The following is a 57,671-nucleotide window of genomic DNA, read 5'->3' on the forward strand; positions in this document are numbered from 1 at the left end:
TGTCCTGATGCGAGAACTTCCCTGAACTCCTCGGGAAGCTTATCTAGCCCCTCCTCAACCACTCCTGCTTCAACCTCATGCGGGTATTTCGGCTCTCTACTGGGAGACCATTCACGTCTTCCCACACTAATATTGTACCCTAGCCTCCCAGCCACCTCGTCCACTGCCGCCCACTCGCCTTCGGAAAGGATCACCCATAGGGCCGGATAGAGGATTTTATTCTCTCTGAAGACTAGGTCGACGACTTCCTTGACCATGTTTGAAATGGTGTTTACGATGCTGTCGAGCGATTTTTTGTCGAACCCTGAGATAGTTTTCTCGATCTCGGCCTGAACCTCCCTTATCTTAACTAGTACCTGGTCTTCCCTCCCCCACATCACCCTAGGTATGGATACGATACCCCTTCTCTCGAGATATGGGAATAAGACCATTTGATTCTTCCTGTAGTGGTTTCTGAGATTCTTCTTTAAGATGGATAGTAATTCTCTAATATTGCTTAACAACAATCCTATATTGGTGTCCTCGCTGTTATCGATCGCCCTCTTTAAACCCCCTGTGTAAACTCCTAGTGCTTCAGCGGTTTTCAAGATGTCCTCGTTCTCCCTCATAAGCAAGTCCAGCGGATGCCCATGAGGCACGTCCCTTAACTCTCTCTCGCTTAATGATTTTCTGAAAAGCTCCAGGTGAATATCACACATCTTTAGTATTTCGTTAAGAGATACACCTTCCCTAACAAGCTCGTGCTCAATCAAAACTATCTCGAAAGGCGAGATCTGCGCTAATACGTTCTCAAACTCCGCTTTGAGCTTCGAGAAATCTTCGCCCTGGTGTATCTTCTTGAGTATTTGCTTAACTATCTCTATCTTCTCTCGGCCTATTGTTGACATGTTTCTCACGATTTGAGTTATTCTTGAAACCCCTTTTAAATTTGACACGTGTCAAATCTAATCTATATCTGCTTTGCCCTCTGATAGGGTTAAAGGAAAAATGAAGTATAGTGTAGAAAAAAAATTAGGGGCTTGTCTTGTAAATGGTTGAATACGGCATGAGCATTGGCGGCCCTATCATTATTCCATGAACATTCTTGTAGTAGACTATCATCAAGTTTCCTTGTAGCAATGGGATGAAGGGTACTTCCTCGGCCAATATGTTTTGTACTTGAGCGTACAGCTGTGTTCTCTCTGAAACGCTTACGAGGACTTGGGCCTGGTTGAGCAGTTCATCAACCGTCGGGTTGGAGTATTGTGAACCCGTCCACTTGTTCGCACCCGTCTTCATGAACGGGGTCAAGAAGTTGTCCGGGTCTATGTAGTCTGGATACCAGCCGAACAAGCTGAGCATCATCCTGTTGTTTCTCGCGTTATCTACGTATGTACTCCACTCAGCGCTCTTGATTTGAACGGTTATCATGCCCGTTGCCTCTAGCTGGTTCTTTAACAGAGTTGCAACATCGGCTTCAGTGTCACCATAGTGTGTCGGCGTGTACCAGAGCTCGATGACTAGCTTGTTCTCCTCGCTGTAGCCTGCTTGAGTTAGGAGTTGTCTCGCGAGAGTTATGTTGGGGCCGGGCCCATAAGCATTCTTGAAAGCATCTACGTGACCCCACATGCCAACTGGGACTAGGCTGTAGAGCGGGCTCATGGTATCGTAGAAGACTGTTGAAGCTATCTCGGTTCTGTTTATCGCCGCGGCAATCGCCTTTCTCACTAACACGTTGTCAACGGGAGACATTTTGACGTTCACGATGATGTATCTTATGAATGTTCCCGGTATGCTCTTGACAACCAAGTTCGGGTTTTTCTGCAAGTCTATGTAGTCTTGGGGCCTGAGAGTCCTCCAGGCAATATCTACCTCTCCGTTCTCTAGCGCAAGCCTCAGTGATGTTGCATCCCTGTAGAATTTCACAACTATCTCTTTCGTCTTTGGTTTATCGCCGTGATAATACTGGTTCTCCTTCAACACTATGTATTCGTCTCGTTTAAACTCGGCAATGCAGTATGGCCCCGCTCCTCCCCACGTCGCATCGCTCACTATTTCGTTGGGATAGCTTGGATGCACCGGGAAGTATGGGGGCGTTGCAGCTACCGCGAGGAAGTAGCTTGCCGGAGTAGCTAGTTCAAACCTCACCGTGTAGTCGTCCAGCGCGGTTACGTTGGCTACGAAGTCAGTGACAAGCCAGGCGGGGTCTCCGTTTATGCTCATGACTCTTTCAATACTCCTCACAACATCTTCCGCTTTTAGACTTCTCCCATCGCAAAATGAGACGTTTTTCTTCAACTTGAAAGTCCATACAGTTCCATCATCCGAGACGGTCCAGCTTTCAGCAATCCCTGGTATTAACTCATCTGTTCCCGGCTTGTATTTCACGAGACCCTCCATCACGTTAGATAGTATCTCCCACGTGAAGAAATCATACGCATTTGACGGATCTAAATCCGTTACTTTATCCGTTACCCCTATAACTATTCTCTCTGCTGCAGTCGGTTGCGCTGGTTGAGTGTATATATATATGCCGACTCCAGCGGCGATTACTATAAGTAGGATTATTACTATCAATATCTTCTTATTCATATCCCACGCCATGTAGATTTTTAATACTCCTGAGGTTATAAAGATAGCCTTGAATAACCTGTAAATGTTTGACGGGGATTGTTGAATGGGTCTTGCGCGCTACGTGTTGGTGAGGGGTTTACTCATTATTCCGACGATTCTTGTGCTCTACACGTTGGTTTTCATAGTTTTAAGGATTCTTCCAGGAAACCCAGTTCTAGCGGCACTAGGGACTAAGAACATCCCTGAGGAACAATTGACGGCAATAATGAAGGAGCTGGGTCTCGACAAACCATTATACCAGCAGTACTTTGAGTACTTGTTCAACTTTTTCAGGGGAGATATGGGTAAGTCAATGATCATTAGGGGGAGGGCAATAGCCAGCGATATAGTTGACAAGCTTCCCGCAACGATAGAGTTATCCATATGGGCAATGGGGTTCAGCCTCTTAATAGGGGTTGGTATGGGATACCTGGCTGGGAGAAGCCGGAGGGTATGGGTTAGGGATTTCACAAGGCTCTTCGGCTCTATCACCTATGTTATATTCATACCGGCCCTCGGACTATTTCTCCAGTTGCTGTTTTCACAGTGGATTAGGGTTTTGCCTTCTAGCGGGAGGATTTCAACTGGGTTTTACTTGAAACCTATAACGGGATTGTACACTATAGACTCGCTCCTCCAGTTTAATGTTCCCGCATTCGTGGATGCCGTTAGACACCTCATTCTACCGGCATTCACGCTGGGGCTTGTCCTCTCGGGACCCTTTACGAGGCTTACACTGAATAACATGCTGAGGATTAAAGATTCAAAGATGGTTACGGCTTACTATGCTAGAGGGGTTAGAGAAGAAGTTGTTTCGAGACACATCTTCAGACACGTGTTGATTCCCGTGGTGACGTATGCTGGACTTCAATTCGCACTACTTCTTGGAGGAGCCGTCTTGACGGAGACGACTTTCAACTGGCCTGGCATAGGGACTTACTTGGTCGATAAGGTGTTTTACAGGGATTACACTGCCATTCAAGCCGTAGTTATAATATTTGCGTTAATAGTGGGTTTGACGAGCCTGATAGTTGATGTAATCTATGCTCTAATAGACCCGAGGGTGAGGTATTAGTGAAGATTTTGAGAACGTTGAACGCTTACATGGTAGTCGGCCTGGCAATAACCGCATTCTTCATAGCTACTGCACTCCTGGCCGACTTCATAGCCCCGTATTCACCAGTCGAAGCGGTTGGACCAGCGTTAAGCCCTCCCTCAGCCGAGTTTATTATGGGTACAGATAATCTGGGAAGGGATGTTTTCTCGAGGGTATTGTATGGTAGTCGGATCATATTGGTCGTCGTGTTCATCTCTGTGGCGATGAGCGGGGTAACGGGGACACTCCTAGGCTTGATTAGTGGATACGTGGGCGGGGTCTCGGATAGGATAGTATCATTTATAATGGACTCCTTATACGCGTTTCCCTCGCTCATACTGGCGATAGCATTATCGGTAGCCTTGGGGACAAGTCCTTTGAACGCTGCAATAGCCATAGCCGTCGTTTACATTCCAACCTATTTTAGAATGATACGGGGGCAGGTTTTGAGCTTAAAGAACGAGTTGTTCATCGAAGCAGCTAGGGCGCTGGGAATTCCTTCAACGAGAATCGTGACTAGACATATACTCCCTCATCTCACGCAGACGTTGATGGTGGTTTTCAGCATGAACAGCGCAGACGCCGTGTTGACCGAGGCTGCGCTGAGCTTCCTGGGGTTAACCGTCCAACCCCCTACGCCTGACTGGGGTTTCGACCTCTATAAGGGCAGAGGATTCATTCTCTCGGGTTCATGGTGGTTGCTAGCGTTCCCGGGCCTTATGATAACTCTGCTAGCAGTTGGCTTCGCGCTTCTCAGCGAAGGCATCTCATTGAAGTACGGAGGGAGGGTTAATGGAGACTATTAAGGTAGAAGATTTATGGGTCAAATACTTCGCTGCAAGCGGCATAGTCTCAGCGGTTTCAGGGGTTTCACTCACGATCAAGCGTGGTGAAATCCTCGGCGTAGTTGGCGAGAGCGGTAGTGGAAAATCCACCCTGGGCTTCGCCCTCATGAACATGGTTCCTCCCCCTGGGAGGATCGTTAAGGGAGCCGTTATTCTAGAAGGCGTTAACCTCCTCGATCTCAGCGAGAAACAGTTGAGAGAGGTTAGGGGAAGCAAAATATCAATGGTTTTTCAAGATCCGTTCACCACGCTGGACCCCTTGAGGAGGATAAGCGATCAATTCGTGGAGTTTCTAATGGAGCATGGGTTATCCAAGGAGGAAGCAGTCTCGAGGTCATTCGAAATGCTCGCGGCTGTCGGAATACCGGAGAGGCTTAGAGACGCGTACCCTCATCAACTAAGCGGTGGACAAAAACAAAGGGTATCTATAGCCATGGCCATAGCTCTAAACCCGTCGCTAGTGATAGCTGATGAGCCCACGACAGCTCTTGATGTCATCGTTCAAAAACAGATTATGGACCTAATCGACGAGATCAAGGTCAAGCACAATGTTTCAGTAATGCTGATAACACACGATATTGCTTTAGCCTTGGAGAGGTCTGACGGAATACTCGTCATGTATGGAGGAGAGGTTATGGAGTATGCTACTAAGGTCGAGTTAATGAGGAGCATGCATCACCCGTATACGCGAGCATTGTTTGCATCCCTACCCAAGCTATCGTCAAGCGATCTTCCGAGATTCCTGAAGGGTTATCCACCAGACCTTAGGAACCCGCCGAAGGGATGTATTTTCCACCCTAGATGTGACTACGCTAGGGAGAAGTGTAGAGTCGAGAAGCCTTTCGTCAGGGAGGTTTCCCCTGGACACTTTGTTTCGTGCCATTACGCGGGTGAGCTGGATGCCGTTGGTTGAACTAATGAATATTGTAATGGAGTTTGAAACAGGGGCTTTCGGCAGAAAGAAGAAGGTTAGAGCGGTCGATAGAGTATCCTTAAAGATCGATAGGGGATTGATATATGGCCTGGTCGGCGAGAGCGGTAGTGGGAAGTCAACGCTGGGAAGGGTTTCCCTGCGGTTATACAAGCCTGTTAGCGGTAGAATCCTGTTCGACGGGCGAGATATAACTAGGATGCCTGAGGCAAAGCTCAGGTCGTTGAGGAGAAGGATGCAACTTATTCCACAAGACCCTTACGGAGCCGTTAACCCCGTTCAAACGATAGGGGAGGCGTTATCTGAGCCCTTGATCATCCACTATGGGTTAAGCGGGAGCGCGGCCCTGGAGAAGGTGATAGATGTTTTAGAGAATGTCGGCTTGACACCACCCGAGGATTTTTTGAACAGGAGACCTTATCACTTAAGCGGTGGACAGCTTCAGAGGGCCGTTATTGCCAGAGCGATGCTCTTGAAGCCGGATTACTTGGTTGCTGATGAGCCTACCAGCAACCTCGACGCTTCAATAAGATCATCGATTATAAAATTGTTAATCGATTTTAAAAACAAGTTTAATCAATCCCTCCTTTTCATAACTCATGATATAGTACTGCTCAGCCTGATAGCCGGTAGAATAGGCGTTATGTATCTTGCCCAGCTAGTTGAGGAAGGACCAGCTCGCGACATTATAAAGAACCCCCTCCACCCGTACACGAAGGCTTTGCTCTCCGCAATTCCGCTCATCGGTGAGGAGTTAGGGTTTGAAAAAGTGGTTTTGAAAGGCGAAATAGGGGATCCAGCGTATCCTCCAACTGGATGCCGACTCCACCCGAGGTGTCCTTTCGCCTTTGAAAAGTGTTCCATGGAGGAGCCTCCTCTCGTAGAAGCCGGTCCTGGGAGAGCGGTTAAATGCTGGCTATATGCTTAATCCCGCCCTCCCAACCTCTACTCCTCTGTACGACCTGGTTTGCCATTTTTCTACAAATTTATTAAGACTGTAATTCCTACATTTAAAATGGTTGTAGTCATGAGTTCTAGTGCAGGTTCATATTCAAAGAACTATGTAGCATTTCTATTAAAAAAAGTCGCCGAGGCTTACCAGAAGCTTGGAGACGACGAATTAGTCGGCTTCGCGATGTATTATTCCGAGAAGCAGAGGAAGAAGCCCGGGCTCCTTAGAAGAAAGGGTGAAAGAATAAAGACCATTGGTTTAGTGTTCTACCCGTTTCTCCTCAGGCAGTACGCTCGGGGTGTTGCAGTATTGATAGATTCTCTAAAGGTGAACAAATTCACGGCCTCCTATGGGGTTCTCGATAAAGATGCGATTGACTCTGAGATAAGGGAACTTTCGAAGCTTTCGGGGAAGAGCTTTCTCGACGGACTGGTCAGAATGAGTAAGCTGACTCAATCGATTGCTAAGGGGGAGGCAGGCGTTCGTGAGGAGAAAATCGAGCTTGATGGAGTAGTATCCGATGTATCGTTCATCTCCAAGTTGAAGACTTTCATAGAATATACCGCTAGCTATGAACTCCCCTTTCTCGAACTCCCCTTCCCCACGGTGAAACACGAGGTCGTGGTTGGCGAGATAAGCAAGGCTCTTGATGAAATAGATGAACTCATGAAGTATGTTAACAGTGTGGTGGAGAGGATTGAAGACATGCTGGGTCAGTGGAGGCGTGGAGTGAGGGGAGAGTATGAGGAGAAGTTGAGGAGAATAGACGAGAAGATTGAGGAGACTAGACAGGTGGTTGCGAGAAATGTTGATGAGTTGAGAAAGAAGAAGGAGGAGGAGCTGGCGAATATTCGGGAGAGGTATCAACCCCATATCGAGGCTGTTGAGAAGAGAATTGTTGAGACACGTGAAGACTTGAGGAAGCTAGAGGAAGAGATCGAGAAAGCGAAAAGCTACGGGAGAGACGCGTCGGATTTGAAGAAGAGGCTTAACGAGTTGAAAAAGACTTTGAAGGCTCTTGAGGAGGAGCTGGGGAGCGAGAAGGCATCCTACGATCGCGAGGTTGGAAGAATTGAGAAGAAGTATAATGAGCTCGTGGAAGCAGAGAACAACAAGGTTAGGTCGTTAATCAACGAGAGGGAGGGGGTTCAGAGAGAGCTCGAATCGATTCTACAGGACGCTGATAGAAGATTCGACGAGATCAGAGGATATCTCCAGGAGTACAGGGAGAGATTAGCGGAGGCCGAGAAAACTATTGAGAAGATATCACTACCAGTGCCCTCAGGGGGCGAGGGATTGTACCTTATTCCTTTGATATACACACAGTATGTTTCGGGCGGCTCTACTCGCTCCACTATCACTACGCCGGTCGTACTCGAGCCCGGCGGTAAGCTGGGACCCAGAGTTAAGGTAATCATTCATGAGGAGATTGCCAACTACATGTCATGGGTAAAAACGTTGTTGGATAAAGAGGAGATGAAGCCTGACGTCGAAAGCAATAACCTGTTGTGGCGCGTCCCTATTGAAAGAATAGAAGTATCTTTAAACCGGCTTGCCGAGATCGGGTTGTTTGGAAGAGAGGAGGCATCAGAGATTGTTAGGAGGCTAGGGGAGCAACGAGAGATGAGGTAGTCAAACCCTTGCTTTACTATGCGTAAGTCATATTTTTATTTTCAATCTGCTTCAATATCTTCTCGGCTATCAAGGGATGCTTATGAACAGCGAGTCTAAACTACTGATAACCTTGGCGATGATCGTTTTAGTGGGTTTGATAGCTTACTCTCCCATAGGGGGTCTTACCTTCCAACAGAAAGCGATGCTGGGTATCACGGCACTTGCAATAATCTATTGGGTTACCGAGTGCGTTCCAATACCGGTAACGGGCATAATTATCATCCTTTTGGAAGTAGTTACCGGAATATTCCCTCTCTCAAGGGGATTATCGTACATAGCCTCCGATGTTAACATGTTGATCCTTGCAGGGCTCGTAATATCTATTGCCCTGTCGAAATACCAGCTTGACAGACTCTTGAGCCTGAAGATATTATCCTACATGGGGGAGAATACGGATAAGATAGTGCTCGGCATGATGCTGTCCACCGCCCTCCTTTCAATGTGGATTCCTAACACAGCGGCAGCCGCTATAATGGCGCCCGTAGCAGTAGGAATGTTGGAGTTGATCAACGCTGAGAAGGGCAAGAGCAATATCGGTAAAATGATGATGATAGGCGTTGCATACGCTGCCACGATAGGCGGCGTTGGAACTCCTGTTGGAACACCACCGGTGCCGATCACCATGCGAAACGTTAAAGAAGCAACAGGCTACGACATCACTTTTGCACAGTGGATGGCGTGGGGTGTACCCATAGCTCTGGTACTAACCCTACTAGCATGGGGTTTATTGAAGACGTTTTTCCCGCCGGAGGTTAAAGTAATCCCTGGGGGTAGAAGCATTGTTGAAAGAGAACTGTCGAAGATAGGCAGCCTCGATAGGCGGCAGAAGATGACTCTCGCCATCTTCGGGGTTGCAGTGATCCTCTGGCTCATGGATTCGTTCTACCCTCTTCTACCAAACTGGACCTATATTGCGTCGCTGATAATAATCATTCTCTATCTGATCCCCGGTGTTGGAACCCTTTCATGGGACGAGGTGTCTAGGGAGGCGGACTGGGGGGTTCTCTTCCTAATAGCGGGAGGTTTAGCGTTAGGCGGCGGCCTGAGGGAGACGGGATTGGTAAGGATGCTCGCAGACTTCATTGCAACCGGTTTAACGGGAACATCCCCATATATCGTGAACATTATCATAGCACTGGTAACCGGCTTCAGCGTGACCGTTTTCTGTAGCATAACGGCGACGTCGTCGGCCTTTGTCCCAGTAGCTTTGGCAATAGCCTCCTCCCTCGGTATTGATGCCAGGTTCACTGGCATCGTTGCTGGCATAGCCTCGTGTTTTGCATTCCTTCTCCCAGCTAACACGCCGCCGAACGCCATTGCTTACTCGTACGGGTACTTCAAGAACTATGAGATGGCTAAGGTAGGAGTGGTTATGACTATATTGTCTTCGATAGTTATAATAGTTTTCATGCCGTATATTTCTATTCTGACACGCTAACCACTTTTACCCTAAAGATAATGTTTTTTATGAAAAAGGCTCTAATGTATCAGTGGTCGTAGCTTATGGTGTTGTTGAGAGGATTCAACATTTTGAAAACTGTAGCTGCCTTGTTTTCACTGCTAGGCGGGCTCATGATGTTTGTACCGTTGGTTGATTTCCTGTCGGGTGTGAGTGTATCGCGGGTCTTCCTAGCTTTTTCAATAGTCCTGCTGGCGGGCGGAACCCTACTCGTCTACAAGGTTAAATCCGAGGAGGGCTTGTCATTTATCGAGGCTACTATATCCTCTACTCTAGCGTGGACTCTACTACCTGCAGTCTCAGCGATTCCTTTGTCGATAGAGCTGGGAATCCCCTATTTCGATGCGTTCTTCGAGAGCGTCTCGGGATTCACTGGAACAGGGTTAACGGTTCTCACCGGTTTAGACAGCATGAAGCCCAGCATCTTGTTCTGGAGAGCCCTTATGCAATGGGTAGGGGAGCTTGGTTTCGTCGTTTTCGCTATGGTTTTATTCCCATTTTTCTACAAGTATGGCCTTTTAATGTATGGCGTCGAGAGACCTATAAGAATAGAAGCGTCAATGTATAGAACTGCTAGGAGGTTATTCAACATCTATATAATACTGACGCTCGCGGGAACCCTCATGCTTTACTATACTGGTATGAACGTCTTCGACGCTCTCGTTCACTCTATGACGGGCATAGCTACCGGTGGGATGAGCAATTATGACAGTAACTACGACCAGATATACCGCACCGCACCGTTAACCTCCATCCCGCTGATAATCATAATGGTGCTTGGGGCGACGAACTTCCTGCTTTTAGATAAACTCTTGAGGGGGGAGGGCGGACAAGTAGTGGGGAACGAGGAGTTCAAATTATACGTGTCTCTCCTAGCATTCTTTTCCATCATAACATCTTTAACGGTTGTTGTTTCAAACCCAAGCTCCATTCAGGAGGGAATTGTTTCAGGGGTCTTCAACGCGATATCCGCTATGACCACCACCGGGTTTAACATCGGCTCGATTAACCAGCTCCCCTACGTTTCCAAGCTAATCCTAGCGTTTTCAATGTTCATTGGGGGAATGACTTTCGCCACAGTGGGCGGTATTAAAGTGATGAGATTCCTGATACTGTTGAAGAAGCTTAAGGCGTCATCGGTGAACATCGTCACAGGGGGAAGGGCGGAGGTCAGGGTTAGGCTGGGCGGCAATATTCTCGAAGACTCCGAGGTAGCGTCTGCATTGTTGATAACGGTAATCCACTTTACCACGATATTCGTTGGCGCTACTTTGATAAAGTCAATGGTCCCCGCGTTCGACTATGCCGACGCATTCTTCGAGTCGGCTTCGGCTTCTAGCTGTGTGGGTTTATCGGTTGGAATCACCTCTCCCCTTGCTCCTGCAGGGGTTAAGGCGGTTCTAATAGTCTTAATGATACTGGGCAGGCTCGAGTATCTTCCACTATTAATGTTGATAGGCTACGTTGCCGGGAGAAAGACTATTAAACTATTAAAGTAGGGAGAGCATAAAATTATTGATGGTTAGGAACGGTAGCACGAGGTTTACGTTATGAAGATATTGATTGCCGGGGGCGGCGAGTTCGCCGAGAATTTGATAAGAATGCTGAATCCAAGGGAGAACGAGATCATAGTGATAGAGAAGGATGAAGCTAGGAAAAGGGAGCTGGAGTCTAGGTACGATATACTAGTGATCAATAAAAATGCCACCGACGTGGAGGTCTACACCAACGAGGTCAAGATGGACGAGATCGACGCTGTCCTTGCATTAACGAACAGCGATGAGATAAATCTGCTGGTCCTAGCGATAGCGAAGCTCCACAATATTCCGATAAGGATTGGTCGGTTCGCGGAGGAGAAGATTGGAGAACTCGTGAGGGAGCTTCAACTAGGGATACCTATCACGCAGCCCAAGGTTCTGGCGAATCTCGTTGCGAACTACATATCCTCGGTTCTAACACCTCTCTACCTCGGAAAAGTTGGCCTTTTCGACCTATACTTGTTGGGAGTATCTGAGGGGGACAGGGCTGCGGGGTCTAAGATAGTGGACCTGGAGATGGATGAAAGAGTTGGCAAGATAATACTAATGTTTGATGGAGTAGGTTTCAAGGTGCCAACTGGCGAGGAGGTTTTAAAGCCCGGCGACATTCTTTTCATACTCTCCTCCGGAAACGAGTTTGTTAGGTATATTAAGGGATGAACATGGCTGAAGCAAATATTGTTCAAGAAGTGCTTGCAAAGCTAGAAGTCCCGATCATTATTATTGCAACACTGCTGATCTTCAGGGTATTACTCAAGAAATTTCTCGACTCATTGTCCTCACGGGGATCTATATCGAGTATTGCCAAAGAATCCGTGCTACGGATTCTAGACATTTCTATCATAGTGATCTCGTTTCTAACGCTCATAGGACAATTCATCGAGGTACACTTGGCTATCATAGCCCTCGGCGCTCTCAGCGTACTGCTCGTGCTCATGTTAGTTGACAGGATCAGGGGTTTCATTGCATACCTTGCCCTCCAAATGGATAGGAAAATGCTCGGCAGGCATTACATGATATTGGTTAACGGCCTTGGGAAGCCGATCTACGGTAAGGTTACGAACATTTCGACATCGCACTGCGTGGTTGAGGACATATTTGGGGAGCGGTATATCATTCCCAACACATTAATGTACAACGCTATTCTCAAACCTCACGCGATGTCCCTCGTGTTCGACGTCAGAGTAAGGCTTACAGGCAAGGAGGATTTATCCAGGCTCATATCCTTATTCAGGGATTTAAAATCCGAAGTTTTCAGAATTGACGATAAGAGGTCCATTATTAGATACGTGGGTCCTAGGGGATTCATCGTTAGGATAATCGTTCACCCAATATCATCGACGATTAGGCAGTCAGACATCAACGACTTCATCGCTGAAATCCTCGAGAAGTTCAGGGAGTATGAGATTGAGGTAAAATTCGTGGAGATGCACTAGGCTCATGCAGTTTTACCTTTTAAACGGTGACTACTAATCCCCTTAAATCATAGAAAGTAGCCCTCTCGATGAGAGCTTCAACCAATTCTCCGTAGCCAAGGGATTTATCACTATTTAGCACGACGGGGATGTAATTCCCTAGTCTTCCCACCCATGTATTAGAGTATTCAGTTATGAATACTGGGATTTTACGGCCAACGTATTTTTCACGCACCTTCAACCCTACTTCTTCAACGGTTTTCAGGAGCCTCATCATTCTCTCCTTTCTGGTTTTTGTTGGAACGGGTGGAAGCCCGGCTGAGAGCGTGTTGGGTCTTAGACTGTACCCTGCGAAGTGCACTCTTTCAAACTCTAACTCTTTGATGATCTTAAGGGTTTGCTCGAAATCCTCATCACTCTCCAGGGGGTGCCCCACTATAATGTCTGTGGCTATGCTTACATCAGGTATCTTTCTCTTCACCTCCAACACTGTTCTCCTGTATTCTTCGATTGAATACTTCCTGTTCATGGCTTTCAACACTTTATCGCTTCCCGATTGAAGGGGTATGTGGAGGAACCTGTATATACGAGGGTCTGAATTGATTGTCTCGATTAGATCGTCTAGGATGAACTCTAAATGCTCCGGGTTAATCATACCTATTCTAATCCTGAAATTTCCGCTGACTCTTGAGACCCGCGCGACCAGCTCGGGAAGGAGCCTCTTCCCGTAGAGGTCTAAGCCGTAGACTCCTAGATCCATCCCGGTCAGCTGGACTTCGACGGCTCCTTTGGCCACAGCGGCCTCCACAGCTCTCACAACTGCTTCGATGCTGTGGCTTACCACTGCTCTTCTTGCATGCTTAGTGATGCAGAAGGAGCAATTGCTCAAACATCCCTCTTGAATTGGTATTGGGGCTATTCTGCCCTCGAAACATAGGCCTATGAGGTCTCTTACCCTGGGTCCGTTGAGGAGAAATACCCTATCTGCGGCTTCCACGGCTTCATATATCCTCACAGCGTTTTGCGGAGATACCAGGCTTGCCTCGGGGGCGGTCTTGTAGACCTTGTACGGCTGAGCCGCGGGCATGCATCCAGCTACTACTAGTTTCGCCCCCTTCCCGAGGGCTATTCTCCGGAGCTCTGCTATCCTCTTAATCATGTGTTGCTCAGTGTCAAGTCTCACAGTGCAAGTATTGAGTACGATGGCGTCGGCACTCCAGGGGTCCCCGGCGAGAGAGTGTCCTCTCTCGACTAAAACCTGTTTCATCAACGCTTCATCGCTCTTGTTTAGGGCACACCCGTAAGTCTCCACGTAAACCTTCATTAAAACCCCTGGTTCTAGGATATTGTTAAATAGCCCTCTTAACAATAAAGTCTTTTAATAGAGGTGTTGCCCTTGAACAGCGCTGTGGGATACGAATACGAAGAGCTTTTGAATAGGGCTTTAGAGAGGCTTCCCTCGAAGAAGGGGAGCAGCGAGGTTTTCGAGATACCGAGGGCTGAAGTTTTAATAGTTGGTGGCAGGACAATCGTGCACAATTTCTCAGAGATCGCTGAAGTTCTTGGAAGGGAGAGGGATGTTGTACAGAGATACTTTGTGAAAGAGCTCGGTGTCCCTGCATTCACTAATGAGGCAGGTCAGCTCCTTCTCCAGGGAAAGTTTAATGCCTCAGTGATTAACAAGCTGATAGAGGTTTTCGTAGAGAAGTACGTGAAGTGCCCTACTTGTGGCGCCGTTCACACTAGGCTCGCTAAGAAGGGGAAGGTTTTCATCATGAGATGTGAGGCCTGCGGGGCCGAGACGACTCTACCGGCTTTTTAAAGCGTGTGATGGTTTAATGAAGGATTCAGATGATCAACAGCTACCCGGGCTTGTCTACGTTCACGTCCGCGTTGTCGAGGGTGAGGTAGTAGTTTCGGCGTGCGACGCAGAGCTTCTCGGCAGGGTTTTAATAAACAAGGAGGGGGGCATGAAATACAGCGTGGACCCCTTCTTTTATAAAGGAGAGCTTAAAACGGTCGAGGAAGCATTAATGCTTCTCTCAAACGCTACAACGGGAAACCTCGTGGGGAGTAGGATAGTTAAGGCTGCCGTCGAGAGAGGCTTAATCCATCCCGAGGCGGTCTTAGTAATTGATGGGGTTCCAATAGCGTTTTTCACAGTGATATAGGTGTTTTAAATGAGGTTTTGCGTTAGATGCGGGAGAGAGGTTTCAGAGGATGAGATCATCGGTAATTACTGCATCGATTGCTATGTTAAGCATCAAACTCCTTTTAAGAATAGGCCGAGGCTTGAGGTCACTTTATGCCCTAAGTGCGGCTCCTGGCTCTACAAGGGAGAGTGGAGCCTGCCCGTCAGCACCGAGGAAGTGTTCAGGAGGGTCGCGCTGAACGAGTCTAGAAGATTCCTCAGGGACGAGGTTGAAGCATTAGACGCTAGTGTTCTAAGAGGGGTTCACAAGATCAGCGCCAGCGAGCATGGAATAACCCTAAGACTTCACCTCCTTGTTAAAGGGAAGCATCCAATTGATTATGAGCTCGAGGTCCCGGTTAAAATCAGCTACAAGCCATGCCCATCCTGCTTGATGAGGTCCGGGGGTTCCCACAAAGCCTTGGTCCAGGTCAGATATGAGGGTAGAGTAGACCTGGATAGGCTTGCTGAAGAAGTGGAGGAGTTAATAGTAGAGACGGGCCTCGCTTCAAGCGTAACGGATGTTGAGGTCGTCAAGGATGGCGTGGACGTGAAGTTTGAAGACCCGGTACCTGCAAGAAAGCTCTCGAGCATTCTGGGTAGAAGGTATGGAGCTATGACCACCGAGTCCTTTCGCTCAACGAGATTCGACGCTCATGAGGGAAAGTGGAGGGGGGTCGTAACCATCTCGGTGAGGATACCGCCCGTGCGCAAAGGCGTCGTAGTGGAATACCTCGGGGAGGTAGGAGTTGTAGAAGAAGTATACAAGGGATTGGTTAAGATAAGGGTGCTCGAGACCGGCGAACTAGTTCAGACAAAGGTTTCCAGCTACTGGGAGGGCAGGATCAGAGTCGTCGAGAAAGCCCACGTCAGCGGCCCCTTCCTCGTAACGGGGGTTGACAAGAACTACGTATATCTTCTTAGGGAGGACAGTGGAGAGATGAAGGAGGTTTCCGTTAAGCCGGGCTATTCTCATTTAAAAGCAGGTGTCAAAGTATTATTATTGACAATAGAGGATAGAGAATACTTGATAGAGGAGAGTGGTTAAGTTTTGCCTAAGAAGGATCAAGGTCTAGGCCCCGGTGCTGAAACACCATTACCCGGAGATGACACGGTAGTTTGCGGAGTCATAAGGCATCTAGGCGGAGACTACCTACTGGCTAAATGCATGGACGGCGTCGATAGGAAGGTCAGGATCCCGGGGAAGCTTAGGAAGAGAGTTTGGATTAGTGAAGGAGACATCATCTTGGTAGGCCTCTGGGATTTCACCCCTGATAAAGGAGAAGTCGTATACAAGTATGGTAGGAGCGAGGTAAACAAGCTCCTGGAGAAGGGTTTTTTGACGAAGGAGTTCATCGACGCGCTCAGTGAATACGTATGAGCGACGATATGGATAGGCTCCTGCGGCGTGGAAGCGAGGAGCCCAGGATAAAAGATGCAGACTTGTATGAAACGGTTGAGGAAGTCTTCGACTCCTCAACAGTGTTGACCATAGTCTCCCTGATTAGGAAGAGGGTTTTGAAGCGATTGGCGGGCGTGGTCAGCGCTGGTAAGGAGGCCAGGGTTTACCTCGGATACGCTCCCGACGGGAGGCCGCTGGCCGTTAAGATATACTTGACGAGCTCAGCGGAGTTTAGACGGGGCATCTTGAAATACATAATGGGGGATCCCAGGTTTCAAAGAGCTAAGCTCAGCGACACTAGATCCATCATTTACGCCTGGACTAGGAAGGAGTACAGGAACCTTGTGAGAATGAAGGAGGCGGGAGTAAAGGTCCCGCAGCCAGTCGCGTTTCTGAACAATGTCCTGGTTATGGAATTCCTCGGCGAGGACGGCCGGAGGTATCCGCTTCTCGAAGAAGCCTACAGGGACCTGGAGGCTGTGGAGCTTGAAAGTATCTATACTTTAGCCTTAGAGGAATTGGAGAAGATTGTCTGTAAAGCTAAGCTCGTGCATGGGGATTTCTCAGAGTTCAACATCATGGTTAAGCCTGACTTGGACGTGGCGGTGATCGATGTTAGCCAGGCTGTTGATCACTCGCATCCCAATGCGAGGGATTTCCTGGAGAGGGATGTTAGAAATATTAACAGGTTTTTCAAAAATGAAGCCAAGATTAATGTATTGAGTGAGGAAGAGGTCTTAGAGGGGTTACTTAGATGTCTGGAGAGGAGAAGGGTAGATTCATCCTAGGCGTTACAAGGCTCTACGAGAAACTCCCTTTGGATAGGATCGGGGTTTTAATCGGGGATGATGGGAGAGTTAAGAAGGAGATAGAGGTGAAAACTAGGACCAGCATCACCATAGACTCAAACACTGGTGGAGTCGTCATCGAACCGACTCTTCCAACTACTTCAGCCCTCGAACTCATGAAGGCTAGAGATATTGTTAAGGCTATAGCGTATGGATTCAGTCCCGACAGGGCCATGAGGCTCCTCGATGAGGATCAAGTATTGGTCGTTATCGATGTTAGACAGTACGTGGGTGACAAGCCAAATCACGTTACAAGAGTTTTGGGAAGAATTATTGGAGAGGATGGAAAAGCGAGGAGGACTCTAGAAGAAATGACTGGTGCATACATCTCCGTGTATGAACCATACGTCGCGATTATCGGGGATTACGAGACAGCGAATATTGCGAAAACGGCCGTGGAGATGCTGATACAGGGTAGGAGGCACTCTTCAGTCTACAAGTACGTTGAGAACGAGACATTCACGTTGAAGAGGAGGAGGATGAGAGAGTTATGGATGAAGCCGCCGGGGATAGGCGAGAAAAAAGAATCCGAGAGCGGAGAATAGATTTTTCAGAACACTAACAAGTATATAGCAGCTATCATCAAAGCGCTCGCAGCTATCTTCTTAATCGTTATTTCCTCATGCAGTATGAGGATAGACAATATGATCACGAATAGGAGGCTTGACTTATCTATTATCGAGACGGGAGTCGTTTCCCCCTTTTGAAGGGCGAGGAAATACAGAACCCATGAAGCGCCTCCAGCCACGCCGCTAAGTATTATAAACAACGCCTCCCTAGAGGTGATCGTGGAGACGAAGCCCGTTCCCCTGAAAGCAAACATAACTCCAACCGCGAAAATCATCATGACTACGGATCTCAAAGCGGTAGCTGTCACGGAGTCTACGTGTTGAAGACCTATTTTAGCGAAGATGGTAGCTAGAGCGGCCATGAACGCGTCGAGTAATGCGTACAAGACCCAATCCTCCATGTACCCCACCAGCGGTGAACGGCATCTCGTGCGGGCCTCGTCAACACGGGTTTCAGAGGGGCTTCTAACCCCGGGTTCCCTCTTCATCTGCCGTTGACGAATAGTATGGGGTGATCCCTATTTAATGCTTAACGAGGGCTGGGGAAAAAGCTTATATGACTCCTAAGACTATAATACCTGGCGATGACTGGTAGTGGGCCCGTAGCTCAGCCAGGCAGAGCGGCGGATGCTGGGGTATAGCCCCGGCGGCCGATGCTCCAGATCCATGCTATGGGTCATACGACCTTCACGGGATGAGATAGATCTGGAGGGAGTGACCCGTAGGTCAGGGGTTCGAATCCCCTCGGGCCCACTACGATGTTTAAAAACTATTGATTAACGATTTTCCTGATCTTGTAAGCTCCCAGGAGGGCTCCGGATAACACTATGATTAAAGCTATTCTTACATCCATTCCAGAGAAGCATATCCATGTAGCTACGAGGAAGAAGATCACTCCGATGAACGCTCTGGATGCAGCCGGGTTGAAGGCGGGTTTCCTCGAAGGCTCTCTCAGGCTCTCGAACCCGTAGTACCAGATAGCGTTGACGTATAGGAATATTGTCGAAGCTAGGGGTAATGCGTTTTCTCCGGGGACGGCGAACGTTGAAGCTATTGCGAGGATAACTGATGCAATGAAGACCGCGAAGTCCCTGAAGGTTTCAGCTAGCTTAATCCTTGTGAATGAGAGGGCGATGAATACTATTGTTGACGCGACTCCTATTGCAAGCGTGACCTCGCTCATGTTTTCAACCACGTTAGATAGATAGTTTTACAAGGTTATTTAACTCGGTCGCGAGTCTTAGGCCTAGACCCTTCTCGTAAACCATTGTTCTCTGGTCGACCGTGTTGAATGGAATGTAAACTATTCCGGTTGCTTGAGAAGACGCGAATGTGATCTTTCCCCTGTACTTGTTGTTAGCAGCTTCTATGTAGCCGTCGGCGAGCTTCTCGGCTAAAACGCTGGATATTAGCGGTGGGAAGGCTTTAGCGTCGCCGGGTATGCTCGAGGGTTTCGCCGATCCAGCTATTTCCCTTGCTAGTAAGTATCCGTGAGCCTCAGCTATCTTATCGGGCTGGACGGTTTTACCAGAGTATATTCCGAGGACGTCTAAGACGGGGTTTTCAATATAGGGGGGTAATCCCGCGACGAGAAGCGTGAGACGGGACTCGCTCCCTTTTTTCAACAAGAGTCCTTTCACGAAGGAGAACCTGCACTCCACTGTGAAGAATGGAATATAGAATCCTCCCTTTCCCGGTGCAACGTTGACTTCAGGGCTACCTGCTCTCGCGCTGGCTAGTTTCTTCAGGTTTAGGCTTGTCTCCACGATGTCTTGGACGGGCCTCTTGTAATTGTCCCTGAGCCATTTGAAAACACTAGTGTATGCTTCAACCCATTTAATGATCTCTAATGGATCCTTTCCCGCGGCGAAGAACATGTGGGCTGCTTCTGAAATATGGTATACGGCTTCCGCAACTTGTTTCTCTACTTCGAGGATTCCCCTGTTCACCTCTGGTATTGCCGTGGAACCCGTCTTCTCGAGGAGTAGGTTATACTGGTCTATGCTTGCCTTAGCGATGTCTACCGCGGCCGAAGTATTCCTATTGTATAGCTGGTCTAAAGCCGTTAGAATTGACTTGACAGCGTTTAGTCTCTGCTTCACTAGTGTGAAGCCGGGCTCGTCGGGTATTTGAGCAGTAGCCTCCTCGATGTTTTTCAAAGCAGATTTCACATCGTGCTTTGACAGTGCTTTCAAAGCATTGATAAGGTAGCCGGCCGTGCTCCCGTATACTATGGTCTCGTAAACGAACTTCGAGTCCTCCTCGGATACTGCGAAATCCTTTACTGCCTGCACCCTCAGGGTTTCCTCGAAGAATTGTTTCGAATCCTCGCTCGGAGGTGTGGGCGGGGGTATGGGTGAAACCGGGTTTGACAAGTACTGTAGGTATTTCGCCCTAATATTCGCCCTAGTCAGTAATAGCTTCGGTTTTATAATGCTCTGAAAGATCTGGTGTCTAGCGGCTGTGTCGACAACTGTTGATGAAACAGCGGTTGGGGGAAGCAGCTCTCTTATCCATTTCTCAAGCTCCATCCTGAGCTTCTCTATGTATCTTGTAGCGTCGACGATTTTATTGAGGAAGCCGCAGTACTCGCATCTAACCCAGTCTTCTCCCGGCTGTGGTTTTGGAAGGGGTGCTCCGCAGTTCGTGCAGCGTAAGGCGGTTGTTTCCAAAGATTGACCCCTTCTCTACTTGTTACTTACGCCCGACTTGAATCCTTACCGCTGAGACTCTTACCTCTAGTGCGCTTATCCTAGCGTTGAGCCTCGCTTCTACTTCCTGCAGAGCTTTCATGGCGAGCTCGTAGTACCTCTTGGCTAGTGCATCGCTCAAGTTGTAAACCATCGTGTAGCATACTCTGCAGACAGCTATCTTACTGTCGGCTATTAGGAAGGATGCTTCTCCACCATACTTCTCCCTTATGTAAGCGTTTACGGAGGCGGGCATGTATATGTAGTTTACCTCCTCCCCTTGTATCTCCCTGTGGCAGACCCAGCACTTCGTTGTCTTGGAGAGCTTGCCGAGTTTGTCGTTGACGAAGCTCCTCACCTCGGGTGGCGCTTGCTGAAGGTATGCTGATGCCTCACTGTAGAGTTCAACCGCTTTCGACGGGTTGTCGGCTTCTATTTTCAAAGCCCTGATGATTCTCGCGTAGCCTAGTAGTCTGAGCCCGACGGAGTTTAACGGGTCGTGAATGTTCAGCAAGTCTTCGAGTATGAGTCTCCTGGCTCCTTCGCCGAGCAAGGCGTTACCTACTTGCTCATACTTGGATGCGGTGGCTTCATCCATCTTCCCGGCTTCAGCGACGCTGAATCTTGGGAGGCTTAATATCATGGAGGCTATTTCGAGATCTCTCGCCAGCTCAGCAGCGGTTGGCTTGGCGGCTGTTCCTATGTCTAGAGGAGTGACCGGGTCAAGCTTCCTGCACTGCTCGGCTGCTTTCGAGAATGCTTCAGGAGTCTTCTTGACCAATGCGTCGTAGAAAAACGCGTAGAAGAGTACTTCCCCAGCTCTTCTCGAGACTTCTGAATCGCTGGTTTTCGAAGCTATTTCGTACGCGTTTTGGAAGTGTTTAACAGCTCCTTCAAGGTTTCCCTTGTTTCTATCGCTGAATGCCTTGTTTAACTCGTCCTCGAACTTCTCCTTATCGCTTTTGAAGAATATCACGGCTACATCTCCTTCTTATACTTCTCGAGCAGTTCCTTCTTCATTTGATCGTATTCCTCCTGGGTTATCAAGCCCTCGTCAAGCATCTTCTTAAGCTCTCTCAGCTTAGCTATCACGGGGCTCTCCTGAGGCTGGGCCGGAGCCGTAGCTGGTTGCGGCTGCGGAGGTTGCTGTGGCTGCTGGGCTGGCTGCATCGCCTGCTGCATGAGCGTTGGCATTGCTACGAGGGCCCCCATCCATCCAGCGGCTGGTGATCTGCCAATGGCTCTCATTACCTCAACGGTTTTCACTATCTCGAGTACTTTGTCCTCGTCGCCCTTCTGTATGGCGAGCAGTAGCGGTAGACCATACGTTGGGTCTTCCTTCTCCATTCTCTCGAGCTGTGGTAGCGTTATTCCAGCTATTTTAACGTCTATTAGCTCCAGACCTCTCTGAGCGAAGGCTTCTTGTATCACTCCCGCCTTGAGCCTCGAGGTCACCTGGGTTAGGTTGGTGTAAATATCTATTGCAGTGTACTTGCTGATCTCCTGTATCAGGGTTTCGACGAAGTAGTTTCTTATGAAGTCTGCAACGGCTGTCGAGGAGATCTCTCTAACGGCGCCAGCTATTTGTGTTAGAAATAAGACTGGGTCGGAAACCCTGTACCAGAACTCGCCGAAGCTCTGTAGCTCTGTCATGTAGAGTGTTCTAGGCCCCAGCTTGACCCTTGTCGAGAGTCCGAACTTCCCTCTGAACTGCTTGAGGCTTACGAACACTACTCTGGCTTTGAACGGGGTTTCCCCGTAGCCCATTACTAGCCTGAAGGCTCTTGTGAGTAGCGGGAGGTTTTGAGTCGTTAAGACGTGTCTCCCTGGGGGTAGGACGTCGTAGATTTTGCCGTCTCTCATGAATATTGCTGTCTCATACTCGTGTACTACGAGAACGCTTCCCCATCTAATGTCCTCGTACGGGTATACCCATAGGATGTCCTCTGGGCCCGGGTTAACCCATTCTATCACGTTTGTCCTGCTCACCCTCTATCACCTCACAATCCCGGAGAGGATCTTCTCCCTCTCCTCCAGCATTGACTCATAGTCTTTGACCAGCTTCTCGATGCCTGCCAAGTAGTTTTCAACCTCGAGAAGACTGAGGGGTTGGTTTGAAGTAGCCTTGTTCAAGGCTTCTGCTGTTTCACCCAGCTTCAAATCATGCTCGAGCATCTTGTCGAGCACTTCCTCGCCCACCTTAGCAACGTGGAACAACGGCCTGTAGCCGTAGGGCGCGTGCCTCGTTCTCTCAGCCAGGGAGTCGAGCTTGTACACGAGCTTCTCCACCCTCTCGGACAGGGGTGTTGAGCCTGAGGATGACACGAGGGTTGAGTATAAGACTTTCAAGTCTCCAACGCTCTTCTTCAACTTCTTGTAGAGCTCATCCCTCACGATCCTATCGGTTTCACGGACGAGTTCCTTCTCCTTATAACCCCTGTAGCCGGGGAAAACCATTAATAGCTTCTCATATAGTCTGAGCTCCTTGCTCAAAGAAAATCCACCATATAGAAATATATCCCGCCCCCTTAATATAGTGGGTGACTCCCGGGTAATATGCAGTGTTTAATTATTCTATGCTTGAGGGGAACTGTTTTCCCCCTAGGGAGGTCTCGTGGCGGGCACGCTGTTCTTGGGTGAATCCTCTTTTCCCGCTCCTCCATTAGAGTCTATGCCGTTGCCCGGTACTTCGATGAAAACGTGCCCGAAACCGGTTGCCCTCCCCACACCTACGCCGAGGGTTATCGTGTATGCGAACAGCTCCCTCAAGTATTCTTTCAAGTCTATGTTCATGTTCTTAGAGTACATATCATAGTAGTGCTGGTTCAAGTAGAGGTTCACGTAGCCTATGATGGTTGGCTCCGGCCTCCTCTTATAGACAACCCACTTAATCCCAGTTGTCTTGAGCACCGAGTAGGGCTCGTTGAAGATCCTGTGGAGCATGAGCAAATGCCTCCTGAACCTCTTGTAGGTGAATGCTCCCTTGTGGGTCAGCATCGTGTAGACCGGCACCGCGAAGATGTTCATCACGGAGGGAATAAGGGTCTTATGCTTCGTCCTCTTGAAAGGGTCCCTGAGCATGGTGGGCGAGGCAAAGACGATCTTCACCTTCCCCGTCTCGAAGAGCTTGCTCATCAGCTCGCTCGACTCCATCTGAGGGATGTAGTATTCGACTCCAGTGGTTTCAACGCACACTCTCTGATCCATGTATGTGAAGCAGTCGTTAACGCCTAGGAGGCTTGACATGGTTTTAACCGGGTCTGAAACATTGCTCGTGAATCCAGCGTAGAAGTAGTATTCGCCGTTTAAAACTACCTGTGAGAGAGGGCCCTGGCATTTAGCTGTTTTTCGATTAACACATTTCACGTAGCTGTACAGGCAAATGCTCTTCCCGCCCGAGCTGTAGTATAGGGGTGAGACGTGTATGTACTTGGGTTCTCCCCCAGCCCTGGGCTCGAAGAACCCCTCGAGCTCTGGGAGCCTCCTGATCAATATAGTCTTGACGAGCTTGCTGGTGAAGAGAACCCCTTTGAAGCCTTGAACCCTGACGGATGCCTTGAAAGCGTGCAGCATGATAACCTAGCACTCCTGTAGCTATCTCTTCATGCATACAATATCACGTATACAAATATTAGGATCGTCCGCCCGGACCTCGCCGATATCGATACGGAGCTCCTTCAGCCAATCCCTAACGTATGAGGAGAGGTTGTAGGGAAATGCCCCTCTCTCGCACGCGGCTGCAAGGTTGTCGGCGACTACAAGGAGCCCGGTTAGAACCTTGACCGCGAACATCTCGTAAGCCTGACCGCCCTCTTCTATCTGCTGGCTTGAACACTTTAGCAATCCTTCGCGGCAGTATGATTGCCTCTTCATGATTCTCCCGGGGTAGTCGTCGAGTTTGACTGCGCAGAGGGGGTGATCTGCGCACTCTTTGAGGAATTCCTCTAGGATTTTCTTCTCAACTCCCACCGTTACTTTAATGATATCGTTGCAGAGTAAATTCTCGGTCAACCTATCCTTCATAGCCGCGTGGTGTCTCAGTATGGCCTGCATCAACAGCCTAGCTTTTCTCTTAGTGTACTCATTACTGTTTTCCACGAGCAGGACTGCTATCAGCATTCCCGCCGCGAACTCGTGGTAGGGGAAGGAGACCTTGACTTGCCCAGCATTGAAACTATTGTTCAGGAAAGAGGACTTGTAGTAGTTTGAGGATTTACCGATGTCGTGGAGGAGACCCATTATTTCAGCGAACTTTAACGTCTCGTCTCTTTCCCAGTTGTAGAAGCTTCTCGTTCTGTTCTCCACTATCTTTAATTGCCTCTTGAACAGGCCCGCCAGGATCTTACCAGTGTTGAGGGAGTGTTCCTTCAGGGGCGAGATTATTGGTTGCGAGCCCCGCAGCTCGGCGTATGCCACCGGCCACCGGTCTACTACGGTTTTCTTAAACGACCCGAGAATGTTAGACAACCAGCAACCCCTCTCCAGGACTGTAGCACCGTGGGTTTAGTATGAGGTATTGGTATTCCTCGTTCGAGTCATCCATGTAGATGGATGGGATCTCCCACAGGTTCAACGATTTATATTGTTGAAAGTCTTTCTGAAGTAGATTTTTCCCTAGTTTCTTGGATAGGGAGATCTTGAAGCGCGTGCCCGTGCTGTCTGCTTGTTTAGCGATCAGGGCTTTGTCCCCCCGGTATTCCAGGCAAGCCCTCCCTTTGTTAAACTCTCTTACCTCCTTCCTGAGGAACCATTCAGCATCGATGCTTATGAAGTCTACGTCCTGGATTTCAACTATAACCGGGCCCTTATCTACCTGAGGTATTTGAGGCATTGTAGTCCTCGGAATTAACATGTTCAACTGTGCCGAGTCCCTTAAGAATCCTTCCAAGCCCAGGGCGTTCGCCAGGCTCTTGAAAACTTTGAAGGAGCCTTCACACATCAGGTATTGTTCGAGGAGTTTGCCGCCGCTGTTGGGTGAATTTTCAGAGGTTTTCGACGTAGGAGGACTTACTTTTTCTATTATTTCAGTAAAGCCGATCACTTTATAAATAGTGTCGGGTAGCCTCCAATTTATCTGGAAACCATTATTCAAAGCCTTCTTCAACTCTTCAACCGTCTCCTTAACCCTTTGTATCATGTAGACGTCGTATCTCTCATCTTTCCCTGCATTCAATGATCCCGGGTCGATCAAGATCACTTCTCCCCCCTCTTTTAAGCAGTCCTCATAGACCTTTGATCCCTCGCGGCACAGTCTTCCAGCTCTTTGAACGAGGTTCTCTATTGGCGCTGGATCGGTTATCAGTGTTGACGCATTGCTCTCGACTCCGGCTTCAATCACTTGGGTGGCCACGACTATTCCGCCGTTATCCATGATATCATCCACTTTCTTCAGCGAGCTCTCCCTATCCCGTATGCTCATCCTTCCATGTATTAGAGCAATCTTCGAGCTTGTTTTCCCTTTAAGATACTTGTAGGTGTTAAACGCCTTCTCGACCGTGTTTCTAACGATCAGCACGGGTTTCCCGCTCCCGGCTCTTTCCACAGCTATTTCCAACGCATCGCTCTCTGTTTTGAAAGATGTCTTCCACTCTATGTTGTTTGATCTGCAGTAATCCTCGTCTACAATATTTTCAACATCTAAGCTATTGCTCTCGGAGAGCTTTTGTATTTGTGGATTGCTTCCTCCGCACGATACATATACGACCGGTATCCTGCTCCCTGCTCCTCCTCTGGATTTAGAGATTATTGATGCCAGATTGCCTACGACTTTAGTGTTCATGGTCGCCGTCTCAACTATGAATGGGATTTTCAAGTAGGTGAGGAATGATATCCCCGCGTAAACGATGTCGAGCGAGATGGATTCGTCGACTCCCCCAGTATACACGTGCGCCTCGTCGAAGACTACGGTTGACGTCAGTATGAATGAAAGAGGTACGTAGTAGTGCCCCGCAGACTTCTCGAGCAACACTTTCCCCATCTCGGCAACGGGGATCTTGTAGAGGTTCATCATGAAGCTGTCTAGAGTTGTAACCACGAGCTCCCTCATGAAGAACGGCGTCTTATCCTTTTCTTCAAACGAGTCCTGTGATTGATAACCCGTGTTGAATCCGGTTCCCGCGAATTTTTCCTCAAATATCTTTCTAACCAGCGTTTTGAGGGGTGCTACGTGTATGAGACCCGCGGATCTTCTCGACTCAATGAATTCTTTAAGGATTAGTGGGGATGCGAGTGTTTTTCCATAGCCTGTTGGAGCTATGAAAAAAATAACGTCGTGGTCTGGGATGAGCTTGAGGAGGGCCTCAACTCCTCTTCTTCTAATCCTGCCCCACCCTCCTAGAATCTACAAGCATTGACAAGTATATTAGTACCCACTTCGCCTGTTCGGCGAGGTCTCTAACGCTGGCTTCAACGCTTGCGCTGTGGAGTCTTGCCAGGTTCCCTGCACACTCCAGGAGGGTCGAGTTGTCTCCCGTCTCCAGGTATCGGAACAAGCTGTTTAAGCACGACGTTGATGCTGCTACGGCGGCGTTCTTTAATCCCTCGCCCACCTTTCCCGGTAGGAGAGTCTTCACTACTAGGTTGTCCAGTCCTCGTAGGAGGTTTTGCGTGTTCTGAGCCCCGAGCTTATGGATGAGTTGTTCGAGCTGGCTTGAGATGATGATGGGGGTTGCGTAGACCAATTGAGGCCTCTGCTCAGCTATCGTCTTCACGATTAGGAACTGTTCGAACACTCTATTGGTCACCAGCCCGCCTATGAGGTTGAGGTCTTGCACGGCATGGATCATGACGGCGAGGCTCAACGCTTGATCAACGCTTACTCCAGAAAGCTCCTTTCTCGTTAGATCGTTCAGCACTTGATCGAATCTACGCTTAACGCTCTGGCTCTTACTATATACGAGGTTGTAGAATAAGCATGAGTTTATCATCGACGACCGGGTTCCATCGGGCACTAGGTATATCTCGGTCCTCTGATCGTTTATGTTCAAAACAGCTGCGAGGCTGGTGATGGCACCGACTAGTGCAAGCCACAGCGAGCCAATGCTTATGTTCGTGACTATGTTGCCAGACCTGTACTTGGAGAACACGTAGTGTTTCAAAAACATGGGCATTAAGACGGAATCCATTAGTTTCTGGCAGGTTAAGTTGGCTGATGCTTCCTTCAACTCCGAGGCATTCAGCACGTTGGATTTTATAATACCGGCCTTCTTGAGTATTTCAAAATCCTTTGCTCCAGCCGGATACAGTCTCGGATACATTGTTTTACGCCTCTCTTCCCCAGCGATCTTGTCCAAGTGAGCGGATATTAGGGAGAGCATCTCTTCGCAAAGGCTCTGATCTAATATTATGAATCCTGTTGCCAACCCATCTTCAAGTGCTTTTTTCAAATTATTTGATGCTTCACAGTATATACATCCTAGGGTGGCTACCTGGAAGTTCCTTCCCAGAGTCCTCTCATCCATTAACTGTATTGTAATGCTCATACTCCCACGCTCGTGAACGACTCCATCCCTTCCCTAGACGGCTGATACGCTTTACACGGTTCTTTCAGCTTGAAACGCCGGGTCTCGCCTTTTCTAAACGGCAATAGGATGGCGTTGGATGCCTGTACAGATGGTACGTAGAATCTCCTCAGCTCATAGTCTAGGTAGGGTAGCTCCACAGTAGGAGTGACCATAAACGGCTCCACGCAGCTCGCTAGGACGTATTGCGCGGTCTCGAACTCTTCCCCGGTTCTCACAACGGGCTCTCTATCGTATCCCGACTCGGCTGGGTCTGTCGAGGCGATCCCCTCCTTGCTCCCGATCCTTGACACGCCCGTTGAGACCAAGCGGCCTATGGAGTCTATGTCCTCCTCTTTCAGCTTGACCCCGGGGTTCATGGAGAGTTTTTTCAATAGCTTTTCAACATCGACAACCCACGTGAGGAGGAGTTTGACGCCGGGAGCGTATGCTGAGCCAACTGCTTGAGCTGGGAATATCCTAGGCAAGGCCTCCGTGTAAAACTCTATACTGTGTACTTCGGCCCTCATCCTTGCTCTCTCAGAGTCGCCTTTGTAGATGGATGCAGATATCTTTGATATCTCGCTGTGGACAACGATCCCGATCTCCGGTTCATCGACGACTACGCCTGCGGACGCAGCTATCGTCGCGTCCACGGCTTTCTCCATGAAGCTGGATATTAAGGTTCCTCTCCCATGGGTCAACTTCTTCTCGAGACTATCTCTCTCCCCGAGAAGTCTTGCAAGCGGGTATGCGAAAGCGCCCACTACGGTGGTAGGGGGCGGGATAACGTATGCTGGCTGAGATGCAGATACATCCTTGTACCTGACCGTGAAACCCCATGAAAGGGTTACGGTGGAGTAAAAAAGACGTATTGATTTGGACACGTCTCAACACCTCTTACCTGATTGGCGCCAATATGTTGATTATCTTGTCCTTCGCCTTGGCAAAGGCTTCAGCCGGCGATGAAGCCTTGTCGAATGTGACTTGTTTCACGGGCTCTCCGCCGGGCTCCTCGAGACCCTCGCCATTGTACGCGTAGATGTTCACTATGAGGTTGTTAATTATCTTCGACATTGCAACGGCTCTCTCATAAGTCTTCTTGATGTAATCCCTGCTTAATCCAGGTGATACGTTGAACTCGACAGGCCCCCTGGAGAAGGCTACTACAATGCTCCTCACATCCCACTGCGGCATGTACCTGCTCCTCTTAGCGCCGAATATCAATCCGTCCACAAGGGCTGTTAAAGCGTCGATGGCTGCCTCAACTCTTTTGACTCTTTGACCCTCCAGCTCTGGATCCAGGGTTTCGGAGTAGTTGAGCCTCGCTATGTCGGAGATTACTAGCTGTGTCGTCAGAGTATACAGCGCGCTCCCGCTTTCCACGTAGAATAGCGCCTGCTCGCCTCTCTTTGCCTGGGGCGTGTACCTCACGTGGAGCTGCGGTATTACGACAGCCCCGCCTTCTTGAACCGCGTCCAAGGATGGGAGGAGGTAGGAGAATCTGATGGCAGACGTGCGCTTTAACTGCTTGTCCGTGTACAAGAATCCTCCGACATCAGCTACAACGCTTGATTTAACAAAGAGCTTCTCCAACTCCCCGGGTTGTTCGATCTCCTTCAACTTGTTTTTAACCTCCTCGGGTTTCACGCCGAGCTTTCCCGCTATCTCGCTGTAGTAGCTCTGTATGATGTTGTCGTCCGAGAACTTCATGAAGTATCCTTCCAAATCCATTTTAGTCACTGGAAGCCCTCTCTGGTTTGCAATATGGGCGAGTACCTGCTGATATGCGTGGGCGAGGGATTCGCCGCTGACGGCGGGAACGTAGATCACCGAGTATCCCTTCTCGGTTTGAACGATGATAGGTGCTTTCCTGTGCCTCGTATAGTTTCCGACGCTCTCAGCCATGTTCAAGGCTTCAGCGTTGACGAGTATTCTCGCGGACACGCTTAAGTTGTAGATGATCGAGGGATGGACCATTCCAATCACCCTTGCCCGCCCGACTCCTCCCTGGCGATCATGGAGGGTATTCGCGCATATGCCCTCATGGAGAGCTCCCTGGCCAGCTTAACGATCTCGGTCCGAGGCCTGTTCTGGAGCATGCTGGCAAGCATGTTTACAGCCCTCTCCAGCTCGGCATCCGTGATCGATGGGCACATCACTACTCTGCCTTCACCCAGGTCGACGGAGCCCGGCCCCTCCCTGCAGAGTGCTAAGTATGCTCTTATGGCATCTCTGATTGCCTCCATTATGGAGATCTCGTCGAGGGCGTTGCCCAGTCTGTCAATATAGCTGTAGTCTTTCTGGGCGCCTAGGAAGGCGAGTATTTCTATTATCTGATTCATACCTTACACCAATATATTATTTAGACCCGAAGGGATATATAAATTTTTCCTATCAAGAAATATTTCTTACCCCGAAACGCAATTATTCATGAAACGATCATTAATTATGTTTCAAAACACGAAACATTAGAGCAGATCATAGACCTCCTTGCATAAGAGGTAGACATCGCCTTCCCCACACACTATTCTGTTTGCCATCAGCTTCCGCAACCTCTTGAATACCGTAGACTTCGGTATCCCGGCTTGCCTAGCGAGCTCTGCAAGGCTTGCCCTCCCAAGCGTTCTCAGGCTCAAAACTATGTCCCTATCCCTATCATCCATGCTTAAAAGCTGTTTCAAAAGGCTTAGCTTCGGCTCCCAGGAGTGCTCGAAAGCCTCTCCCTCAACGGCTATCTGGATCCTCGACGACTCGTCCTCGCCGAGCATTAGCGCCGCCACCAGGGCTGAGACCACGAGGATTCTAGGCCCCCCGGTGAGATAGAGGTCCACGGGCCCTTTCTGGGAGGCATTCTTCAGTATCGTGTAAACGGCTCTTATGATGCCGCTGGCTTCAAGGCCCTCCAGGGTGCAATCGATCCTCATTGAGATGCAGATAGCTTTCAAGGCGTGGAAGGCTTTAGCAACCCTCTCCTCACCCTCTCTCGTCTTAAGCGATAGTAGCCTGACCTGGCTGTACCTCCTAGCCGTTATCCTCCTCACGACAAAGTCTATGTCAAAGCCGAAGGTTGCCACGAGGGTTCTAGCCTCTACCTCCTCCGACATCTCCCTAACCCAGAGATATATATTTGTATGAAGGAGTTATTAACAGTGAAGGATATGCGGGTTTTCCTTTTCCCGCTCGGATTCCATGAAGATCCCGCGATACGGGTGCTAGTGGAGTTCAAGAGTAATGTTGAAGACGAGGCACACGCTTTCACTTGCCAACCCCTGTCTCCCGGGTCGAAACGCGCCTTCGAGTCCCTCAAGGCCTTCTCATCTTCTCAAAGGTTTCCAGACCCCGCACTGGTGCTGGTCAACTGCTCCAGCTTCTATGAGAGTTTCAAAGTGGTCAGAGGGATTGTGGAGCCCAGGGACGCCTTGTTCATAGTGGAAGTCGGCATGGGGCCGAGGATCATAAGCCACGCGATTATCCAAGCCTTGATCTACTCGAACAAGGATTTCATGATCCACTACGAGCCTGAGACGGGCGTCGACTCCCCCATAACAGTTGATCACAGATTTCTCAAAATATTGCGTGAAGGCTTGTCTTCCTCCGAGCTGAGGCTTCTCGAGGCCCTCTCCCATGGAGAAGCCTCCATGCCTGAGCTAGCCGGGGTCCTAGGGGTCTCGGAGAAGACCGTAAGGAATATTGTATCTCGCCTCAGAGCCAAAGGATTGATCGCTAAGATAGGTAAGAGGGAGAGGGTTGTTTTGACCGAGGCTGGGAGGGCTCTCGTCTAGCCGTAGGGGCAGAACCTCCTGTACCAGCACCACTTACACCTCGAGTGCTCCGGGATGGTTGGAGGAGGCCTGTCCCTCGCCTCCTGCACTTTAACTCTTCTGAAGTGTTCTTTTGCCCCGTCCATTGCATCGTCGGATAACTCCAGCTCCCTTAGGGAGCCCGCAATCTCCAGGGCCATGGTTCTTAATCCTTTGATCCTTCTCGAAGCTATGTAAGATGTAACGGCTAGTTGAGCCACGTATCTGTGAAGGCTTCTCGTGGGAAACTTCTTCCTCTCAATGATCGTGAGGTGTTTTCCCCGCTTAACGATTTCATCAACCAACGTCACCATTCCGTTTGAGGAGAGCTTCAACTGCCCCTTCCCATCTGAGACTTTTACGTTTCTGCCCTCCTTCATGGAGTCGGTGGCGGGTTCGACCACGTTATACTTAAGTCTTATCCAAGCGATGATGGGACAGTAGATGAAGTCTTTAACCATGGAGGGGGAAACCGACTGCTCGGGCTGGTAGGGCATTATATCACTGTGTAAGTTTTGGTCGAGGATGTTATGTCGCTCAGAGGCTTTCCCCAGTGCTTCATGTACTTTACAGAGTACTCGAGCAACGGTATTAGGTGTATTACGTCCGAGTCGCAGGCGACGTACTTGGGTAGGATTCTCTCAACGTCCTTCACTGCCGTGGGCAGGAGCCTACCTATGAAGACGCTTTTCTGCACTCTCGAGAGCCCTCTGTCCAACAGGTAGTTGCTTAGCTTCAGCCTCACGTTATTGTCTGATATGTCGTAGACTATCAACACTATCATTTCATCACCAGTTGTGGACATATGCCCTGAACACAGCCTCGCCTCTCACGGCGGCGGCGAGGTTGAACGCGCTCCTCCTCAGCACTTGCCTGAGGGTTGCCGGGGCCTCGCCCAGCCACTTCGTCTTGGTCTCGTCGAGGGTTGCGTTGAATGAGGTTATAAGCTTCACCCTGGACTCATAGTCTAGGAGGCCGTTGACTACCCTGGGGATCCAGCCGTGCCTCAGTATTGACAGGAGGGTCATGTCCGCTGTGAACCTGAACTGCTCTATGTAGTCGAAGACTAGTGTTGGATTCCCTGATCTATCGGCGTGGAGGTATCCTAGGTAGGGGTCGAGCCCTGCGAGGACGAGGGCTTTCCACGACTCCGAGTAGAGTATTCCGTACAGATAGTTTAGCGACATGTTTACGGGGTCCTGAGCGTCCTGGTCCCTGCTGTTGAACCCGAGGCTTTTGGGAACTAGCTTCGCATATGAGGACCAGTATGTTCTCGCCGCTTCTGCTTCTATCTCGACTATCTTGGCCTTAGGGTTGTCGGCGCCCAGGAGTGCTGCATCTATTCTTGAGGCGTGTCTGGCTACTTCTTCTGCAGCGTTTTTAAGCTCTTGGTCTCTCGTGTAAGTGTAGTACCTCTTGAGTAAGCCGGCTTGATTCAATATCTTGGCTTTCACTATTTCTGCAGCTATGTCGAGGCTTTTCCCCTTTACCGCTGTCTCGTACTGTTTTCTCCTCGTCTCTACTGTTTTATTGATGTATACTGGGTAGACTCTCCCCGATGGGTATCCCTTGCTGTCGAGGAAGACTAGGTCTATTCCGTGGTCGAGTATTTTTCTAACTGTTTTACTCGATATCGAGACTCCTGATGAGGCTATTATGACTTGCTCGACCTCGTGGATTGGTATGTTGTTTTTCTCGCCGTTTTTCTTCTCCACTACTATTTGGTTCCTCCTCGTCCTCAATCTAGCGCCGTATTCGGCTACTATTAGCTGCTTCATCACGTGCACACCGTTGCGAGCGGGCATGACTCGGGGCATTTCACGTCTCTCGGCGGCTCTCTGTCTTCGAGGAGCATGTCTATTATCTCGTCTCTTTCCTCTATGAACCATCTTCTCAGGTCGTTTGAGATGTATACTGGTTTGAGCGTTGTTTTTAAACCGCTGGTGTTTGAGACGTATATTAGTATTCCGTAGTCGTGGGGCGTCTCAGTGTACGCTTTTAGCGCGAGGGCGTATCCGGCGATGGTTAGCTTGTGGAAGTCTCTGGGCTGCCCGTACTTCATGTCGACGATTACGTTTTCAAAGAGTATGTCTACGGAGAGGTTTTGTGAAAGCCCTAATGGGGTTCCGTCGACCTTGTACTCGGTCATGGTTGGTGCCTGTGCGGAGCCGTTTACTACTTGCTCGTACTGCGCCTCCCCGAGTGTGGTGAGCAGGGTAGTCTTGTATGCCTCCTCAACCGTTTTCGCGTGCGCTGGGTCTGGGTTTAAGATCCGCCACTTGTTCTGGAGGATAATATAAGCTGTTGTCGGGGGAATGTCGTTGGCGAGTGCTCTAGCGGCCTCCCTTAAGGCGAGGCTGACCGCGTCGTGAATAAACCTCCCTGTGAGCAACGGGTCACTCGCCTCTGCTCTCGCGCCAACTTTCCTCCTCAACCAGACATCTCTTCTCGTCGGGCAATACTTGGAGGCTACTTCGCTGACTCCGAGGCCGAGGTAGGCCCTAGGCTTTAGAGGCGGCCGATCCCAGCTCCACCCCCTCAGCTCAGCGTCAACCGGGTCATTCCTAGCCCACTCGTAGAGCCTCCTAATGCTCCTCAACACATGCCTCCTCGCTATCATGATTCCACCGCTATCCCACTTCTACTTAAATCCTAATAAACCGCCCCCATCATGACAACCCCCGTTTTCCCGGGAAACCCCGGGAAAAAGCCGCCGCCGCGTCGAGGAACGAAGTGATCACTTCTCGTCACGGAAACGAACACAGTTCAGAAAACACGCAGAGTGCCGCGGATAAACATTATGCAAAATCCCGGGGAGCCCCGGGAAAACCCCCGGGTCCGCGGCGCGGACCCGGGTGATCAACCCCTCATCAACCCCATGGACCCGGGCCCACAGAGGAGGCAGGGGAAAGACTTAAATAGAGGAAAACAAAATAAACAAATCAAAAACCAAAAACAGAAACAATAGAGAAAAATTGAAAGCATTTCGCCGTCTACGACGCCTATTTCAACAGCTGTTGTGAAACAATAGAGAAAAATTGAAAGTTATACAAAACACCTGACCCCAGCTTGAAGCATATATTAACCTGAAACAATAGAGAAAAATTGAAAGGCCAAACACGCTGACAAGCAATATGCCCGCGGTGTTCACTTGCGAAACAATAGAGAAAAATTGAAAGTAGACCGTGAGGAGATCTATAGCAGGACAGACAGGTATATGAAACAATAGAGAAAAATTGAAAGCTTATATATTTTGTGGTTACAGTGAGTGAGGATCCTAAGGAAACAATAGAGAAAAATTGAAAGTTCATCTTGCTGTTGCTGTTCGGTTGGCGACCCGACGATGTGGAAACAATAGAGAAAAATTGAAAGCATCGCACGTATATTTCAAGATTTTAGACGACGCATCATAGGAAACAATAGAGAAAAATTGAAAGTAGGGATTGTCCCGCCTTTGTCTTCATAATACTGATACAGGAAACAATAGAGAAAAATTGAAAGTGAAAAACGAAATAGAGGCTCCAGGATTCTACCTTGTAGACGAAACAATAGAGAAAAATTGAAAGTCTTTATCAAAAACATTTTTGATGAAGGTGCCAGGCCTTGGAAACAATAGAGAAAAATTGAAAGGCCTGGGGACGGTGTCAATACTGGCCCCGGTTTTTTCGTGGGAAACAATAGAGAAAAATTGAAAGAAGTGGAAAGGGGAACCACGGCACGCCTTACAACGGCACGGGAAACAATAGAGAAAAATTGAAAGTTTCAACGCGTAGAATATTGGCACAAGTATGAACATTAACGAAACAATAGAGAAAAATTGAAAGAGCTATAGTTTACAAAAACCCTTAAATTAACCTTTTTGTATGAAACAATAGAGAAAAATTGAAAGTGTCATCGAGTTCTATGTACAATATCACGCCTGACCTCAGAAACAATAGAGAAAAATTGAAAGATCTTTTTTTCCATCTTTACCCCCATATAACATACTGTAAAGAAACAATAGAGAAAAATTGAAAGGTAGCGACCCATCGAGAATTGAAATACTCTTATTTTGAAGAAACAATAGAGAAAAATTGAAAGCTAGCCCCGCTTGGTTAGAATTGTAACCCGAAGTGTCGAGAAACAATAGAGAAAAATTGAAAGTCTTATAGCTGTATACAATTGCCGAGAGCCGTGTGGCAAGCGAAACAATAGAGAAAAATTGAAAGTCTATTCTGTTTATATCATACACGTTTACATAAACTTCTTCGAAACAATAGAGAAAAATTGAAAGTGATCATTTTAAGATAGTATCTCAGCGCGTCGCGTATTATCTGAAACAATAGAGAAAAATTGAAAGCGCCACACCGCACCGCACCGCGGGACCGCAAGGCTTATGAAACAATAGAGAAAAATTGAAAGTTAAAGATGTATAAAGATGTATATGTTGCAAGCGTTGGAGTCGGAAACAATAGAGAAAAATTGAAAGAAATAACTCTTTTGATCAAAAAAATGTTCAAGGAAAAGGTGAAACAATAGAGAAAAATTGAAAGTATTGAACTCCTCGTGGCTTGGAAATATATTGTGCTTAAGGGAAACAATAGAGAAAAATTGAAAGTCTAGTGCCCTAACCCGCCTGATCACATTTTCAATCTTTTGAAACAATAGAGAAAAATTGAAAGCTATTAAATAATTGTGGTGAGACAGATGTCTGGCTCGTATATGGAAACAATAGAGAAAAATTGAAAGTTACTTCTTCAGTTAGTTGTGGTGAATGCATGAAGTGCGCGAAACAATAGAGAAAAATTGAAAGTTAAGAACATATATAAAGCGAGCATTACGAAGCCAGCGATCAAGAAACAATAGAGAAAAATTGAAAGGCTGTTTTAAATGCTCATATTCTCTCATCATTAGATCTCTTATTTTGAAACAATAGAGAAAAATTGAAAGTGAATCATTGATCTTCGCGGCCAGGCCGTACTCCTCCAGCTTGAAACAATAGAGAAAAATTGAAAGATAGGGCTCTACTAGAGCAGGGCTATAACGTGCTGTTTATGAAACAATAGAGAAAAATTGAAAGCGCTGATATTCCGCAACACCTGCGCAGTTCTTCTAATAAATGAAACAATAGAGAAAAATTGAAAGAGACGCTGCCTGGGTCTCGTATAAGCCCCCGTACTGGGCGAGAAACAATAGAGAAAAATTGAAAGTTTTACATATATAATAGATGGGGCGAATCCCCTATGGCCAGAACCGAAACAATAGAGAAAAATTGAAAGCTTGTTTCAGCCCACTGCCTCAGTGCTTCACCATACTGGAAGAAACAATAGAGAAAAATTGAAAGACACTTGTGCTGTGAACCACCGTAACTTCTCCTGAGATAAGGAAACAATAGAGAAAAATTGAAAGTCTTTTATTACAGTGAATTTTACGCTCTCCCCGTATTGGGTTGAAACAATAGAGAAAAATTGAAAGCGATGGAGCGTGAAGGATTCAAGAAAATGCTTGAGGCATGAAACAATAGAGAAAAATTGAAAGTGAATGATGAATGTATAAACGTTATTAAAATAGACATCGAGAAACAATAGAGAAAAATTGAAAGCTGTTTCATCCATGCAGTTTCACCTTTTACAATATTATAAGGAAAGAATAGAGAAAAATTGAAAGAATAAGCAGTATTATATAGTTTTACATTGTTTTTTACGTAAACGGAAACAATAGAGAAAAATTGAAAGCGGCATATGCCCGTACTGGAAAATCACGGCAAAGGGGCGAGGAAACAATAGAGAAAAATTGAAAGTTAAGGGGTTGGATACTTTTTCATATGAGTATGTATAGTGTGTTTTGGGTTGATTCGGGTGTTTTTAAGGAGGTAGTGGTGGGGGTTGTTTGGGGGATGATTGTGGTTTTGTTGTTTTGAGAGGTGTATTTTTAACCCTGCTCTTCCATAGGTTTTTGTGAAGGTGTGTTGTATGGGTAAGGCGTCATCGCAGGCACCTCTTCTCGCGGCGCTCTTAATCCTTGCAGCTCCTCTCCTGTCCTTCGCCTGGCTTGGAGGGGTTGCTGGAGAGGCTCCGGCGGGCATTAGAGTAGTGTTGGATGACCACTTGTTTGCGACATACACGTTGGAGTCAAACCTTGTCTACGCCGGCGGCTCCTACCTGACCAGCCTCTTGAACATAACCCATGGATCCTTCATCGAGGGAAACATATACTTCGTGAGGATCAATGCTTCGACGGGGGAGCAGTCCAGGATCGTGTTAACCGACAACCTCGGGATAGACCACTTCACCCTCCCAGTCGGGGACAAGATAGCCCTGGCATACTCCAGGTTCGTCAGCACGGCTCAGAGGAGGGATTTGAACCTCACCATAATAGACCCTGCTGGAAACGAGGTGCTAGCCGATATACCGATAGAAGCCACTGCGAACCACGATGAATACCCAGTCCTAGCCTACAACCCGAGGACCGGCACGATAGCAGTAGCATACTTCATAAGCCTGGGAACCACTAGAACCATAGCCGTCAAGCTGTTAGACGCCTCAACCCTATCCATCACAGCATCATACCAGTTCCCCAACGCCACTCTAGACTACTCGAGGATAAGCTTCAATATCGCCCCGCTCGGAGCCGGCTTCATACTGGTCTACCCCAACGAAACCGCAACCCCTGGAGAGGTCGACACGGTCGCAGTATACGTCGACGGAGCGGGAGCTCAGCCGATAACCGTAGACCCCACCCCCGGCGCCAACGAAACCTTCGGCGAAGTCATCACAATGAGAGCCCCGAACTACGTTAGAACCGACACCCTATACTCGCCCTTCACCCCCCTGGTAATCGACGAGAACACAGTAGTCTTCACAGGATTCACATACAACTCCAACGGCACGAGAAGCGTCTTCACCCTCCAAGCAAAAATGGAGAACGGTCAACCAGTCATATCCCAAGTCTTCCACGGCCTCGGACACTACCCATCAATAGCCCAGGGCTCCTCAACCATAGCGCTAGCCTACTCAGCCCCAGGCCCCGGCGGCTACGACGCAGTGGTGAAAATACTGGACAAGCAAACCCTCCAGGAGATAGCGTGGCTAAACCTCAGCGCGATCGCCGGGACAGCTCCCCTCCCAGAGGGATTCGTTAAAACAGCCTACAGCCCCTCCGGATACTATCTAGTAGCCTGGAGCGTCCTCGGACCCGACTCAACCTACACTATAGTAGCAGCAGGGGTTAAGGAGTCGCCTCTCGCCTTCACGGGAACGGCAAGCATACCGACAACAGCCGGATTCAACGCCACGGCCCTGAGGATAGGAGTTGATGATTCGAACGGCTTCGCAATACTATACAGAGAGTACAAGATCGCTACGAACGAGTCAGACACCTACCTGTACATGGGTAAGATCGGAGTAGACATACCCCCGATAACCGAGACCACAACAGTCACGGAGACAACCACTACCACGCACACAACCACAGTCACCGCTACCGAGACCACTACAGTACCCACGACGACAACATACACTACAACCGAAACAACAACCACGACCTACACTACGACTACAACAGCGACCGTGACCACCACGGAGACAACCACCGTGACCGAGACATCCACCACAACTACTACGGCCACCGTCACGGAAACCACGACAATCCCGACAACCACCACCGTGACAGTCACCGAGACAACAACTTCAGTCATACCTACAACAACTACCGTGACAGAGACAGCTACTCAAGTAGTCACGACAACCCAGACCACAGTCATACCCACGACCACAACGCTCACTCAAACACAAACCTCAACAGTAACCTTCACAATTACTCAGACAGCCACCATAACCACAGAGATCCAAACTACGAGAACAATCACTGAGACGGAGACCACGACACAAACCACTACGAAGACGGAAACCCAGACCACGAGCATACTCGAGACGTCGTCGGGCGTGGCAGCAGCCGCAGCCGCACTACTCGCAGGAGTATTCGTGGGATGGCTCCTGAGGCGCTCGAGATAGCTTTCTTTTTAAAAACCCTCCTCCACCATTAGAGCACTTATTGCGGAACAGCTCAATGCCTTCTCAACCATCCACAATATCGAGCACCAAACAGAATGGCCCTCCTGCTTGAAAAGCTCGGTGGCAAATAAGTGCTGACGCCTCTCTCCTCCCCCGCACGACCGGCTTAAGGAACAAGACGAGGCACAGCTCCCGGGGTGCACGACCCCGCAGGATACGATTTTTATACATGGTAGCGCACGTTGGAGGCAACAGAGGGGAGTAAACAGGGGTGCTCTCATGCTTGAGACTACGGTAATAATCATCCTTTCAGTACTGTCAATAATTCTCTTGTATTTCCACTTGCAACTAAGGTAACGTGTTGAGGTGAAAGCCATGGAACTGGCTCACGAGATCTTGAGGCGGAGGAAGCGCGAAATCAGACGCGACGCTATCGCTAGATGTCAGCACACGAATCTGGGAAGGATAGGGGAGCATCTCTCTCCACTCGCTATCTTCCTAAACTACGGAGTCGACTTAAAGGACCTCAGGTTCATTGGATCACCGATCGACTACGTAGCCTTCAAAGGCTACTCCGGCGGAAAAACAGAAGAGATCATATTCATTGAAGTGAAGAGCGGAAGTTCGGGGGATCTAGAGGAAAAGCAGAAGCAAGTTAAGGAGGCTGTGGAGTCTTGTAGGATAGAGTGGCTGGCAATACACTTACCAACCGAGATAGAGAATTTGAAGCGAGCTCCGTCCCAGAGGCAAGAAAACACGGTTCTAAAATACCTGTGCGTCTCCACCAGATGCTTGATTAGCTGACGCGTGCTCCTCAACCAGCACGCCATGAGCGGTTCGGATAGACCAGCCTCCGGCTGAAGATTTATTAGGGCTTGCTCATAGTGTTACTGGTTTAGAGGGCCCGTCGTCTAGCTTGGTTTAGGACGCCGCCCTGACACGGCGGAGGTCCGGGGTTCAAGTCCCCGCGGGCCCATCCTCCACAGTATAAGATAGTTTGAAAATCTCTGGCTTGTGGCATAGAGTTTAGAAAAAGGACACCTATTTATTGACTTTAGACGTGTCATCAATACATTATCTACGTGAAAGATTTTTACAAATGTCATTCATGCATAATTTACGAAAACTCTATGATGGTTTTTTGTTATTCTTGCAGGTGTGTTGTGATCTCGTCTATGTAGTTTTTAACGAGCTGGTGGTGGCGGGCTCTCTCGCTGAAGTATTTGACCGCCTGGTCGAGCTCACCCCTGTACCTCCGCACGTCCCTCAGCGTGCCGACGGGGACGATCCTTTTCAAATCCCCCTTAACCCTCCTCTCGCGTTCGAGAACCGCCTTATCCGCCTCGTCCGCGGGGAGGTCGAACAGCAGCTGCCGCAGCGTATAGCCATCCACCGCGGCCTCGTCGAGCCCGTAGAGGCGTGTTCCCGAGAGCTCCTCCGCGGCCCTGAGCGCGTTCAGCAGTATCGAGCGGGCGGGGGCGGTTAGGAAGCCCAGCCTGCTGTACCCCGTGGTCTTGGCGGCCCTCATGCTGGGCATGTCGCTTATCCACCTGTACATTAATCTAAAAGCCTCATAATACATTAGATCGCTGCCAGCCAGGTAGTTGCCGAGCTGGTGCTTCACCAGGGTGCAGTGCCAGCAGCCATACCTCGCCTTGACCGCGCCCTCCCCGTATAGCTTGAACAGCGGCTTAATATCGATATCCCCGTTCCAGTTCCGCAGGTAGTTCCACACGTCCTGCTCGCTCCAATCCCTTATCGGGAAGGCTTTAGCCGCGGCCCCGTGGTTCATTAAGTAGTATGAGGAGCATCTGCCAGCGCTCAGGGGGCAGAACCCCGAGCTAACGCTGCTCAGCCGCCTGGCCCTCGCGGAGGACTCCTCATCCCTGTGGCCCAGCAGTACTACAGAGCCCTCCCGCTCAACTATCTTCAAGGCGGGCTTCCTCTTCAACAGGTAAACGCACCACCTGAAGCTGAACGAGGGAGCGGGGTAGCCCCTGATGAACAGCCTCCAGTAGAACGTGTCCTCGGGCGGGGGCGCTACTATTTTAAACCCCGCGTTCACGCCCAGGGCCCGCAGCCTCTCCACATAGTTTTCCATGAACCTCCTAGTCCACTCCCTCATCGGCGGGATTTCGCTCAGAGTGTCGCTGTTCACAAGCATTATATTGGCATCGGCCGCGCCCATCCTCTCCCGCAGCCAGTCATATAATAGGAGAGAAACTGTTGTCGAATCCTTACCGCCAGAGTAGGCGACGAACACCCTCCTAGACCGCCTAAGCACTTCGTCGAAAACCCTGAACGACCCAGCCGCCAACAACACCCTCAAAACCCACCACTCCAATCAATACCTATGGTTGAAGAGCACCTGCTCTTCAATAAATTCCAGTTTATATATAAAAGCTGAGCATATATAGATTGAGGGAATACGTCTTGCCCCACTCTTATCTCGGCGAACTTATAGACCGTGAATTCAAAAACAAAACTTCTCCCCAAGATTACCAGAAGATTGAGATGGCTAGGGAGGTTCTTCGTGAGACTCTGACCAAAACAGCTCACGTCCCAGTTGTCACGAGCGTGGCAATAGGCGCGGCCCACTGCTCTTTCAAGGCGAAATTAATTGAGGCGATAGGAGTTATTAAAGACCAATACGTATTCAAGGATAAAATAATGGGAGAAGGATCAAACCTCCATAAGATATTAGCGATAGCTTCTCTTCTGTACTTCAACAAAGGTCTTTCGATAACGCAAAGCATTAGAGAGGCAATAAATGATGTGAAACAACATCTAACTTCTAGAAGTGGTTTAAACGAGGAGAGGCTGACTAATGATGCAGTAAAATTGTTTGAAACTTTAATAAAAAATCTTCAAATTTTTGAGAAAAACTTAGATGTTAGGGAAGGTCAACTAAAACCGGTAGTTGAGCAAACACTCATAGATTTCGATGTACATCTTAGGGGAATCCCGGATCTCATCTTGGAAGATAGGAAGGCTCGGAAAGCGGTGGTCGTAGAGTGGAAAACGGGAGGTAGCGACACTCCTTCAAATTATGAAAGGGCCCAGGTGATTGCCTACGCCATCTTGGAGGCAAGGAGATTGGGATATTCTATTGAGGAACTTGAAAGAGTAATTATTGGTACCCTAGACGATACGGGGCGTGTTAAAGAATATTCAATTCTACCGGTCATCATTAGGGCTACTACCAAGGGCGAATTGTATCCTCATCCGGCTTTGGCACCTCAAGATAAGGTTAAGGAGAGATTCGAAGAGTTTAAAAATCTGCTTCGGAAAATCCTTATAGAGGCTGAACATCTCACCGTCCTTTTGACTCATCAAAAGAGTTTAACAGGAGTGAACCCAGATGTTCTAAAAATCCCCCTTCCAAATAATCCAGACATTAAAGTCAACATCTTGAGATATACGCCTCCAATCCTTCCTAGAGGGACACCTAAAACCCAGGATTCTTGGCCCTGCGTAAGCAAGAAGAAAAAACCGATTTGCGAGTATATAGAGCCGTGTAAGTTCTACTTTGGCAGGTTTGGGGAGAAAGAGGATTATGAAAGAATTCTATGGGATCTCAGATTCGAGGCCCTGAATTATAGGGAAAAGATGCTCTCAGTATACAGAGGTCTCCACGATTTCTTTAAATTCTATGTTTTCTTTAAAAACTTTGATGTAGACAAAATAATCGGTGAATTGAGTGATTCGGACGGATCTAAATGTATGGGAATCATAGTTGATTTGGCCCGACCATACGAGGAGAAAATCTCTTCCAAATATGGGAAAAGACGATTATGCAAAGATATTATCATACTGAGAGACAAACAAGAGTTATTTAATGGAAGGGTGGATATTGTGGAAAAGATAGAGATAGGTGAAGATGGAGAAATAGTTTATGTGAAGAGAAGGATAGCCAAATATGAAAAAGATAGTGAGCATGGATTTATGCCCAGAGTTGTGAGAGAAGGATCTCCAATACTGATATCCCTCATGGACTCATGGAGTCCCTTATTAAGCACGAGCATTTTCGGGAGGGTGGATAATGTAAGGTACATAGGAGACAACATCGAGTATCAGATAGGTTTTCCCAGTAGACTCCTAGAGTTGCAGAAGAATCTTCTCAAGCACTATGTTGAGAGAAGCCTCGAAGGCAGATTTTTAATGGCAGAGATTAACGTTGACCTAACCAAAGCCGATCTAGAGACTATAGATGCTCTTCAAAGATCATTGAAAAGTAAAAGTAGAGAATTACCGACAGAAGAGGCCAAATTGCATTCTATGGAAGATCGCGTTCTCGAGAAACAAAAGAGAAAGCTACGAAGTGAGTATGGAGATATCGATGCTACTTTCGATAGCATTTTAAGAAAAGTATTATCCAGGAAGAAGGGGTGACAGATATGGTTTTCAACGTGGAAAAGATAGTTGATTTCGAGCTAGAACAACCTTTCTCGTCTCCCTCGACGGAAGGGATTGAAAACATATTAGGTTTCATCACCGACAAAATCAAAAGTGATAACATAGGAGTAGTTCAGGGCCCACCCGGCACTAGAAAAACCTTTTCTATATTTACAAGTATCGAAAAAGTTTTTGATAACCTCGACGAAAACGAATTAATAATCTACGTTGCACCCACTAATGCGCTTGTTGCCCAGGGGTTGCAATACGCTGTCAGAGCTTTACGTTGGAAAGGCCTCACCCAGAGAGAGGTGAAAAGCGAGATTCTGAGGTCGGTAAGGGTTTATGGATCACAATTTGAATTACCGGGAACTTATAAAAAACTCAGAGATAAAGTGGATGCAGAAACGAGGATTGTGCTGACTACACCGTATCAGATACCTTCGATTGAGGAGAAGGACTTCTTCCACATAATGGTGGATGAGGCAAGTAGAATGAAATTACATGAAGCCTTCATGGAAATTAGAAGAAAAATTGTGGAAAAAATATCAAACGGGGAAGGGCTTGAAGGTTCAATGATCGTGGTAGGCGATCCCATGCAAGCGATCGTTCTTCCAGAACACTATAGGGAGATTGAAAAACTTAGAAAGGAGAGATTACTCCTCGAAAGCCTTCTTGAGGGGCTTTTAACAATTAGCGGAGTAGATACACGTGAGTTAGAGAGCTCGGATTTAACTAGGGAAGCTCTTCAACGAATTAGAGGAAAATGGTTCGAGTTCATTGAAGTGACTTTTAGATTGCCACAACCGACGGAGAGACCGATTAGTATGGGCTTTTACGATGGAAAACTTACGGCAAAATTCTCTTTTGAAGAGAGATTAAAAGAGTTAGAAATATCCCCGGGCAACTCTCCATTAAAATTTGGAGATGAAACGCTCGATAAGTTAAGTGAGAGCGTATTTGAGTGCCTGAGCACTCACATTCCCTTACTGGTCATAGAGCCAACTGAGAGTGATTGGATGGATGAAGAGTACGGTATTCTTAACGAGCCTCATAGAGCAAAAATAGCAGGGGCTCTCAGCGTGGTACTGAGTTCGTACGGTTTTAGGACCACCGTTGTAACAGCTTACAAGGACCAGGCTTTTCACATTAAGATGTTCACTGAGGAAAAATACCGAAACTATTTAAACAATATCAAGGAGAGAGTCGACTTCATAAACGTTCACAGGATATTGGGCGGAGAAAATCAAGCAATAGTCGCTGTACTGGGGAAGGAGTATGCAACACGGCATGAAGATAGACAAACAGTTTACTTCCAAGAGCCGGAACTCCTTAACGTTCAGCTAAGCAGGCATAAGGCGTTCTTGGCCATAGTCGGAGATCTAAGGAGGTTGTACAGGAGTGCCACGTCGTTAGATCAACGTGAGCGAACAAAGAGGTATAGACCAATAATTGAGACCGCAAGAGAGATTTTAGAATTAACGAACGTTGAAGAGAATGAAATCGAGAGAGCTAAACGCGGTAGGGAAAAATACGAAGGAGATGAAGGTCTCTACATAAGATGGAAAATATGAGGATCTAATGATAATTAACAAAACCATCGTACATCGTTTAACGATCACACTTCACTGATGTTTTATATCGCGAAAATCGGAATAGAGACGTTTTATTTTATTCTATCAAATATCGATGGCCGTAGAGGATTAAGCGACACTTAATACCGATCTTGCAATTTTCTGTGAATTGGTTTACAGGTCTATGAGAATCTATCATAATCGTTACTGATCATTGGTCACCAGTTTCCACCATGTAATGTAGTTTGAAGCCCCTAATGGTCCTCTCCGCTCTTAATATTCTTACTCTGCCGATCTCTCTGGTATTTGCTACGTGTGTCCCGGTGCACGGGATCGCGTTGACTCCCTCGACCTCGACTATCCTGTACTTGCTTGTCTTGGGAAGCCTCTGAATGTTCGGGGCATTGTAGGTCCTGGACGCCAGTTCGCTCGGGCTCACCCAATACCACTTCACCCTCCTGGCCTCGCGAACGATCCTTGAGGCTTCATCAGCGATCTCCTCGAGGAGCTTGTCGCCCGGCGGCGGGGCCTCGTACTCTATGTAGGCCTCGGGGGGCCCGTGGTGTGCGTCGAGGGTGTTGACGACTCTCCCATAGGCTTTCGAGACAGCGTAGTCTAGGACGTGTCCCGCGGTGTGGAGCCTCATGACTAAGTGCCTTGTCTCCCAGTCCAAGAGGAGCTTGACGAGAGATCCCTTGACCGGGGGACTGCCCTGCAAGACCCTCCCGTAGTGCGCGAGGACGCCTTTAACCATCAGCACCTTCTCAACCTTGAACGAGAAGCCTTGGTCGATGACGAACCCTGTGTCGCTCGGCTGCCCCCCGCTCCTCGGGTGGAAAATGGATTTATCGGAGACCAGGTAACACCTCCCGGGCTTGTCGCAGGATGAGTCGAGGAGAGTCGCCGCAGCCTCCCTCAAATAAGGGTCTTCGAGGTACAGTAGCACTGTCTCCCCAAACCCCCTCGCCCACTCGTACAGGTCGACCACGGCGGGCTCACCTGGAGAGGTTGGCGCGCTTAAACACGAACCAGCCGATGATGAAGGGGACGAGTATCCACGCAGCCCCGGCGAGCACCACCAGGTATGGGTCAACAACAGCGACCTCGGTGAACCCCTCGAGCTGAAGCCCCTTGTACACGAAGTACGTTGCAAACGAGACCATGCCCAACGGGTTGAAGTAGCTCACTGTGTACTGGAGCTCGCTGAGCCTCGAGGCTAGTCCAGGCCCGAACCCGTATGCAAAGATGGCTATAATTGCCACGAGAACGTTGAGGATCATCGTGAAGAACAAGTAGGCAAATATTGAAACAGCCAAATACCTGCCCCCGCTCAGGAACGTCGACAGCATGTAGCAGAGGCTGTAGAACGCTATGAGAGACCCGGTTAAACCCAGGAAAACGGTTAAAGCATCGCCGAGCTCCATCGTATAACCGATCAGTAGGAGGCTGGCAGCGTTAACCGAGGCCATGAACACGGCTGAGGAAGCAGTAGCCGTCAACACGCCTGCCGCAAACCTCGTCGCGTACACATCCCATCTCGACACTGGGCGCGCTATGAGAAACTCTAGGGCGCCGATGCCCTTCGGCTTAGCTATCAACGCGTAAACCAGGTAGAGCACGACAATGGGGAAGAAGCTTGAAAACAAGCCCAGTCCAGCCGACCCGACCAACTGGCTCGTCAAAGCCCTCTGAACCCTCCCAGCATAAGCCCTCGCAACAGGGTAGCCCTCGCTGAAGTAGAGCGTGCCATCGCCACCTTCCAGCGCAACATACGCGATCCTGGCTTCGCTGGCGGAGACATTGCCGGCTCTAACTCTAAAGATGTTGACGCCGCTTGAGACTGAACCCGCTAAAACGTAGCCTTCAAACCCCGGAGCAACGTTAGGCGATAAGGCGTAGTACAGTTTGAAACCGTCTCCAGGCAGGTCGAGAATGGCGATAATGACGAACTCGTCGTTAACCCTGTAAACCATCGTCGACGATGCAATCACTTTAGAATAATCCTCGGATGAGAGGAAGGAGCAGACCGGGCACCAGTACTGGATTCGAGAATCCTTCCCGGGATTAACGAACGCGCCTCCCTGAGACCTCGACCCCACTGGGCTAGAAGCCGTGAAAACTAGATAGGGGAACATGCCTGATTCGCCGAGTAGTTGTTTGAGAACAGCCGACTCATTCTCGTCCAGAATAATAGTAGCGTTGAGGAAGCCCCTCGCCTCGTAGGAAGCATTCTTCAACGACACGGCGCCGCTTGCAGGATCGGTTAAGCCGGTTTTGTTCACTAGTTTAAGCTCTACATCGATCCTAGCGTTAACGGGCCTCAGCTCGGCGTCGACCACGTAGGCGAAAAGCCTGAGCCTACCGGATTCAACATCGAGTATTCCAAGGGCCTGGGGGCTGATGTACTGCATGCTGACGCTGAGGGTAGCCGAGACCAGGTAGGATAAGCCCACGCCCACTAGTATGAAGGCGAGCAGGGCGATAAGAGTGGCAGGCCTTACAAACGCTCTCCTAAAATCGTAGAGAACTGGGTTCACTTCAACCACCTCTCTCCTTTATCAAGCTGAAGAAGAACTCCTCCAGGCTCCTCTCCTGGTGCTTAACCTCGAGAACGTTGAAACCCTGGGAGACCAGGGCCTTAACTATGTCGCTGGAAGTCGCACGGGGGTTTGAAACTATGAAGTAGTCGTTCTCAACTCTCACCTCCCCGAAACCCTCGAGAACGCTTATCGCGCCGCTGTCAGACCTGTCGAGCTTGACGATTATGGAGGGTTTCGCCTGGTTCACTATCTCGCTCATCCTGTACACCCCGATAATCCTCCCCTTGTGGATGAAGACCACTCTGTCCGCAACATCCTGCACTTCGCTGAGAATGTGAGAGGAAAACAGTACCGCCTTCCCCTTGGCCTTGAACTTAACGGCCATTTCTCTGAAGAAAACGATCCCCTGCGGGTCGAGGCCGTTTAAAACCTCGTCAAATATGAAGTTTGGCGGGTCGTTCAACATGGATACGGCAAGGGCGAACCTCTTCTTCATTCCCTGGGAGAAAGCGCCGAGCTTCAAGCTCAGAGAATCCCCCAGCCCCAGGGTTTCGAGAATCTCCCTGCCCAATCTCCTGGCCTCGCCGGCTGGGATTCCATAGTATCCTGCAAGGTAGACGAAGTAGTCTAGGGCTTTAAAATCAGTCTCAAATATGGGGAGCTCAGGCACCCACCCGACTCTCCCGGACGCCTTCTTCTTCTCCCTCGCTACCGAGTACCCATCGATCAAGACATCGCCCGAGTCAGCTGGCAAGACGCCTACTGCGATCCTGATAGTGGTTGTTTTCCCGGCGCCGTTCAAGCCCACGTATCCAACGATTTCTCCATTATCAACTCTAAAGGATACATTGTCTAAGGCCCTGAGCCTTCCAAAGGATTTTGAAACATTGATGACCTCGATCAAATCAAGCACCACGTGTTTTCACGGAGGATTATCGCTTGTAAATCTAATAAAGCTTCCACGAGCGTTTGCGCCCGCTGAGGCATGTGGAAAAACCACGTTCGGTGAGGATATATGAAGTCCGGAGCTAACATATTTATTTGGTCGTGAAAGTTTAATGAATCCTTAAGAGATAATAATACATACATGTATAGCGGGATGAGTATGTTAGAGTATATAGCGCCTGTCGCGGCATCGCTGACGTGGAGCCTCAACCCCGCCATCATATCCAAGTACAGGAGACACATCAAGCCCATACTATTCACGGGCTTCAGGGCGCTGGCCGCGATAATATTCCTATTCCCCATTGCAGTCTTCACCGGCCTAACCATCCCCGATGCAGCAGGACTATCCCTTCTAATCATCATGGCTTCAGCCGTGCTCGGACCCGGAGTCGGCGATGCATCCTACACTAAGGCCATACAAGTAATCGGGGGATCGCTCGCTGTGGTTTTAAGCTACACATATATCTTCGTCTCTCAGTTCATAGCGGCGGCATTCCTTCACGAGCCATTGAAACCATCGGTCCTCATTGGTAGCCTCCTAGCCTTCGCGGGAATAATCGTAGCATCCGTAAACGGTGGTGGCGTGAGAGTCTCGGCTAAGGGGATCGGCTACGCTCTGCTCGCCTCTCTCTCATGGGGCGTTGCCACCGTCATGATCAAGGTGGCCCTATTCTACGCTGATGTGTTTACACTAACGGTCATGAGGCTAGGGTTCACAGCAGTATTCTTCATACCTGCAGGATTGATCGTGGAGGGCGGGCCGAGTAAGATGGATTCGAAGCCTATGGCTAAAGCAGCGTTGATCACAGGGGTGTTGGGCTGGAGCATCGGAATGCTCCTCTTCATATACTCGATAGGGATGATAGGTGTTTCAGCAACAGCTGTGGCGACAGCGCTGACCCCTGTATTATCCCAGTTAACTGTTAAAGCATTATCAAGGGAGAAACCGGCCCTGAAAACCATAATCGGCGCCCTACTGATCTCCACGGGGATAGCGTCATCTCTCCTTTTAAATTGATGAAAGGATTTAAATTATCGTAAAATCGTTAAATCCTCATGATAAGCAAACGGTGATGATGCGGCTTGAAATACCCATTGGACAGGATCTGCGTGAAAAGCGGCATACTATGCCCAAGTTGCCAGCGAAAAGTGGAGATAGGAGTAGTGAGCGCGGATGAGATAAGAGTGATGAAGGCTCTGATGGATCTTGAAGACAAGCATAAAATCTTGAGAAAAGGCGAGTATGTGAAGTCCTTTACGCTCGGGGATCAACTGATCCTAATCGTTCGCAACGGGATGGAGCAGCAAGAGCTCGACGAAGCCTCCAAGCATCTATCAAAGGAGCTCGACGTTAAGGTTAAGCCAATAATTGAAACAGGAGACCAGAGGAAGCTGATAGAGCAGTTGATAAGCCCTGCATCACTCCATGGAGTCAACCAGGTCTGGCTACCCGATGGGACGGAGATGGTGAACGTCAGGGTCCCCCGGAGAGACAGGAGGTATTTAGAGAGAAACAGGGAGGTCTATGAAGAGCTCATAACGAGGCTGACCGGTAAGAAGGCTAGAATTGTTTTTGAATAATCAAAAGTTATTTTAAAATCAGGTTCTCCTTGAACAACTCCCTCAACACGATGCTAGCGTATAGTCCAGGGTTTAGTGTGAAGCGGATTCTCAAAACACCCTGATCCACACTCACCCCGATCCCGCTCGGCCTGAATAGGCCCTCTCTCCACCAGCACCCGAGCTCTCCCACGTTAAACCCTGTCAAACCCTCTGTCTTCAATATCTCGTAGTAAAGGGCTCCTGCTCCCTTGCATCCTGGAGTCGGCAATACCCTATTCAAGCATGCCCAGCCGCACTCATCTATGATCTTATTGAGCAACAAGTTGAACAAGTAGCTCGAGTATGCTTCGATGAGGATGTGGGAAAGGGATTCATCAACCATGCTCATACCTGTTGAAGCAGGTGATTTAGCGTACAATCTCTCGTAGAATAATCTACGGGGGAAACGGCCAGCGAGCCTCGAGGAGATAGTCTCAGGTTTCTCCCAGGGATAAAAATCCCTTAAAAGAGTCCTGCTGAACAAGTCCTCCCTCCTCGTTAAAAAGTATTTGCCGAGCAGGTGGGTAACCGGTCTCTCCACCCCGAATCTCTGGTAGCCGTAGTAAGATGGTAGCCCTAGGGCTTCAATCAGCCCTAGGATCATGCCCGCTCTCCCAACATCGCTCTCCCTCGCTCCCTCGACGAGGATCGTGAAAGAATTACCTATCAGAAACCTTCTCGACGGCTTGAACCTCGTGTAGCCGATCAGCGATGCTTTGAAGCGGTCGCCGGGCAACTCTGAGCGGCTCTCGGTCAGCAACAGCCTCTTGACGAAAAAGTATTGAGTACTAGTGGACTCCTTATCCTTCAACCCTAGATGGATTAGGTTGGACTCGGGTATTCCGAGCTCTCCCGCGATGATCCTCTTAACATGGAGGGTATCCATCGACCTCTTAGTGATTTTCAAGACGGCATACTCTCCCCTGTCCCTGGAAAGCCCTAGGCTCTGGAAATCGACGATCTCCTCCACGATGAAGGTATCGGGAGTCATCTTGAACTCAGCGTCGAGCTTTAAATGAGTTAAAACATGCTTCAACCCTACAGCGTAGTCGATAGGGTGTGGATAGAAGGTCACAGGAGCTTCAACCCACCCGTCAGCTCGTCAACCTTTTCATCCGGGGCCGGACCGATCCCTACAGCCGTCGCCGTCCCGGGCGGTAGCTCGGTTAAGCCAGCATCCCTGATGAGCGAAGCCGGGAGGCCGCCCCGCAGAGCCTTATCGTAGAGCCTCACCAGCTCCTCCTCCCCGTTCACTTTCACCACTACTTTCTTCTGACCGCTCCTCACCCACTCCTCAAACCACTCACGCTTGCGCTCGAAGGCTTCGAAGGCAGCAGAAACCGAAGCGTGAGCAACCTGTACGGCGAGCTTCCCTTTGCTCATTCCCAAGTCAGCTCTGACCGCGATCACCTGTTTCAACGGCAAACCCCACTTTGTTATAAGCAAAACCCGCATATATTATCCTATAAGACCTTATTAGTACCTGGATGTGAAAGAAATGCTTAAGACCCGGGCGATCTCACTCATCCTCGCAGTAACGGTATTAACAGTAGCAGTCCATGCTTGGGCGGATCAACCCGTCTTTAAAACTCAGGACTCGTTCAGATACTCTTACGTGGTTGCCTTTTCGAGAAGCAACTTCTCTTGTGTTGTGAGGGCGTTTTTCACAGTAAAAGTAGTGGACATCGCGCCCCCGCTAGTAGAGTACACTGTGGGAGATTACACCGGGGTCACTCTAACAGGCGAGTGCGGCGAGTTCGGGCTCACCCGCGAGGCAGTAGAGAAGGGTCTGCGAGAATACACTAGTGTCGACAGACTCGACTTAAACCCCTCTACCGAGTACATCGGCTTCTTCGCGAATCCATTGTATACTGGGGAGTTCACGGAACGCTACCCAATACTTGGCGGGGGCGCGAGCATAATGGCCAAGTATGTTAAAGGGGTTTTAACCAGGTATTCTGAGAGGCTTGAAACCCCCTTATACGAGAGCGCTTTAGAAATCAACCTAGTCTCCTCAAACGTCTACTTCAGCCTGTATCCCAGCTCCTTAGCGATAATGCTGGCAGGTATAACCGTAACCCTGGCCGCGATCTTTATTTCAACGGCTCGAGCCCTAGGCGGGTCCAGGGGGCTGTGAGACAATATTTTTAATACCTTATTCACGTTTTATGAGATGAGCGCTTAGAAGCGGTGTTTTACATGGCCATGAAGTATAGTCTAGCCCAGCAAACCGGTATTTCGATCGAGGAAGCTGCCTCCCCGCCTGTGTGCGACAGTTGCCACAGGTTGATGGAGCCTGGAGACTACGGTACGGAGTTCATGTGCCCTAACTGCGGGAAGGTATTGATTAGGAGATGTAAGAGGTGCAGGCAGCAAGCCGTGGAGTACACATGCCCCAACTGCGGGTTCCGAGGACCTTAAGGGGTGGGTTGAATGGCCCGGGTAGCAGTTGTAGTTCGAGTCCTCCCGGAAAACGTTGAGACACCTTTGAACGAGTTGAAGGCGAGAATCGAGCAGAGCCTGCCACAGGGATACGAGGTTAAAGCAAGCGACGAGGAGCCGATAGCCTTCGGCTTAAAAGCCCTCCGCCTACTCATAACCATCCCAGAGGAGACCGAGGGCGGCACGGAGCCCTTGGAGAACGCTTTGATGAGCGTGCAAGGGGTAAGCCAAGTCGAGGTTGAAGCTGTTTACAGGCTCTCCTAACAATGCTCTCCTATATTAAGGGTTTTTCAATCTCTTCATAATAGGCGGTTGAAACTGGTGCTTGATTTGTCCAGTAATCGCGTGAGAATACCTTTAAGAGTGCTTGATGCTGACAGGAGGGATCTTCACAGGGGGATAGCGAGGCTCGATCCCGAGGCAATGGAGAGACATGGAATCATGGAGGGAGACCTCCTCCTCGTCGAGGGAGAATATGAGACAGCCGTTATAGCGGCTTCAAGCAGGGACCAGGACAGGGGTCTCGGAGTAATAAGGCTGGACCCTATTACGAGGAAGAATGCCGGCGTGAACATCAACGACGTAGTATTCGTGGAGAGAGTTGAGAAGCAGTACGCTCAGATGGTTAAACTCGCCCCCACGAACTACTTCGCACCGGTCGAACCAAGCGTCATCGAGGAGGTTAAGAGAAGACTCATAGGCAGACCATTAATGGAGGAGAACGAAGTCCACGTAGTGTTAATGGAGATGAGCATACCTTTCAGGGTTACAACGCTGAAGCCGAAGGGACCAGTGATCGTCTCCGATGAGACGGAGCTCTATATTTTCGAGGAACCAGTCGGGGAGGTCCCCAGGATAACGTACGAGGATATCGGCGGACTGGGCAACGTCATCGAGAAGATAAGGGAGATGGTCGAGCTTCCGTTGAAGTACAGGAAGGTTTTCAGGAGGCTGAACATCGACCCGCCAAAAGGGATCCTGCTATACGGGCCCCCGGGTACGGGTAAAACCCTGCTCGCCAAGGCGCTGGCTAACGAGGCCAACGCCTACTTCATAGTCATAAACGGGCCGGAAATCATGAGCAAGTACTACGGGGAGTCCGAGCAGAGGCTCAGAGAAATCTTTAAGCTTGCGAGGAAGAAGGCGAAGAAGAACCCCGCTATAATATTCATAGACGAGCTCGATGCTATAGCCCCTAAAAGGGATGAGGTAATAGGCGAGGTTGAGAGAAGAGTCGTAGCGCAACTACTAGCCCTCTTGGACGGGCTGGAGAGCAGGGGCAACGTGATAGTCATAGCTGCGACCAACCGGCCCAACGCAGTGGACCCCGCTCTGAGGAGGCCTGGAAGGTTCGACAGGGAGATAGAGATTCCAATGCCCGATAAGAAGGGCCGCCTGGAGATCCTGCAGATCCATACTAGGAGGCTCGCTAAATTCGGGATTCTAGGCGAGGATGTCGACCTGGTTAAGCTCGCAGAGATGACTCACGGGTATACTGGAGCCGACCTGGCCGCTCTGGTTAAAGAGGCTGTGCTCCACTCCCTGAGAAGATACATTCCCCTAGAGAAGCCCAATCCACCGACTCCTGAGGAGGTTTTAGAAAAGGTTAAGGTGACTTTCGAGGACTTCCTTGTAGCGTACAAGAGCATTGTTCCAAGCGGGCTCCGGGAGATATATGTTGAAGTACCCGAGGTCCACTGGAGTGATGTTGGAGGCTTGAGGGAGGTCAAACAGGCTTTGAGGGAGAGCGTTGAGTGGCCGCTGAAAACCCCGGAGGTTTATGAGAGATTTGGGATCAAACCTCCCAAGGGCATACTCCTATACGGTCCCCCAGGATGTGGTAAAACACTGCTCGCGAAAGCAGTGGCGACCGAGAGCGGCGCAAACTTCATTGCTGTTCGAGGAGCCGAGATCATGAGCAAGTGGGTGGGCGAGTCGGAGCGGGCTGTGAGGGAGATTTTCAGGAAGGCAAGGCTCCACGCGCCCACTGTTGTCTTCTTCGACGAGATAGACGCCATAGCATCGCTCAGGGGAGCGGAGCTTGACTCAGGCGTTACGGAGAGAGTAGTTACTCAATTGATAACAGAGATGGACGGGATCCAGAAGCTGGAAAACGTAGTAGTGATCGCGGCGACGAACCGACCCGATCTAATCGATCCAGCACTGCTCAGACCCGGCCGCCTCGAGAAGCTCATATACGTTCCTCCGCCGGACTATGAGGCAAGGCTCGAGATACTTAGGATCCAGACCCGGAGCATCCCGTTGTCCAGGGATGTTGACCTCGGCGAGATAGCTCGGAGAACGGAGGGTTACAGCGGGGCCGATGTTGAAGCAGTTGTAAGAGAGGCGGTTATGTCGGCGTTGAGGGAGTCCTTGGACACGAGGGAGTTATCCATGAGGCATTTCAGCAAGGCGTTAGAGATTATTAAGCCGAGTATTAATGAGAATATGTTGAGATACTACTTGGAGTGGGGGGCTAAGGCGAGGCAACAGCTCCCGAGATCTCACCTCAAGCCCCAGGTCTACTTGTAGGGTGTGTGAAATGAAGTATAGTCCAGGCTACTGGAGGCTGACTCCCCTGTTCAGGATGATACTCGAGATAGTTATCGACCACCCTGAGGGGATCTCGGAGTCGGATTTAATAGACTCGTTGAAGAAGGAGCATGAAGTCGATGTTAACAAGGCAGAGCTGTATAAGGCTTTGATGAAACTCGAGCTTTCAGGGTACATCCAAGTAGAACACGTGGGTAGGGAGTTGGTTGTAAGGCTTTCTCCAGCCTTCCCCGAGCTCTTCAAGTAGATAGTTTTAAATGGTTTAAACAATTATTTTAATGATCGTGGGAGAGTCATGGGAGTAAACCTTAAAGACCTCATCCCAGACGACGCTAAGATAGTTGTTGAAAACATGAGGATCATGAAGGGTAAGGTCATCGCGATAGACGCCTACAACGCTCTGTACCAGTTTCTAGCTGCCATCAGGCAGCCTGATGGAACACCCTTAATGGACTCTCAGGGAAGGATTACGAGCCATTTAAGCGGGTTGTTCTACAGGACCGTCAACTTCATCGAGGAGGGTCTGAAACCCGTATACGTGTTCGATGGGAAACCCCCGGAGATGAAGGCGAGAGAGATAGAGCGGAGAAAACAGCTGAGGGAGGAGTCAGCTAGGAAGTATGAAATGGCTGTTGAAGCAGGAGATCTCGAGGCTGCCCGGAGATATGCGATGATGTCCTCGAAGCTGACGGATGAAATGGTGAAGGAGGCTAAAAGGCTTCTAGACGCCATGGGGGTTCCATGGGTTCAGGCACCCGCTGAGGGCGAGGCTCAAGCAGCTTATTTAGCCAAGAAAGGTGCGGCCTATGCTTCGGCGAGCCAGGATTACGATAGCCTCCTCTTCGGATCTCCTAGGCTCGTGAGAAATCTCACTGTCAGCGGTAAGAGGAAGTTGCCGAGGAAGGAGGAGTACGTCGAGATCAAACCGGAGATAATAGAGTTGAACACATTGCTCTCGAAGCTCGGGCTCACATACGAGAACCTTGTAGACATAGGCATCCTCATGGGTACGGATTATAATCCCGAGGGTTTTGAAGGAATAGGCGTCAAGAGGGCGTATCAGTTGGTTAAAGCATACGGGTCCATCGAGAAGATACCTAAAGCTCTTCTCAGATCCAGCTTCGAAGTCAACGTAGTCGAGATCAAGAAGTATTTCATACAGCCACCGGTCACCGACTCCTACAAGATGGAGTGGAGAGAACCCGATGAGAAACAAGTGCTTGAAATACTGGTCGCGGAGCATGATTTCAGCGATGAGAGGGTTAGGAACGCTTTGGAGAGGCTTGTCAAAGCGTATAAGGAGAATATAAGGGGTGTTCAAACCGGACTCAGCAAGTGGTTCGCGAAACCCTCCTAGCTTTAAAACAGCGGCAGGTATTTTAGCATCCATAACCTAGAGTGTACATGGTGATATTGAGGGGTTTGTGTGTATGAGCGGTAAGCCCACTACAGCATTCGCCCTTGTATTGGCTGGCGGAATATTAGTCATAATCAACTCCATACTCGAGCTGGTGGTCGGGTTAATTATCAGGGGAGTCAGTCCTGGTGAAGTAGTGCCGTTTCCAGCCGGTATGGCACTCGTGATGGTCCAATTCCTGAAGATCATACTAATAGTTCTCGGCGTGGTTGGAACGATAGTTGGATTATTGATGATAATTGCGGCAACACGGATTAATAGCGGAGAGCCTGGTAAAGTTAGAACATGGTCTGTAATAGGAATAATTCTATCTGTCATCAGCATTCTCGTAGCAGGCGGGGGTTTTTACGTTGGCTTCATCCTTGGATTAGTTGGTGGAATACTAGGATTAACGTGGAAACCAGCGGAGGCGGCACCGCAACCTGTCGCTCAAGCCCAGACTCCGCCGCCTGTCTAAGCACGCATGATTCAACTATTCGACCCCTGCCTCCACCCGTACTCGCCAATCAAGGGGACAAAGACGCACTCAATCCCCCATCGCTTAAAGAGTTTTCCACCTCTCTTCTCAACTATGACTAGTCTCTGAAGATACCGGTCTCCAATAGGGGCCACGAGAACACCGGGGTCCCCGAGCTGTTCGAGTAGCGGGGGCGGTACATTAGGGGCAGCTGCTGTTACAATGATTCTATCGTAAGGAGCGGCATCGGC

General features: G+C 49.1%; 57 protein-coding genes, 2 tRNA genes and 1 CRISPR repeat array (2 of these 60 running past the window's edge). Of the genes, 31 read left to right on the forward strand and 28 right to left on the reverse strand.

Annotated elements, in window-relative coordinates:
• On the reverse strand, window positions 1–935 hold the 5' portion of the coding sequence (locus QXH45_00690) for a DUF438 domain-containing protein (protein ID MEM2077772.1). Its footprint begins 448 nt before the window's first position; the window shows 935 of its 1,383 coding nt (coding positions 1–935); its start codon is at window positions 933–935; the stop codon falls past the left edge of the window.
• Between the two features lie 76 nt (window positions 936–1,011).
• Window positions 1,012–2,571, reverse strand: coding sequence for an ABC transporter substrate-binding protein (locus QXH45_00695; GenBank protein ID MEM2077773.1), 1,560 nt, complete (start codon window positions 2,569–2,571; stop codon window positions 1,012–1,014).
• Between the two features lie 85 nt (window positions 2,572–2,656).
• On the opposite strand from QXH45_00695, the gene QXH45_00700 reads away from it, so the two are divergent.
• The 9 genes from QXH45_00700 (at window position 2,657) to QXH45_00740 (ending at window position 12,523) form a co-directional block, all read left to right on the forward strand.
• Entirely contained in the window at window positions 2,657–3,667 is a 1,011-nt protein-coding gene (locus tag QXH45_00700) for an ABC transporter permease (protein MEM2077774.1), read from the forward strand.
• On the forward strand, window positions 3,667–4,494 hold the full coding sequence (locus QXH45_00705; GenBank protein ID MEM2077775.1) for an ABC transporter permease: 828 nt from the start codon (window positions 3,667–3,669) through the stop codon (window positions 4,492–4,494). The genes QXH45_00700 and QXH45_00705 overlap by 1 nt, the downstream gene beginning before the upstream one ends.
• Window positions 4,481–5,446, forward strand: coding sequence for an ABC transporter ATP-binding protein (locus QXH45_00710; GenBank protein ID MEM2077776.1), 966 nt, complete (start codon window positions 4,481–4,483; stop codon window positions 5,444–5,446). The genes QXH45_00705 and QXH45_00710 overlap by 14 nt, the downstream gene beginning before the upstream one ends.
• Window positions 5,433–6,392 carry an ABC transporter ATP-binding protein gene (locus QXH45_00715; GenBank protein ID MEM2077777.1) on the forward strand — a complete coding sequence of 320 codons (960 nt, stop codon included), beginning with the start codon at window positions 5,433–5,435 and terminating at the stop codon, window positions 6,390–6,392. The genes QXH45_00710 and QXH45_00715 overlap by 14 nt, the downstream gene beginning before the upstream one ends.
• Window positions 6,393–6,491: 99 nt before the next feature.
• Window positions 6,492–8,048, forward strand: a complete 1,557-nt coding sequence (locus QXH45_00720; GenBank protein ID MEM2077778.1) for a hypothetical protein — start codon at window positions 6,492–6,494, stop codon at window positions 8,046–8,048.
• Window positions 8,049–8,130: 82 nt separating this feature from the next.
• Entirely contained in the window at window positions 8,131–9,528 is a 1,398-nt protein-coding gene (locus QXH45_00725; protein ID MEM2077779.1) for a DASS family sodium-coupled anion symporter, read from the forward strand.
• 65 nt (window positions 9,529–9,593) lie between these two features.
• The gene (locus tag QXH45_00730; protein MEM2077780.1) at window positions 9,594–11,048 is read left to right on the forward strand and encodes a TrkH family potassium uptake protein; all 1,455 of its coding nucleotides are present in this window, start codon (window positions 9,594–9,596) and stop codon (window positions 11,046–11,048) included.
• Between the two features lie 51 nt (window positions 11,049–11,099).
• The gene (locus QXH45_00735; GenBank protein MEM2077781.1) at window positions 11,100–11,747 is read left to right on the forward strand and encodes an NAD-binding protein; all 648 of its coding nucleotides are present in this window, start codon (window positions 11,100–11,102) and stop codon (window positions 11,745–11,747) included.
• Window positions 11,744–12,523: a hypothetical protein gene (locus tag QXH45_00740; GenBank protein MEM2077782.1), complete on the forward strand. Its 780-nt coding sequence runs from the start codon at window positions 11,744–11,746 to the stop codon at window positions 12,521–12,523. The genes QXH45_00735 and QXH45_00740 overlap by 4 nt, the downstream gene beginning before the upstream one ends.
• 19 nt (window positions 12,524–12,542) lie before the next feature.
• Here the strand turns inward: QXH45_00740 and QXH45_00745 are convergent, their stop codons facing one another.
• Entirely contained in the window at window positions 12,543–13,826 is a 1,284-nt protein-coding gene (locus QXH45_00745) for a tRNA (N(6)-L-threonylcarbamoyladenosine(37)-C(2))-methylthiotransferase (GenBank protein ID MEM2077783.1), read from the reverse strand.
• Between the two features lie 72 nt (window positions 13,827–13,898).
• Here QXH45_00745 and QXH45_00750 point away from each other — a divergent pair, with 72 nt between their 5' ends.
• Genes QXH45_00750 through QXH45_00775 form a run of 6 tightly spaced genes read left to right on the forward strand, consistent with a single transcriptional unit; the run spans window position 13,899 to window position 17,488 of the window.
• On the forward strand, window positions 13,899–14,324 hold the full coding sequence (locus QXH45_00750; protein ID MEM2077784.1) for a translation initiation factor IF-2 subunit beta: 426 nt from the start codon (window positions 13,899–13,901) through the stop codon (window positions 14,322–14,324).
• Window positions 14,325–14,340: 16 nt separating this feature from the next.
• Window positions 14,341–14,673, forward strand: coding sequence for a DUF424 family protein (locus QXH45_00755; GenBank protein MEM2077785.1), 333 nt, complete (start codon window positions 14,341–14,343; stop codon window positions 14,671–14,673).
• 9 nt (window positions 14,674–14,682) lie between these two features.
• Window positions 14,683–15,741, forward strand: coding sequence for a 60S ribosomal export protein NMD3 (locus tag QXH45_00760; GenBank protein ID MEM2077786.1), 1,059 nt, complete (start codon window positions 14,683–14,685; stop codon window positions 15,739–15,741).
• Window positions 15,742–15,744: 3 nt separating this feature from the next.
• Complete coding sequence (locus QXH45_00765) at window positions 15,745–16,074, forward strand: translation initiation factor aIF-1A (protein MEM2077787.1); 330 nt, start codon at window positions 15,745–15,747, stop codon at window positions 16,072–16,074.
• Window positions 16,071–16,883, forward strand: coding sequence for a serine protein kinase RIO (locus tag QXH45_00770; GenBank protein ID MEM2077788.1), 813 nt, complete (start codon window positions 16,071–16,073; stop codon window positions 16,881–16,883). The genes QXH45_00765 and QXH45_00770 overlap by 4 nt, the downstream gene beginning before the upstream one ends.
• On the forward strand, window positions 16,850–17,488 hold the full coding sequence (locus tag QXH45_00775; protein MEM2077789.1) for a KH domain-containing protein: 639 nt from the start codon (window positions 16,850–16,852) through the stop codon (window positions 17,486–17,488). The genes QXH45_00770 and QXH45_00775 overlap by 34 nt, the downstream gene beginning before the upstream one ends.
• Window positions 17,489–17,493: 5 nt before the next feature.
• On the opposite strand, the gene QXH45_00780 is transcribed toward QXH45_00775, so the two are convergent.
• Window positions 17,494–17,913: an EamA family transporter gene (locus QXH45_00780; protein MEM2077790.1), complete on the reverse strand. Its 420-nt coding sequence runs from the start codon at window positions 17,911–17,913 to the stop codon at window positions 17,494–17,496.
• A 195-nt stretch (window positions 17,914–18,108) separates the two neighbouring features.
• Between QXH45_00780 and QXH45_00785 the strand changes: the two genes are divergently transcribed.
• Window positions 18,109–18,265, forward strand: a tRNA-Trp gene (locus QXH45_00785).
• Window positions 18,266–18,281: 16 nt separating this feature from the next.
• On the opposite strand, the gene QXH45_00790 is transcribed toward QXH45_00785, so the two are convergent.
• The 13 genes from QXH45_00790 to csa3 (QXH45_00850) form a co-directional block, all read right to left on the reverse strand.
• Window positions 18,282–18,695, reverse strand: a complete 414-nt coding sequence (locus QXH45_00790; protein MEM2077791.1) for a hypothetical protein — start codon at window positions 18,693–18,695, stop codon at window positions 18,282–18,284.
• A gap of 13 nt (window positions 18,696–18,708) precedes the next feature.
• Complete coding sequence (locus QXH45_00795) at window positions 18,709–20,184, reverse strand: hypothetical protein (protein ID MEM2077792.1); 1,476 nt, start codon at window positions 20,182–20,184, stop codon at window positions 18,709–18,711.
• A 22-nt stretch (window positions 20,185–20,206) separates the two neighbouring features.
• Window positions 20,207–21,178, reverse strand: coding sequence for a hypothetical protein (locus QXH45_00800; GenBank protein ID MEM2077793.1), 972 nt, complete (start codon window positions 21,176–21,178; stop codon window positions 20,207–20,209).
• A gap of 2 nt (window positions 21,179–21,180) precedes the next feature.
• Window positions 21,181–22,191: an SPFH domain-containing protein gene (locus tag QXH45_00805; GenBank protein ID MEM2077794.1), complete on the reverse strand. Its 1,011-nt coding sequence runs from the start codon at window positions 22,189–22,191 to the stop codon at window positions 21,181–21,183.
• Window positions 22,192–22,197: 6 nt separating this feature from the next.
• A complete protein-coding gene (locus QXH45_00810; protein MEM2077795.1) occupies window positions 22,198–22,695 on the reverse strand; it encodes a hypothetical protein in 498 nt (165 codons plus the stop codon).
• 108 nt (window positions 22,696–22,803) lie between these two features.
• Window positions 22,804–23,775, reverse strand: coding sequence for a CRISPR system precrRNA processing endoribonuclease RAMP protein Cas6 (cas6, locus tag QXH45_00815; protein ID MEM2077796.1), 972 nt, complete (start codon window positions 23,773–23,775; stop codon window positions 22,804–22,806).
• 21 nt (window positions 23,776–23,796) lie between these two features.
• Window positions 23,797–24,669: a CRISPR-associated endonuclease Cas3'' gene (locus QXH45_00820; GenBank protein MEM2077797.1), complete on the reverse strand. Its 873-nt coding sequence runs from the start codon at window positions 24,667–24,669 to the stop codon at window positions 23,797–23,799.
• On the reverse strand, window positions 24,662–26,542 hold the full coding sequence (cas3, locus tag QXH45_00825; GenBank protein MEM2077798.1) for a CRISPR-associated helicase Cas3': 1,881 nt from the start codon (window positions 26,540–26,542) through the stop codon (window positions 24,662–24,664). Before cas3 ends, QXH45_00820 begins: the two co-directional genes overlap by 8 nt.
• Window positions 26,517–27,683 (reverse strand): hypothetical protein, encoded by a 1,167-nt coding sequence (locus QXH45_00830; GenBank protein MEM2077799.1) that lies wholly within the window; start codon window positions 27,681–27,683, stop codon window positions 26,517–26,519. The genes cas3 and QXH45_00830 overlap by 26 nt, the downstream gene beginning before the upstream one ends.
• Window positions 27,680–28,588, reverse strand: coding sequence for a CRISPR-associated protein Cas5 (locus QXH45_00835; GenBank protein MEM2077800.1), 909 nt, complete (start codon window positions 28,586–28,588; stop codon window positions 27,680–27,682). Before QXH45_00835 ends, QXH45_00830 begins: the two co-directional genes overlap by 4 nt.
• Window positions 28,589–28,601: 13 nt before the next feature.
• Window positions 28,602–29,681 carry a type I-A CRISPR-associated protein Cas7/Csa2 gene (gene cas7a, locus QXH45_00840; GenBank protein ID MEM2077801.1) on the reverse strand — a complete coding sequence of 360 codons (1,080 nt, stop codon included), beginning with the start codon at window positions 29,679–29,681 and terminating at the stop codon, window positions 28,602–28,604.
• 5 nt (window positions 29,682–29,686) lie between these two features.
• Complete coding sequence (locus tag QXH45_00845) at window positions 29,687–30,046, reverse strand: hypothetical protein (protein ID MEM2077802.1); 360 nt, start codon at window positions 30,044–30,046, stop codon at window positions 29,687–29,689.
• A gap of 126 nt (window positions 30,047–30,172) precedes the next feature.
• Window positions 30,173–30,808, reverse strand: coding sequence for a CRISPR-associated CARF protein Csa3 (csa3, locus tag QXH45_00850; protein MEM2077803.1), 636 nt, complete (start codon window positions 30,806–30,808; stop codon window positions 30,173–30,175).
• A 27-nt stretch (window positions 30,809–30,835) separates the two neighbouring features.
• On the opposite strand from csa3 (QXH45_00850), the gene csa3 (QXH45_00855) reads away from it, so the two are divergent.
• On the forward strand, window positions 30,836–31,486 hold the full coding sequence (csa3, locus tag QXH45_00855) for a CRISPR-associated CARF protein Csa3 (protein ID MEM2077804.1): 651 nt from the start codon (window positions 30,836–30,838) through the stop codon (window positions 31,484–31,486).
• Here csa3 (QXH45_00855) and QXH45_00860 read toward each other — a convergent pair.
• Genes QXH45_00860 through cas4a form a run of 4 tightly spaced genes read right to left on the reverse strand, consistent with a single transcriptional unit; the run spans window position 31,483 to window position 34,124 of the window.
• Window positions 31,483–32,001, reverse strand: coding sequence for a Dna2/Cas4 domain-containing protein (locus QXH45_00860; GenBank protein ID MEM2077805.1), 519 nt, complete (start codon window positions 31,999–32,001; stop codon window positions 31,483–31,485). The two genes, csa3 (QXH45_00855) and QXH45_00860, sit on opposite strands and share 4 nt — an antisense overlap.
• Window positions 32,001–32,288, reverse strand: a complete 288-nt coding sequence (gene cas2 / locus QXH45_00865) for a CRISPR-associated endonuclease Cas2 (GenBank protein ID MEM2077806.1) — start codon at window positions 32,286–32,288, stop codon at window positions 32,001–32,003. The genes QXH45_00860 and cas2 overlap by 1 nt, the downstream gene beginning before the upstream one ends.
• Window positions 32,289–32,292: 4 nt before the next feature.
• Complete coding sequence (gene cas1 / locus QXH45_00870; protein MEM2077807.1) at window positions 32,293–33,282, reverse strand: CRISPR-associated endonuclease Cas1; 990 nt, start codon at window positions 33,280–33,282, stop codon at window positions 32,293–32,295.
• Window positions 33,282–34,124 (reverse strand): type I-A CRISPR-associated protein Cas4/Csa1, encoded by an 843-nt coding sequence (gene cas4a, locus QXH45_00875; protein MEM2077808.1) that lies wholly within the window; start codon window positions 34,122–34,124, stop codon window positions 33,282–33,284. The genes cas1 and cas4a overlap by 1 nt, the downstream gene beginning before the upstream one ends.
• Before the next feature lie 338 nt (window positions 34,125–34,462).
• A CRISPR array of direct repeats spans window positions 34,463–37,283; the repeat unit is 24 nt; unit sequence GAAACAATAGAGAAAAATTGAAAG.
• Between the two features lie 172 nt (window positions 37,284–37,455).
• On the opposite strand from cas4a, the gene QXH45_00880 reads away from it, so the two are divergent.
• The 3 genes from QXH45_00880 (at window position 37,456) to QXH45_00890 (ending at window position 40,471) form a co-directional block, all read left to right on the forward strand.
• Window positions 37,456–39,495 carry a hypothetical protein gene (locus QXH45_00880; GenBank protein MEM2077809.1) on the forward strand — a complete coding sequence of 680 codons (2,040 nt, stop codon included), beginning with the start codon at window positions 37,456–37,458 and terminating at the stop codon, window positions 39,493–39,495.
• 375 nt (window positions 39,496–39,870) lie between these two features.
• Window positions 39,871–40,299, forward strand: coding sequence for a Holliday junction resolvase-like protein (locus QXH45_00885; protein ID MEM2077810.1), 429 nt, complete (start codon window positions 39,871–39,873; stop codon window positions 40,297–40,299).
• Window positions 40,300–40,395: 96 nt separating this feature from the next.
• Window positions 40,396–40,471, forward strand: a tRNA-Val gene (locus tag QXH45_00890).
• A 168-nt stretch (window positions 40,472–40,639) separates the two neighbouring features.
• On the opposite strand, the gene QXH45_00895 is transcribed toward QXH45_00890, so the two are convergent.
• Window positions 40,640–41,839 (reverse strand): phosphoadenosine phosphosulfate reductase family protein, encoded by a 1,200-nt coding sequence (locus QXH45_00895; GenBank protein ID MEM2077811.1) that lies wholly within the window; start codon window positions 41,837–41,839, stop codon window positions 40,640–40,642.
• A gap of 170 nt (window positions 41,840–42,009) precedes the next feature.
• Between QXH45_00895 and QXH45_00900 the strand changes: the two genes are divergently transcribed.
• Together QXH45_00900 and QXH45_00905 are read left to right on the forward strand one after the other, a co-directional pair.
• Window positions 42,010–43,887 (forward strand): PD-(D/E)XK nuclease family protein, encoded by a 1,878-nt coding sequence (locus QXH45_00900; protein MEM2077812.1) that lies wholly within the window; start codon window positions 42,010–42,012, stop codon window positions 43,885–43,887.
• Between the two features lie 17 nt (window positions 43,888–43,904).
• Window positions 43,905–45,464, forward strand: coding sequence for an AAA domain-containing protein (locus tag QXH45_00905; GenBank protein ID MEM2077813.1), 1,560 nt, complete (start codon window positions 43,905–43,907; stop codon window positions 45,462–45,464).
• 211 nt (window positions 45,465–45,675) lie between these two features.
• Here the strand turns inward: QXH45_00905 and QXH45_00910 are convergent, their stop codons facing one another.
• Genes QXH45_00910 through QXH45_00920 form a run of 3 tightly spaced genes read right to left on the reverse strand, consistent with a single transcriptional unit; the run spans window position 45,676 to window position 48,908 of the window.
• Window positions 45,676–46,452, reverse strand: a complete 777-nt coding sequence (locus tag QXH45_00910; GenBank protein ID MEM2077814.1) for an alanyl-tRNA editing protein — start codon at window positions 46,450–46,452, stop codon at window positions 45,676–45,678.
• A gap of 7 nt (window positions 46,453–46,459) precedes the next feature.
• A complete protein-coding gene (locus tag QXH45_00915) occupies window positions 46,460–48,001 on the reverse strand; it encodes an ABC transporter permease subunit (GenBank protein MEM2077815.1) in 1,542 nt (513 codons plus the stop codon).
• Between the two features lies 1 nt (window position 48,002).
• A complete protein-coding gene (locus tag QXH45_00920) occupies window positions 48,003–48,908 on the reverse strand; it encodes an ABC transporter ATP-binding protein (protein ID MEM2077816.1) in 906 nt (301 codons plus the stop codon).
• Between the two features lie 201 nt (window positions 48,909–49,109).
• On the opposite strand from QXH45_00920, the gene QXH45_00925 reads away from it, so the two are divergent.
• Entirely contained in the window at window positions 49,110–49,967 is an 858-nt protein-coding gene (locus QXH45_00925; GenBank protein MEM2077817.1) for a DMT family transporter, read from the forward strand.
• Between the two features lie 65 nt (window positions 49,968–50,032).
• Entirely contained in the window at window positions 50,033–50,530 is a 498-nt protein-coding gene (locus QXH45_00930) for a transcription elongation factor (protein ID MEM2077818.1), read from the forward strand.
• 7 nt (window positions 50,531–50,537) lie between these two features.
• Here the strand turns inward: QXH45_00930 and truD are convergent, their stop codons facing one another.
• Both truD and pth2 read right to left on the reverse strand, forming a co-directional pair.
• Window positions 50,538–51,626 carry a tRNA pseudouridine(13) synthase TruD gene (gene truD, locus QXH45_00935; GenBank protein MEM2077819.1) on the reverse strand — a complete coding sequence of 363 codons (1,089 nt, stop codon included), beginning with the start codon at window positions 51,624–51,626 and terminating at the stop codon, window positions 50,538–50,540.
• Window positions 51,623–51,970, reverse strand: a complete 348-nt coding sequence (gene pth2 / locus QXH45_00940; GenBank protein ID MEM2077820.1) for a peptidyl-tRNA hydrolase Pth2 — start codon at window positions 51,968–51,970, stop codon at window positions 51,623–51,625. Before pth2 ends, truD begins: the two co-directional genes overlap by 4 nt.
• Window positions 51,971–52,049: 79 nt before the next feature.
• Here pth2 and QXH45_00945 point away from each other — a divergent pair, with 79 nt between their 5' ends.
• The 7 genes from QXH45_00945 (at window position 52,050) to QXH45_00975 (ending at window position 57,420) form a co-directional block, all read left to right on the forward strand.
• On the forward strand, window positions 52,050–52,688 hold the full coding sequence (locus QXH45_00945) for a hypothetical protein (protein ID MEM2077821.1): 639 nt from the start codon (window positions 52,050–52,052) through the stop codon (window positions 52,686–52,688).
• Window positions 52,689–52,750: 62 nt separating this feature from the next.
• Entirely contained in the window at window positions 52,751–52,972 is a 222-nt protein-coding gene (locus QXH45_00950) for a zinc finger domain-containing protein (protein ID MEM2077822.1), read from the forward strand.
• A 12-nt stretch (window positions 52,973–52,984) separates the two neighbouring features.
• A complete protein-coding gene (locus QXH45_00955) occupies window positions 52,985–53,257 on the forward strand; it encodes an elongation factor 1-beta (protein MEM2077823.1) in 273 nt (90 codons plus the stop codon).
• A gap of 66 nt (window positions 53,258–53,323) precedes the next feature.
• Entirely contained in the window at window positions 53,324–55,525 is a 2,202-nt protein-coding gene (locus QXH45_00960) for a CDC48 family AAA ATPase (protein MEM2077824.1), read from the forward strand.
• 10 nt (window positions 55,526–55,535) lie between these two features.
• Window positions 55,536–55,793: an ArsR family transcriptional regulator gene (locus tag QXH45_00965; protein MEM2077825.1), complete on the forward strand. Its 258-nt coding sequence runs from the start codon at window positions 55,536–55,538 to the stop codon at window positions 55,791–55,793.
• Between the two features lie 48 nt (window positions 55,794–55,841).
• Entirely contained in the window at window positions 55,842–56,903 is a 1,062-nt protein-coding gene (gene fen, locus QXH45_00970; protein MEM2077826.1) for a flap endonuclease-1, read from the forward strand.
• Between the two features lie 73 nt (window positions 56,904–56,976).
• Window positions 56,977–57,420 (forward strand): hypothetical protein, encoded by a 444-nt coding sequence (locus QXH45_00975; protein ID MEM2077827.1) that lies wholly within the window; start codon window positions 56,977–56,979, stop codon window positions 57,418–57,420.
• A gap of 11 nt (window positions 57,421–57,431) precedes the next feature.
• On the opposite strand, the gene QXH45_00980 is transcribed toward QXH45_00975, so the two are convergent.
• Window positions 57,432–57,671: the 3' end of a protein-L-isoaspartate(D-aspartate) O-methyltransferase gene (locus QXH45_00980; GenBank protein MEM2077828.1), read on the reverse strand. Its footprint extends 438 nt past the window's final position; the window shows 240 of its 678 coding nt (coding positions 439–678); its start codon lies beyond the right edge, outside the window; it ends in the stop codon at window positions 57,432–57,434.

This window comes from Thermosphaera sp. (genome assembly GCA_038827615.1).
In the GTDB taxonomy this organism is placed as follows: Archaea; Thermoproteota; Thermoprotei_A; order Sulfolobales; family Desulfurococcaceae; genus Thermosphaera.

Bases quoted from the DNA above. Each gene is read 5' to 3' on its own strand.
- QXH45_00695 (MEM2077773.1), bottom strand. From the start codon at position 2,571: ATGAATAAGAAGATATTGATAGTAATAATCCTACTTATAGTAATCGCC.
- QXH45_00700 (MEM2077774.1), top strand. From the start codon at position 2,657: ATGGGTCTTGCGCGCTACGTGTTGGTGAGGGGTTTACTCATTATTCCG.
- QXH45_00710 (MEM2077776.1), top strand. From the start codon at position 4,481: ATGGAGACTATTAAGGTAGAAGATTTATGGGTCAAATACTTCGCTGCA.
- QXH45_00715 (MEM2077777.1), top strand. From the start codon at position 5,433: ATGCCGTTGGTTGAACTAATGAATATTGTAATGGAGTTTGAAACAGGG.
- QXH45_00720 (MEM2077778.1), top strand. From the start codon at position 6,492: ATGAGTTCTAGTGCAGGTTCATATTCAAAGAACTATGTAGCATTTCTA.
- QXH45_00725 (MEM2077779.1), top strand. From the start codon at position 8,131: ATGAACAGCGAGTCTAAACTACTGATAACCTTGGCGATGATCGTTTTA.
- QXH45_00730 (MEM2077780.1), top strand. From the start codon at position 9,594: ATGGTGTTGTTGAGAGGATTCAACATTTTGAAAACTGTAGCTGCCTTG.
- QXH45_00735 (MEM2077781.1), top strand. From the start codon at position 11,100: ATGAAGATATTGATTGCCGGGGGCGGCGAGTTCGCCGAGAATTTGATA.
- QXH45_00740 (MEM2077782.1), top strand. From the start codon at position 11,744: ATGAACATGGCTGAAGCAAATATTGTTCAAGAAGTGCTTGCAAAGCTA.
- QXH45_00745 (MEM2077783.1), bottom strand. From the start codon at position 13,826: ATGAAGGTTTACGTGGAGACTTACGGGTGTGCCCTAAACAAGAGCGAT.
- QXH45_00755 (MEM2077785.1), top strand. From the start codon at position 14,341: ATGAAGGATTCAGATGATCAACAGCTACCCGGGCTTGTCTACGTTCAC.
- QXH45_00760 (MEM2077786.1), top strand. From the start codon at position 14,683: ATGAGGTTTTGCGTTAGATGCGGGAGAGAGGTTTCAGAGGATGAGATC.
- QXH45_00770 (MEM2077788.1), top strand. From the start codon at position 16,071: ATGAGCGACGATATGGATAGGCTCCTGCGGCGTGGAAGCGAGGAGCCC.
- QXH45_00775 (MEM2077789.1), top strand. From the start codon at position 16,850: ATGTCTGGAGAGGAGAAGGGTAGATTCATCCTAGGCGTTACAAGGCTC.
- QXH45_00780 (MEM2077790.1), bottom strand. From the start codon at position 17,913: ATGGAGGATTGGGTCTTGTACGCATTACTCGACGCGTTCATGGCCGCT.
- QXH45_00790 (MEM2077791.1), bottom strand. From the start codon at position 18,695: ATGAGCGAGGTCACGCTTGCAATAGGAGTCGCGTCAACAATAGTATTC.
- cas6 (MEM2077796.1), bottom strand. From the start codon at position 23,775: ATGCTGCACGCTTTCAAGGCATCCGTCAGGGTTCAAGGCTTCAAAGGG.
- QXH45_00830 (MEM2077799.1), bottom strand. From the start codon at position 27,683: ATGAGCATTACAATACAGTTAATGGATGAGAGGACTCTGGGAAGGAAC.
- cas7a (MEM2077801.1), bottom strand. From the start codon at position 29,681: ATGGTCCATCCCTCGATCATCTACAACTTAAGCGTGTCCGCGAGAATA.
- QXH45_00845 (MEM2077802.1), bottom strand. From the start codon at position 30,046: ATGAATCAGATAATAGAAATACTCGCCTTCCTAGGCGCCCAGAAAGAC.
- csa3 (MEM2077803.1), bottom strand. From the start codon at position 30,808: ATGTCGGAGGAGGTAGAGGCTAGAACCCTCGTGGCAACCTTCGGCTTT.
- csa3 (MEM2077804.1), top strand. From the start codon at position 30,836: ATGAAGGAGTTATTAACAGTGAAGGATATGCGGGTTTTCCTTTTCCCG.
- QXH45_00860 (MEM2077805.1), bottom strand. From the start codon at position 32,001: ATGCCCTACCAGCCCGAGCAGTCGGTTTCCCCCTCCATGGTTAAAGAC.
- cas2 (MEM2077806.1), bottom strand. From the start codon at position 32,288: ATGATAGTGTTGATAGTCTACGACATATCAGACAATAACGTGAGGCTG.
- cas1 (MEM2077807.1), bottom strand. From the start codon at position 33,282: ATGAAGCAGCTAATAGTAGCCGAATACGGCGCTAGATTGAGGACGAGG.
- cas4a (MEM2077808.1), bottom strand. From the start codon at position 34,124: ATGATAGCGAGGAGGCATGTGTTGAGGAGCATTAGGAGGCTCTACGAG.
- QXH45_00880 (MEM2077809.1), top strand. From the start codon at position 37,456: ATGGGTAAGGCGTCATCGCAGGCACCTCTTCTCGCGGCGCTCTTAATC.
- QXH45_00885 (MEM2077810.1), top strand. From the start codon at position 39,871: ATGGAACTGGCTCACGAGATCTTGAGGCGGAGGAAGCGCGAAATCAGA.
- QXH45_00900 (MEM2077812.1), top strand. From the start codon at position 42,010: ATGGCTAGGGAGGTTCTTCGTGAGACTCTGACCAAAACAGCTCACGTC.
- QXH45_00925 (MEM2077817.1), top strand. From the start codon at position 49,110: ATGTTAGAGTATATAGCGCCTGTCGCGGCATCGCTGACGTGGAGCCTC.
- QXH45_00945 (MEM2077821.1), top strand. From the start codon at position 52,050: ATGCTTAAGACCCGGGCGATCTCACTCATCCTCGCAGTAACGGTATTA.
- QXH45_00950 (MEM2077822.1), top strand. From the start codon at position 52,751: ATGGCCATGAAGTATAGTCTAGCCCAGCAAACCGGTATTTCGATCGAG.
- QXH45_00955 (MEM2077823.1), top strand. From the start codon at position 52,985: ATGGCCCGGGTAGCAGTTGTAGTTCGAGTCCTCCCGGAAAACGTTGAG.
- QXH45_00965 (MEM2077825.1), top strand. From the start codon at position 55,536: ATGAAGTATAGTCCAGGCTACTGGAGGCTGACTCCCCTGTTCAGGATG.
- fen (MEM2077826.1), top strand. From the start codon at position 55,842: ATGGGAGTAAACCTTAAAGACCTCATCCCAGACGACGCTAAGATAGTT.
- QXH45_00975 (MEM2077827.1), top strand. From the start codon at position 56,977: ATGAGCGGTAAGCCCACTACAGCATTCGCCCTTGTATTGGCTGGCGGA.